At 59.4% G+C, this 46988-nt stretch carries 38 protein-coding genes and 3 tRNA genes; 15 read left to right on the top strand and 26 right to left on the bottom strand.

What is annotated here, in order from left to right; genetic code table 11:
* Positions 1-105 precede the first annotated feature (105 nt).
* The 4 genes from E8E75_RS27380 to E8E75_RS27365 all read right to left on the bottom strand — a co-directional run bounded on the left by E8E75_RS27380 (position 106) and on the right by E8E75_RS27365 (position 2870).
* Positions 106-181: transfer RNA gene (locus tag E8E75_RS27380), tRNA-Glu, on the bottom strand.
* A gap of 38 nt (positions 182-219) precedes the next feature.
* Positions 220-295, bottom strand: a tRNA-Ala gene (locus E8E75_RS27375).
* 146 nt (positions 296-441) lie between these two features.
* Entirely contained in the window at positions 442-1923 is a 1482-nt protein-coding gene (gene gltX / locus E8E75_RS27370; protein WP_120651791.1) for a glutamate--tRNA ligase, read from the bottom strand.
* 26 nt (positions 1924-1949) lie between these two features.
* A complete protein-coding gene (locus E8E75_RS27365; RefSeq protein WP_120651792.1) occupies positions 1950-2870 on the bottom strand; it encodes a LysR family transcriptional regulator in 921 nt (306 codons plus the stop codon).
* 107 nt (positions 2871-2977) lie between these two features.
* Between E8E75_RS27365 and E8E75_RS27360 the strand changes: the two genes are divergently transcribed.
* From E8E75_RS27360 to E8E75_RS27350, 3 genes are read left to right on the top strand one after another with little or no spacing between them, the layout of a single operon-like run.
* On the top strand, positions 2978-4024 hold the full coding sequence (locus tag E8E75_RS27360) for an HlyD family secretion protein (RefSeq protein WP_120651793.1): 1047 nt from the start codon (positions 2978-2980) through the stop codon (positions 4022-4024).
* Between the two features lie 49 nt (positions 4025-4073).
* Positions 4074-5573: an MDR family MFS transporter gene (locus E8E75_RS27355; RefSeq protein ID WP_280359987.1), complete on the top strand. Its 1500-nt coding sequence runs from the start codon at positions 4074-4076 to the stop codon at positions 5571-5573.
* A gap of 41 nt (positions 5574-5614) precedes the next feature.
* Positions 5615-6514, top strand: coding sequence for an EamA family transporter (locus tag E8E75_RS27350; protein WP_120651795.1), 900 nt, complete (start codon positions 5615-5617; stop codon positions 6512-6514).
* 39 nt (positions 6515-6553) lie between these two features.
* Here the strand turns inward: E8E75_RS27350 and uvrB are convergent, their stop codons facing one another.
* Positions 6554-8569, bottom strand: a complete 2016-nt coding sequence (gene uvrB, locus E8E75_RS27345; RefSeq protein WP_120651796.1) for an excinuclease ABC subunit UvrB — start codon at positions 8567-8569, stop codon at positions 6554-6556.
* A gap of 183 nt (positions 8570-8752) precedes the next feature.
* Between uvrB and E8E75_RS27340 the strand changes: the two genes are divergently transcribed.
* Entirely contained in the window at positions 8753-9949 is a 1197-nt protein-coding gene (locus E8E75_RS27340) for an amino acid aminotransferase (protein ID WP_120651797.1), read from the top strand.
* A gap of 69 nt (positions 9950-10018) precedes the next feature.
* Positions 10019-10094 (top strand) — tRNA-Asn (locus E8E75_RS27335).
* Positions 10095-10312: 218 nt separating this feature from the next.
* Here E8E75_RS27335 and E8E75_RS27330 read toward each other — a convergent pair.
* From E8E75_RS27330 to E8E75_RS27240, 19 genes are all read right to left on the bottom strand, one after another.
* Complete coding sequence (locus E8E75_RS27330; protein ID WP_153921022.1) at positions 10313-10633, bottom strand: ComEA family DNA-binding protein; 321 nt, start codon at positions 10631-10633, stop codon at positions 10313-10315.
* Positions 10634-10696: 63 nt separating this feature from the next.
* Positions 10697-12709 (bottom strand): nucleoside-diphosphate sugar epimerase/dehydratase, encoded by a 2013-nt coding sequence (locus E8E75_RS27325; RefSeq protein ID WP_120651799.1) that lies wholly within the window; start codon positions 12707-12709, stop codon positions 10697-10699.
* Between the two features lie 175 nt (positions 12710-12884).
* Positions 12885-13895: a glycosyltransferase family 4 protein gene (locus E8E75_RS27320; RefSeq protein ID WP_120651800.1), complete on the bottom strand. Its 1011-nt coding sequence runs from the start codon at positions 13893-13895 to the stop codon at positions 12885-12887.
* Positions 13892-14854: an SDR family oxidoreductase gene (locus E8E75_RS27315; protein ID WP_153921020.1), complete on the bottom strand. Its 963-nt coding sequence runs from the start codon at positions 14852-14854 to the stop codon at positions 13892-13894. The genes E8E75_RS27320 and E8E75_RS27315 overlap by 4 nt, the downstream gene beginning before the upstream one ends.
* 18 nt (positions 14855-14872) lie before the next feature.
* Entirely contained in the window at positions 14873-16000 is a 1128-nt protein-coding gene (gene wecB / locus E8E75_RS27310; RefSeq protein ID WP_153921018.1) for a UDP-N-acetylglucosamine 2-epimerase (non-hydrolyzing), read from the bottom strand.
* Positions 15993-17003, bottom strand: a complete 1011-nt coding sequence (locus tag E8E75_RS27305; RefSeq protein WP_120651803.1) for a polysaccharide biosynthesis protein — start codon at positions 17001-17003, stop codon at positions 15993-15995. Before E8E75_RS27305 ends, wecB begins: the two co-directional genes overlap by 8 nt.
* A gap of 15 nt (positions 17004-17018) precedes the next feature.
* Positions 17019-17876 (bottom strand): SDR family oxidoreductase, encoded by an 858-nt coding sequence (locus E8E75_RS27300; protein WP_153921016.1) that lies wholly within the window; start codon positions 17874-17876, stop codon positions 17019-17021.
* 6 nt (positions 17877-17882) lie between these two features.
* On the bottom strand, positions 17883-19112 hold the full coding sequence (locus E8E75_RS27295) for a glycosyltransferase family 4 protein (protein WP_153921014.1): 1230 nt from the start codon (positions 19110-19112) through the stop codon (positions 17883-17885).
* A gap of 151 nt (positions 19113-19263) precedes the next feature.
* Positions 19264-20376, bottom strand: coding sequence for a glycosyltransferase (locus E8E75_RS27290; RefSeq protein WP_280359985.1), 1113 nt, complete (start codon positions 20374-20376; stop codon positions 19264-19266).
* A 14-nt stretch (positions 20377-20390) separates the two neighbouring features.
* Positions 20391-21887 (bottom strand): hypothetical protein, encoded by a 1497-nt coding sequence (locus tag E8E75_RS27285; RefSeq protein ID WP_153921009.1) that lies wholly within the window; start codon positions 21885-21887, stop codon positions 20391-20393.
* Positions 21884-23077, bottom strand: coding sequence for an O-antigen ligase family protein (locus E8E75_RS27280; protein ID WP_153921008.1), 1194 nt, complete (start codon positions 23075-23077; stop codon positions 21884-21886). The genes E8E75_RS27285 and E8E75_RS27280 overlap by 4 nt, the downstream gene beginning before the upstream one ends.
* A gap of 8 nt (positions 23078-23085) precedes the next feature.
* Positions 23086-24261 carry a glycosyltransferase gene (locus tag E8E75_RS27275; RefSeq protein WP_120651809.1) on the bottom strand — a complete coding sequence of 392 codons (1176 nt, stop codon included), beginning with the start codon at positions 24259-24261 and terminating at the stop codon, positions 23086-23088.
* A complete protein-coding gene (locus E8E75_RS27270; RefSeq protein WP_153921006.1) occupies positions 24261-25241 on the bottom strand; it encodes a Wzz/FepE/Etk N-terminal domain-containing protein in 981 nt (326 codons plus the stop codon). Before E8E75_RS27270 ends, E8E75_RS27275 begins: the two co-directional genes overlap by 1 nt.
* Positions 25242-25479: 238 nt before the next feature.
* Positions 25480-25764, bottom strand: a complete 285-nt coding sequence (ihfB, locus tag E8E75_RS27265; protein ID WP_120651811.1) for an integration host factor subunit beta — start codon at positions 25762-25764, stop codon at positions 25480-25482.
* A gap of 149 nt (positions 25765-25913) precedes the next feature.
* Positions 25914-27593, bottom strand: coding sequence for a 30S ribosomal protein S1 (gene rpsA, locus E8E75_RS27260; RefSeq protein ID WP_077525291.1), 1680 nt, complete (start codon positions 27591-27593; stop codon positions 25914-25916).
* A 281-nt stretch (positions 27594-27874) separates the two neighbouring features.
* A complete protein-coding gene (gene argE / locus E8E75_RS27255; RefSeq protein WP_280359961.1) occupies positions 27875-29047 on the bottom strand; it encodes an acetylornithine deacetylase in 1173 nt (390 codons plus the stop codon).
* Positions 29040-29717 (bottom strand): DUF1028 domain-containing protein, encoded by a 678-nt coding sequence (locus tag E8E75_RS27250; RefSeq protein ID WP_153921002.1) that lies wholly within the window; start codon positions 29715-29717, stop codon positions 29040-29042. Before E8E75_RS27250 ends, argE begins: the two co-directional genes overlap by 8 nt.
* Before the next feature lie 11 nt (positions 29718-29728).
* Positions 29729-30160, bottom strand: a complete 432-nt coding sequence (locus tag E8E75_RS27245) for a RidA family protein (protein ID WP_077525271.1) — start codon at positions 30158-30160, stop codon at positions 29729-29731.
* Positions 30161-30232: 72 nt separating this feature from the next.
* Complete coding sequence (locus E8E75_RS27240) at positions 30233-31549, bottom strand: NAD(P)/FAD-dependent oxidoreductase (RefSeq protein ID WP_153921000.1); 1317 nt, start codon at positions 31547-31549, stop codon at positions 30233-30235.
* Positions 31550-31913: 364 nt separating this feature from the next.
* On the opposite strand from E8E75_RS27240, the gene E8E75_RS27235 reads away from it, so the two are divergent.
* Together E8E75_RS27235 and E8E75_RS27230 are read left to right on the top strand one after the other, a co-directional pair.
* On the top strand, positions 31914-33545 hold the full coding sequence (locus E8E75_RS27235) for a VRR-NUC domain-containing protein (protein ID WP_120651815.1): 1632 nt from the start codon (positions 31914-31916) through the stop codon (positions 33543-33545).
* Between the two features lies 1 nt (position 33546).
* A complete protein-coding gene (locus E8E75_RS27230) occupies positions 33547-35799 on the top strand; it encodes an ATP-dependent DNA helicase (RefSeq protein WP_280359959.1) in 2253 nt (750 codons plus the stop codon).
* 109 nt (positions 35800-35908) lie between these two features.
* Here E8E75_RS27230 and E8E75_RS27225 read toward each other — a convergent pair whose 3' ends face one another.
* On the bottom strand, positions 35909-36601 hold the full coding sequence (locus E8E75_RS27225; protein ID WP_120655235.1) for an endonuclease I family protein: 693 nt from the start codon (positions 36599-36601) through the stop codon (positions 35909-35911).
* A gap of 287 nt (positions 36602-36888) precedes the next feature.
* On the opposite strand from E8E75_RS27225, the gene E8E75_RS27220 reads away from it, so the two are divergent.
* The gene (locus E8E75_RS27220) at positions 36889-37200 is read left to right on the top strand and encodes a transcriptional regulator (RefSeq protein ID WP_120651817.1); all 312 of its coding nucleotides are present in this window, start codon (positions 36889-36891) and stop codon (positions 37198-37200) included.
* Positions 37201-37207: 7 nt separating this feature from the next.
* On the opposite strand, the gene E8E75_RS27215 is transcribed toward E8E75_RS27220, so the two are convergent.
* Positions 37208-38089 (bottom strand): DMT family transporter, encoded by an 882-nt coding sequence (locus E8E75_RS27215; protein WP_120651818.1) that lies wholly within the window; start codon positions 38087-38089, stop codon positions 37208-37210.
* A 293-nt stretch (positions 38090-38382) separates the two neighbouring features.
* Here E8E75_RS27215 and E8E75_RS27210 point away from each other — a divergent pair, with 293 nt between their 5' ends.
* The 7 genes from E8E75_RS27210 to E8E75_RS27180 all read left to right on the top strand — a co-directional run.
* Positions 38383-39516, top strand: coding sequence for a PAS domain-containing protein (locus E8E75_RS27210; RefSeq protein WP_120651819.1), 1134 nt, complete (start codon positions 38383-38385; stop codon positions 39514-39516).
* Positions 39513-40967, top strand: coding sequence for a sigma 54-interacting transcriptional regulator (locus E8E75_RS27205; protein ID WP_120651820.1), 1455 nt, complete (start codon positions 39513-39515; stop codon positions 40965-40967). Before E8E75_RS27210 ends, E8E75_RS27205 begins: the two co-directional genes overlap by 4 nt.
* 256 nt (positions 40968-41223) lie before the next feature.
* Positions 41224-41826 (top strand): dimethylamine monooxygenase subunit DmmA family protein, encoded by a 603-nt coding sequence (locus E8E75_RS27200; protein WP_120651821.1) that lies wholly within the window; start codon positions 41224-41226, stop codon positions 41824-41826.
* Positions 41823-42791, top strand: a complete 969-nt coding sequence (locus E8E75_RS27195; RefSeq protein WP_120651822.1) for a PDR/VanB family oxidoreductase — start codon at positions 41823-41825, stop codon at positions 42789-42791. The genes E8E75_RS27200 and E8E75_RS27195 overlap by 4 nt, the downstream gene beginning before the upstream one ends.
* A gap of 13 nt (positions 42792-42804) precedes the next feature.
* Positions 42805-43845, top strand: a complete 1041-nt coding sequence (locus tag E8E75_RS27190) for a DUF3445 domain-containing protein (RefSeq protein WP_120651823.1) — start codon at positions 42805-42807, stop codon at positions 43843-43845.
* 115 nt (positions 43846-43960) lie between these two features.
* Positions 43961-45487 (top strand): APC family permease, encoded by a 1527-nt coding sequence (locus tag E8E75_RS27185; protein WP_120651824.1) that lies wholly within the window; start codon positions 43961-43963, stop codon positions 45485-45487.
* Between the two features lie 80 nt (positions 45488-45567).
* A partial coding sequence (locus tag E8E75_RS27180) for a gamma-aminobutyraldehyde dehydrogenase (RefSeq protein ID WP_280357740.1) occupies positions 45568-46988 on the top strand: 1421 nt, incomplete at its 3' end.

The raw sequence follows: 46988 nt of genomic DNA, 5'->3' as shown, positions 1-46988 counted from the left end.
CGGGATCGAACCGTCGACCTCTTGCATGCCATGCAAGCGCTCTCCCAGCTGAGCTATAGCCCCGAATTGCTTCGGCTGCACCGACTGACCGATGCTGCTGGAAAATGGCGTCCCCTAGGGGACTCGAACCCCTGTTACCGCCGTGAAAGGGCGGTGTCCTAGGCCACTAGACGAAGGGGACGAAACCTTCATGCCTTTTCGCGACCCACTCGGAAAGAGTGGTGGAGCTAGACGGGATCGAACCGTCGACCTCTTGCATGCCATGCAAGCGCTCTCCCAGCTGAGCTATAGCCCCATCGCGAGGACGGGGCGCATATTAGGGGCGCCCCCTCCTGCTGTCAACAATATTTTTTCTACGAACCGAACTTTTTTATCTGGAAGAACAAACACTTACCCGACCTCGGTCAGCACAGGACCTTCCCCGCACCGACCGAAGGGCCATCAGGAGATGGCCGCGAGAAGCTTCTCCCACTCCTTGGTTTCCTTCTTCGACACACCGCCGAGAAGCTCGATGGCCTGACGCAAACGGAAGCGGCTGAGGTCAGCCCCCAGGATTTCCATGGCGTCCAGCACCGAAACCGAACTGGCCTGCCCCGTGATGGCAGGGAACATCAGCGGCATCACATCTCGCAACTTGAGTTCCAGGCTTTCGGCAACGGCCTGAATGCAGCCGGTGATGCGGTCTTTTTCCCACTGACGCAAGGATTCCAGCTTCCACAGAACCAGTTGCATGACCTGGCGCACCTGGTCAGGGCTCAGCTTTTTGTGCTCGAACAATTTGGCGTCCAGCGGCACCGCACCGGAGAAGAAGAATCCGGCCAAAGGCGCAATCTGGCTGAAAGTCTCCACCCTGCCCTGCACGTGCGGCGCGATACGCATGAGGTACTCGGGATTGAGCGCCCATTTCTGTATCTCGGCGGCAAAACGCTCCACCGGCAGCTCCCGGATCCACTGGCCGTTCAGCCAGGAGAGTTTCTCCAGGTCGAAGATCGGACCACCGAGCGAAATACGCGACAGATCGAAGTGCTCGACCATCTCAGCCAGCGAGAACTTCTCGCGCTCGTCCGGCATCGACCAGCCCATTCGCCCCAGGTAGTTGAGCATCGCTTCGGGCAGGAACCCCATACGCTCGTAGAAGGTGATGGAGGTGGGGTTCTTGCGCTTGGACAGCTTGCTCTTGTCCGGATTGCGCAGCAGCGGCATGTAGCAGAGCTTGGGCTGCTCCCAACCAAAGTACTCATAGAGCTTGATCAGCTTGGGCGCCGAGGGCAGCCACTCTTCGCCACGGAGCACATGGGTGATGCCCATCAGGTGGTCATCCACCACGTTGGCGAGGAAGTAGGTCGGAAGGCCATCGGTCTTCATCAGGACCTGCATGTCCATGCGATCCCACGGGATTTCAACATCACCACGAAGCATGTCCGGGACCACGCAGACACCCTCGCTCGGCACCTTCATGCGCACGACGTGGGGTTCACCGTCGGCAATGCGCTTTTCTGCCTCATCTTTGGCGAGATGCATGCAATGGCCGTCGTAGCGCGGGGTTTCCTTGCGTTCGGTCTGCTCGGCGCGCAGTTTGTCCAGCCGCTCGGCAGTGCAGAAGCAAGGGAACGCGTGGCCCTTGTCCACCAGCTCCTGGGAGTACTTCTTGTAGATTTCGCCACGCTCACTCTGGCGATACGGACCATGTGGGCCGCCAACGTCCGGACCTTCATCCCATTCGATACCGAGCCAACGCAGAGCGTCATAGATCTGCTGCTCGGACTCGCGGGTGGAGCGCAGCTGGTCGGTGTCCTCGATACGTAGGATGAACTGACCGCCGTGCTGGCGCGCGAAACACAGATTGAACAGGGCGATGTAGGCGGTGCCCACGTGCGGGTCACCGGTGGGCGACGGCGCGATACGGGTACGGACGGTGGTCATGGAATGGTCTCGAAACTCAAGGTGGATCAAAGGCGCGATCTTATCAGGCTGGCCGCCGTCGGCTCCAGCAAGTGTCCTTCCTGTACCGGCAGGCTGCGCATCAGGAAGTCGAGAAACGCCTTGACCTTCATCGCCTGGAAGCGCCGCGACGGATAGACGGCATATATCTCACCGCTTGGCAGTCGCGCCTCGGGTAGCAGCTCGATCAGCTCGCCACGCTGCACAGCGGACTCGGTGAACATCAACGGCAACCCTGCAATGCCAGCGCCTGCCAATACTGCCTCGCGGGCGAAAGTGATGTTGTTGCAATAAAGGACGCGCTGGCAGGGCACGCTTTCACCCTGCAACATCCAGTAGCGCTGGGAGTCCTGAGGCAGCAGGACGGCACGATGGCCGGCCAGTGCCTCTACCGTGCGCGGCGTGCCATGGGCAGCGAGGTAGGCCGGGCTGGCGCAAAGCCGACGACCGCTTTCGAACAGCTTGCGAGCGATCAGTGTGGAGTCCTGCGGCTGGCCGATCATGATCGCAATGTCCACGCCCTCTTCCAGCGGATCGACATTGCGCGACGTGATCTCGACCTCAGCAGTGATCTGTGGGTACTGGCGCATGAAACTGCCCAGCACCTTGCCGAGGAACAGCTGGCCAAATTCGATAGGGGCAGTAACGCGCAAAAGGCCGGAGGGCTCCTGCTGCAATTGCATGACCGCCTGCTCGGCCTCAGCGAAATCCAGCATGATCTGGCGGCACCGCTCGTAATAAGCCAGCCCGACCTCGGTCAGGCGCAGCTTGCGAGTCGTACGATTGAGCAGACGCACGCCGAGCCGCTCTTCCAGAAGCGCAATACGGCGACTGACGGTCGATTTCTGCATACCCAGGCTATGCGCAGCCTGGGTGAAGCTGTGGCACTCGACTACGCGAGTGAAGATCAGCGCATCATCCAGCCCCATTATTGTTCCCTATAAGCAACAAAGTTTCTGAATTGTACTGGCTATTGGCGAGCACGGAACACTGCTAGATTCGCAACATTCTGCAAAGACTTCGAGTCACACTTTCCATGCCTGCCAAACTGCAACGCCGCCTATTCATCTTCATTGCTCTGGTGGTCCTGGTCGCCGCTGGCCTCTTCGCCCATTGGCTGCTGATCGGCCGATTCGTCGAATCCACTGACAACGCCTACGTTCAGGGCGAGATCACCCGCGTCTCCAGCCAACTGGGTGCGCGCATCGACGAAGTGCTGGTCAGCGATAACCAGCAAGTAAAGAAAGGCGATGTCCTGGTGCGACTCGACGCTGACGACTTCAAGCTCGCGCTGGAGCGGGCCCGGGCCCAGCTCGATACGCGCGAAGCCGAACTGGCCCAGGCGCAGAGCAAACTGGTCCAGCAGTCCAGCCTGATCGCCGCCAGCCAGGCTGACGTCGCAGCCACCCAGGCCACCCTTGGCCGCACCCAGATCGACCTATCCCGCGCCCAGACCCTGCGCAAGCCTGGTTACGTCTCCGAGGAGCGCGTTACCACCCTGTCCGCCGACTCCCGCGTCGCCCGCTCCCAGGTTGCCAAGGCAGAGGCCGACCTCAAGGCACAGCGCCAGCAAGTGGATGCATTGAACGCCGAGATCAAGCGCCTGCAGGCGCAGATCGCCACCGCGCGTGCCGAGGTCGCCCAGGCAGAGTTGAATCTCAGCCGTACTGAAATCCATTCCCCCATCGACGGCCGCGTTGGCCAACGCGCTGCGCGTAATGGCCAGTACGTACAGGTGGGCGCTCATTTGCTGTCCCTGGTACCGGACGAAGACATCTGGGTCCAGGCCAACTTCAAGGAAACCCAGATCGAACGCATGGTGCCGGGCCAGACCGCGGAACTGGTGTTCGACAGCTTCCCGGACACCCCCATCGAAGGCCGCGTGGATAGCCTCTTCGCCGCTTCTGGCGCACAGTTCAGCCTGCTTCCGCCGGATAACGCCACGGGCAACTTCACCAAAGTGGTCCAGCGTATTCCGGTGAAGCTGATTTTCGCCGCTGACAACCCGCTCAAAGGCCGCATCCGGCCCGGCATGTCCGTTCTGGTCAAAGTACGCCTGAAGGCCGAGAACCATGGCGGGTGACGTACTGGTTCGCCCCACTGGCGAACCGACTCGACGCGATTGGATAGCCGTGATGAGCGCCATGCTTGGCGCTTTCATGGCGGTACTGGACATCCAGATCACCAACTCCTCGCTCAAGGACATCCAGGGCGCGCTCTCCGCCACTCTCGAAGAAGGTTCATGGATTTCCACCTCCTACCTGGTGGCCGAAATCATCATGATTCCGCTCACCGCGTGGCTGGTGCAGCTGCTCTCTGCGCGGCGCCTGGCGGTCTGGGTCTCCATCGGCTTCCTGATTTCGTCGCTGCTCTGCTCACTGGCCTGGAGCCTGGAAAGCATGATCGCTTTCCGGGCGCTGCAGGGCTTCACCGGTGGTGCGCTGATCCCGCTGGCATTCACCCTGACCCTGATCAAGCTGCCGGAGCATCACCGCGCCAAAGGCATGGCGCTGTTCGCCATCACGGCGACATTCGCCCCTTCCATCGGCCCAACCCTGGGTGGGTGGCTGACGGAAAACTTCGGGTGGGAGTACATCTTCTATATCAACGTTCCACCGGGTCTGCTGATGATTGCTGGCCTGCTCTACGGTCTGGAGAAGAAAGCACCGCACTGGGAACTGCTGAAGCGTACCGACTACGCCGGCATCGTGACGCTCGGTGTCGGCCTCGGTTGCCTGCAGGTGTTTCTCGAAGAGGGGCACCGCAAGGACTGGCTGGAATCGGACCTGATTGTCGGCCTGGGCAGCATTGCGCTGGTTAGCCTGATCCTGTTCGTCATCCTCCAGGTCTCGCGCCCCAATCCGCTGATCAACCTCGGCATCCTGAAGAACCGCAACTTCGGCTTGTCGAGTATTTCGAGCGTCGGCCTCGGCATGGGTCTGTACGGCTCGATCTATGTATTGCCGCTGTATCTGGCTCAGATACAGGCTTACAACGCACTGCAGATCGGTGAAGTGATCATGTGGATGGGCGTCCCGCAGCTGTTTCTGATTCCGCTGGTCCCCAAGCTGATGAAGGTGATCCCGCCCAAATTCCTCTGCGCCCTGGGTTTTGGCCTCTTTGGCTATGCCAGCTTCGCCTCTGGCGTGCTCAACCCGGACTTCGCAGGGCCGCAGTTCAACCAGATCCAGATCATTCGCGCCCTCGGCCAACCACTGGTGATGGTAACGGTGTCGTTGATTGCCACCGCCTATATCCAGCCGCAGGACGCCGGCTCTGCCTCCAGCCTGTTCAACATCCTGCGCAACCTGGGCGGGGCCATCGGTATAGCCCTGCTCGCCACGTTGCTGGACGCTCGCGCCAAAGTCTACTTCGACTACCTGCGTGAATCCCTGGTGCCGAGCAACCCACAGGTCGCCGAGCGCCTGGCGCTGCTGACGGAAAAACTTGGCAGCGAGCAAGCGGCTCTCGGCAAGCTCAGCGAGATCGCACACCAGCAGGCCGCCATCATGGCCTACAATGACGCCTTCCACTTCATCGGCATCGCCCTCGGCGTCAGCATGCTCGCTGTGCTGCTCACCCGCGCCCTGCCCGTCGGCGCTACCGGCGGCGCCAGCGCCGCCGCCCACTAATCCCGCGCCGGACAATCGGCGCGCTTCGCTTCAGGCTGTACATGTCTTCCCACGCTTCATCCCGCCGCACCCTTCTCCTGATCGGTGCCTTCGCCATGATTTATATCGGCTGGGGCACCACCTATCTGGCCAACCACTTCCTCCTCCGCGAGCTTCCGCCCTTCGTCATCGCCACCTTGCGCTTCCTGTTCGCGGGCTCCCTGGCCCTGGGCTGGGTGATGGCCAGCGGCAAGGCGCAAATCCAGCGCAGCGACTTCGGCGGCGCCCTGGTCGGAGGGGTCCTGCTGATTGCCGTTGGCCAGGGGGCGCTGATCTATGCCAACCAGTTTCTGCCCACCGGCATGCTGGCGATGCTCTACACCACCCTCCCCCTCTGGAGCGTGGCCCTGGAGTGGCTGCTCGACCGTCGCCCGCCGCTGTGGGTCCTGTGCGGCCTGGCACTCGCCAGCGGCGGCATCGTGATGCTGATGGGCAAGGGCCTGGGAGGTGGAGCGGGCTTCGATCAATGGTTCGCCGGCGGACTGGTAGTGATGGCCACCCTCCTCTGGGCGGTCGGCGCTTGGCTGTTGCGCCAACGCCCGCCCTTCCGCTCGAGCTGGATGGGCCTAAGCCTGCAGATGCTGACAGGCACTCTGATCCTCGCGATGTTTGGCCTCTGGCGCGGGGACTGGCACGAGGTGAACCTGTCCAGCGTGAGCCTGGATGCCTGGTTCTGGATGGCCTATCTGGTGGTGCCGGTCAGCCTGGGGGTCTATCCCGCTTACTTCTGGCTGCTGAGGGAAGTGAAACCGAGCCTGGTTTCGACCTTCGCCTTCGTCAATCCGGTAGTGGCACTCCTGCTCGGATTCGTGATCCTCGGAGAACGACTTGAGGCCGCTGCGCTGCTCGCCTGCCTGGCGACTTTGGCTGGCGTCGTGATGATCATTTTCGGTAGACGCTGAAGACAAAGAGCAAGGGCGCAATGCGGCGCCCTTGTCCATTCAGAGCTTGAGAAGGCGCTCCCGCAGCTTCTGGATTTCGTCGCGCATTTGGGCCGCCGCCTCGAACTCAAGGTCGCGGGCCAACTGGAACATCTTCTCTTCCATCTGGCGAATGCGCTTGGTGATCTCGCTGGGCGAACGCAGTTCGGCCTCATAGCGGGCGCTCTCCTCCGCCGCCTTGGCCATGGCCTTGCGCTTGTTGCTGCGCGAGCCCGGCACGGTCGCACCTTCGAGGATGTCCTGAATGTCCTTCTTCACGCCCTTCGGCACGATGCCGTGGGCTTCGTTGAAGGCCACTTGCTTGCTCCGGCGTCGATCAGTCTCGTCCAGTGCACGCTGCATGGACCCGGTGACGTTGTCCGCATACAGGATCGCCCTGCCGTTCAGGTTGCGCGCCGCACGGCCGATGGTCTGGATGAGCGAACGCTCGGATCGCAGGAAGCCTTCCTTGTCGGCATCCAGGATGGCCACCAACGAGACCTCCGGCATATCCAGGCCTTCGCGCAGCAGGTTGATCCCCACCAATACGTCGAACGCACCGACACGCAGGTCCCGGATGATTTCCACCCGCTCCACGGTGTCGATATCCGAGTGCAAGTAACGCACCTTTACGTCATGGTCAGCGAGATAGTCGGTAAGGTCCTCCGCCATTCGCTTGGTAAGGGTGGTAACCAGCACGCGCTCTTCTACTGCCACGCGTTTGTGAATTTCGGAGAGCAGGTCATCCACCTGGGTGGTTGCGGGACGTACTTCCACCTCAGGGTCCACCAGCCCTGTCGGCCGCACCACCTGCTCAACCACCCGACCGGCATGCTCACCCTCGTAAGGGCCCGGCGTGGCAGAAACGAAAATGGTCTGCGGACTGATTGCTTCCCATTCATCGAAACGCAGTGGGCGGTTGTCCAGCGCAGACGGCAGCCGGAAGCCGTACTCCACCAGGGTTTCCTTACGCGATCGGTCGCCCTTGAACATCGCGCCGACCTGGGGAACCGTAACGTGGGATTCGTCGATCACCAGCAGCGCATTCGCTGGCAGGTAGTCATAGAGCGTCGGCGGCGCCTCACCCGGAGCACGGCCAGAGAGATAGCGCGAGTAGTTCTCGATGCCATTGCAGTAGCCCAGCTCGAGAATCATCTCCAGATCGAAACGGGTCCGTTGCTCCAGTCGCTGCGCCTCCACCAATTTATTGGCTGAGCGCAACTGTTCCAGACGCTCCTGGAGCTCTTCCTTGATCTTGTCCACCGCTTCGAGAAGCACCTCGCGAGGCGTCACGTAGTGGCTTTTGGGATAGAAGGTGAAGCGCGGAAGCTTGCGAATAACCTCACCGGTCAGTGGATCGAACGCCGCAAGGTTTTCAACCTCATCATCGAACAGCTCGACACGGATGGCTTCGAGATCGGATTCCGCCGGGAAAATATCAATGACATCGCCACGAACACGAAAGGTTGCGCGGGCAAAGTCCATGTCATTGCGGGTGTATTGCAACTCAGCCAGGCGGCGCAACAAGGTCCGTTGATCGAGACGGTCGCCACGATCGATGTGCAGCACCATTTTCAGGTAGGACGCCGGATCACCCAGACCGTAGATGGACGAGACGGTGGCGACGATGATCGCATCCGAGCGCTCCAGCAGGGCCTTGGTCGCGGACAGACGCATCTGCTCGATATGGTCGTTGATCGAGGCGTCCTTCTCGATATAGGTATCGGAGGACGGAACGTAGGCTTCCGGCTGGTAATAGTCGTAGTACGAAACGAAGTACTCGACGGAGTTGTTCGGAAAAAAGGCGCGGAACTCGCCATACAGCTGCGCAGCCAATGTCTTATTGGGCGCCAACACCAGTGTGGGGCGCTGTACCTGGGAAATGACGTTGGCGATGCTGAAGGTCTTTCCTGACCCGGTAACCCCCAGTAGCGTCTGGTGCGAAAGACCCGCTTCCAGCCCTTCCACCATCTGGCGAATGGCCTCCGGCTGGTCGCCGGCAGGCTTGAAACGGGTTACAAGCTGGAACTCCGACATGCTGACCTCGACTTTGGATGTGACACCTGGGCAGAACGGGCGTCATACCTGGCGGAAAGCTTGCGCGCGATGTCGCCGCAAACTGTCTGGGCCGCTATAATACCGGCCCGATTGCGCAACCCCTAGCGCACATCGTTCGGGGTTGCATCCCATCCTCACCTTCCTCCTCCGAGCTGCCGCATCATGAGTCTGTTTTCTGCCGTCGAAATGGCTCCGCGCGATCCTATCCTGGGTCTCAACGAAGCGTTCAACGCCGACACCCGTGCCGACAAAGTCAACCTGGGCGTGGGCGTCTACTACAACGAGCAAGGCCGTATCCCGCTCCTGCGCGCTGTAGCTGAAGCGGAAAAGGCCCGCATCGAAGCGCACGCCCCGCGCGGCTACCTGCCGATCGAGGGTATCGCGTCCTACGACCAGGCCGTGCAAAAGCTGCTGTTCGGCGCTGATTCCGAACTACTGGCCCAAGGCCGCGTTGTGACCACCCAAGCCGTAGGTGGTACCGGCGCGCTGAAGACCGGCGCCGACTTCCTCAAGCGCCTATTACCCAATGCCGTTGTCGCCATCAGCGACCCGAGCTGGGAAAACCACCGCGCACTGTTCGAATCCGCCGGTTTCCCGGTGCAGAACTACCGTTACTACGACGCAGCCACCAACGGCGTGAATCGTGCCGGCCTGCTGGAAGACCTCAAGGCCCTGCCCGCTCGCTCCATCGTGGTACTGCACGCCTGCTGTCACAACCCGACCGGCGTGGACCTCGAACTGGAAGACTGGAAAGCCGTTCTGGAAGTCCTGCGCGAGCGCGAGCATGTGCCGTTCCTCGACATCGCTTACCAGGGCTTCGGCGCCGGCATCGAGGAAGACGCCTTCGCGGTACGCCTGTTCGCCAAATCCGGCCTGCAGTTCTTCGTCTCCAGCTCCTTCTCCAAGTCCTTCTCGCTTTACGGCGAGCGCGTAGGCGCCCTGTCCGTGGTAACCGGCTCGAAGGAAGAGGCTGGCCGCGTCCTGTCCCAGGTCAAGCGCGTGATCCGTACCAACTACTCCAACCCGCCCACCCATGGCGCTACCGTGGTTGCCTCCGTGCTGAACAGCCCGGAACTACGTGCCATGTGGGAAGCTGAACTGGCTGAAATGCGTACCCGCATCCACAGCATGCGGCTTGCCATGGTTGAGCAACTGGCTGCACAGGGTGCCAAGCGCGACTTCAGCTTCGTGGCTCGCCAGCGCGGCATGTTCTCCTACTCCGGCCTCACCGCCGAGCAGGTGGAACGCCTGAAAAACGAGTTCGGCATCTACGCCGTCAGCACCGGCCGCATCTGCGTTGCCGCGCTGAACAACAGCAACCTGGAAAGCATCACCCGCGCGATTACCCAGGTACTCTGAGACGGAAATGGAGAAGCTCAAGCAGCTGCTTGACTTCTCCTTTCTAATCAGTAAGATACGCGCATCCGATCCGCGATAGCTCAGTCGGTAGAGCAAATGACTGTTAATCATTGGGTCCCTGGTTCGAGTCCAGGTCGCGGAGCCAAATTAAAAGCCCTCGGCACATGCCGAGGGCTTTTTCTTTTGGGCGATGAACTCTCACCAGGAACTGCGCCCCAGGTGACTCGAGCCTTCGGCCCTCTACCCTTCCGGGCCATGTTGAAGCGCGCTGAGCTCCCCCCACATACCCGCCGCCACCTGACGCCACCTGACGCCAACAAAAAAGCCGGCCTCGAAAGGCCGGCTCTTAATGTCGATTGATCGTTACTCGACGGTCAGCTTGTCACGACTCTTCTCCAGAGTCTTGACGCCTATACCTTTAACCTCGAGAAGGTCATCCACCGAGGAAAAAGGACCGTTCTCCTCTCGATACTTCACGATCGCCTTGGCCTTCGCTGCGCCGATTCCGATCATATAGTCCTGCAACGCCAACTCATCCGCAGAGTTGATGTTCAGCTTGGCCTGGCTAGAAGAACTTTCAGCTACCACTGCAGGCGCAGCCTTCGCTGCTGCCGCAACCTGGGTATAGCCGAGACAAAGCGAACAGAGAACAAGAAATAGCGAGGCAATACGAACACGAAACATCGTTAACACTCCTTGTCATCAGTAAGGGGAAGGGCGGTACATCCATAAACCGCCCGACACAAACTAATGCCTGGAGTTAGAAGGCTCAATTCGCCGCTGCTGATGGATCCAGTCAACGATTTCCTCTTCAGGGGTGTAACCGTTGACAGTTTCGCGTAGGAGTTGGCGTACACGAACGTAGTCATCGGCCTCAACGGCAGCGAAGAGCTCAGTGAGCACACGCTTGAAGGCCTCCCAGGGAAGATGCTCCTCATTCGCTCGCATGATCATCGGGTGATCGGTCGGGCTGACGTTGTCTCCAATGAGCAACTCTTCGTAAAGCTTCTCGCCAGGTCTAAGACCAGTAAACTCGATTGCGATATCGCCGCTGGGGCTTCTGTCGGACCGAACCGTCAGGCCGGACAGATGAATCATTTTCTCCGCGAGCTCAGCAATCTTTACGGGCTGCCCCATATCCAACACGAAGACATCCCCCCCCTGCCCCATTGATCCCGCCTGGATCACCAGCTGGGCAGCTTCCGGGATGGTCATGAAATAGCGCGTGATATTGGGATGCGTAACAGTAACCGGCCCGCCGCGCTTGATCTGCTCGCGAAACAGCGGAATTACCGAACCGGAAGACCCCAGCACATTGCCGAAGCGCACCATGGTGAACCGAGTCTTGTTAACCCGGTGAACCGCGCCGCTGTCACCAAAGAGCACGGGCGCCGACTCGCCGCTGAGCGCCTGCAGGACCATTTCGGAGAGACGCTTGGTGCTACCCATTACATTGGTCGGCCGGACTGCCTTGTCCGTCGAGATCAACACAAAATTTTCCACTCCAGCCTGAACTGCGGCCTGAGCGGTGTACAGCGTACCCATTACGTTGTTGAGCACACCTTCGGCCACGTTGTGCTCAACCATGGGGACATGCTTATAGGCAGCCGCATGGTAGACCGTATCTACCTTCCACGTCCGCATGACATCGACAAGACGCCCCAGATTACGGACCGATCCTAAGATCGGGACCAGCTTGATATTCAGCGACTCGCGCAGGAGACGTCTCTCGAGCTCGATCTGGATATTGTAGAGGTTGAATTCGCTATGCTCGAACAGCAGAAGCGTTCTGGGGCCAGAACCGAGGATCTGCCGGCAGAGCTCCGATCCAATGGATCCACCGGCACCGGTGACCATCACGACATTCCCGCGAATGCAGCGCTCAAGCAGCTCCTGCCGCGGCGGTACCGCATCTCGCCCAAGCAGGTCGGCAATGTCCACTTCCTGAATGTCGTCGACTTTCACCCGCCCACTGGCCAGGTCCATGAAGCCGGGAATACTGCGCACATGGAGGGGAAAACCTTCCAGTGTACTGAGGATTTCCCGGCGCCTGGCGCGCGAGACCGACGGAATCGCCAGCAGAACCTCTTCAGCCCCGGTCTGGTCGATCATCTGGCGGATGTGTTTCGGTTTGAAGACCTGCAACCCCGCGATTACCCGAGTCGCGATGCTGTCGTCATCGTCGATGAATGCCACGGGGCGCATGACCCGCCCCAACCGCAACGCGGCGACAAGTTGATTGCCCGCAGCACCCGCACCATAGATGGCGACCTTCGGCAGGCCTCCGACCTTGCTGACGAACGGGATCTGCTGCGCCGCGACGTACCAGTCCCCCATGAAGTAATGACGCATGCCCAAACGCAGACCGCCGATCAGCACCAGGCTCAGCCACCAGTAATTGAACACGATAGAACGCGGCACCACCGCCGTAGCGTCGCGATACCAGTAGACGATCAGGGCCAGCACCAGGGCCGAGAGCGTTACCGCCTTGAAAATGGCAATCAGGGCATCGTTGCCGAAATATCGCATGACCGCTCGGTACATACCGAACTTGACGAATATCGGAATCGCGATAATCGGGGCAACCAGGAACAGCCACGTATGTCGAATGACGGGCTCTATAAGTTCGTCGACGCCCAGCCTGACGATAAAAGCCAGCCACAGAGCGCCGTATACCAGAACGATGTCGGTAGCCACCTGCAGCAACCGCTTATATCGGCGCGGCAAACCTAACAACCATACACGCAGCTTATCTGTCATCCCTTCCAGTACTCCGGCTCTATCAGAGCGCTTGACCAAACAAACCCTCGACCCAACTCTCATGCTCCACAGGCATCAGCTTGGCGAAGCACCCGCAGTGAATTGCCCGCCACGAGCTCCTACGCCACGGAAGAAATCGTCACCGATCGAGAGCCCTGACGCATCGCTACGAATCTCATTCCTGTTTCCCCGCCTTGAATCGGATGGCCAGTGCGAGGATCGGCAGGTACGCCAGCACCACCGCCACGAGACCCTCCCCTCCTCCGACTGCGACCCACAATGCCAGGGGCAGCAGCCAGAACAGATTGATTGCCGCCACCGCCAGGGTCACGGGGAGGTGCCTGCCGAACTTGCGTGCCGCGTACTGATAGGCATGGCTCCGATGAGCTTCATAAACCCTATCCCCACGCAGCAAACGACGCAGCAAAGTCCAGGTGGAGTCCACCACGAAAACACCGAGCAGGACAATCCAGCTCCACAGCAACTCGGGAGAAACCCAGGCCGCATGAATGGAGAGTAGACCCAAGGAAATCCCCAGGAATCCGCTACCAGCGTCGCCCATGAAGATTCGCGCCGGCGGGAAATTCCAGTACAGGAAACCGGCCGTCGCCAAGCCGAGCATCAGCGGCACCACGACGAGCGCCTCCTGTCCCTTCAACCAATAGAGCAACGCCCCCCCCAGGCAGATGCAGATGGCCTCGACGGCAGCGATACCATCGATTCCATCCATGAAGTTGTAGAGATTCAGGAGCCATACGAGATAGATCGCCGCCAGGATGTTCCCGAACCAACCCAAATCGACCAAGGCGCCAAAGACAACAACCTTTGGAAGCCCTCCGAACCACCACAACGCCCAGGCGGCGGCGGAAAAATGCCCCAACAACCGCCAGCGAGCAGGAATGTGCCCATGGTCATCGAGAAATCCCACCATCGCTACCAGCGCCCCCGCGCCCAGCAGCGCGAACACCACCGGCCAGGACAGGACAGCCATGACCCCGAGGAGTGGCAGTGTCGCCAGGAAGGCGAGCACAATGGACACCCCTCCTCCACGGGGAGTGGGCACCGCATGCGAGCTGCGGGCGTTAGGGATGTCCAGCAGGCTGCGGGAAAGGGCATACCGACGCAGAACGCCGGTCATGAAGAGCGCTACGCCAGCAACTACTGGCAACAACCACCAGGCGGTCATTTGACTTGATTATCCAGAAAATACTTGGCGGTTTTATCCAGTGCCTGATCGACGCTGACCGGCGGGGACCAGTTAAGCAGCTCGCGAGTCTTGCTGATATCGACCTGCAGCGACCCGCATAGCCTTTGCGATAGCGCCTTGCGACCTAGTACGCGAGCAGCGACATCCAACAGACGTTCCGGTACGGGCAGCAAACGGGCTGGAGTCCCCAGTGCATTGCCCATACGCCGAAGCAACTGCGTGGTGGAGAGATCTTCCCCGTCGCTGACCAGGAACGTCTGGTTTGCGGCAGCAGGATGCTCGGTACAGGTCAGGATCAGATCCGTGAGGTTGTCCAGGGCGACGAGGCTACGCCGGTTGTTGATGGCCCCGAGCGGCAGGGGCACACCCTTGTACAACCAGCGCATCATATTCAGGAAATTGGCGCGCACCCCCGGGCCATACACCAGCGGCGGACGAATGATGACAACCTCCATACCACTCTCCGCGGCGAGCGACCGCAAGGCCTGCTCCGCTTCCATCTTGGAAACCCCGTAGGGGTCGGCAGGCGCCGGCGTTGCATCGACCAAGAAAGGAGCACTCGTGGAGGTCATCTCGCCGTTCACCTTGATCGAACTCACGAAGATGAATCGCCGAACGCCAGCTGCAGCTGCTTGAGAAGCCAGGCGCAAGGTTCCTTCCACATTCGTCTTGCGGAACTCGGACAGGGGGTCGTCCGAACACTCGTTCATGACATGGACGCGAGCAGCCGTGTGGATGACGACATCAACGCCGCTCAAGGCCGCGCGCCAATCTGCCTCGGCATCCAGGGACGATACCAGTTCCGACTTTACCTCGGGCGACAACCCTGGAAGAGCCCGTCGCGTCGCGACTGTCAGCTGGAAGTTGCCGGCTTTGCAGATGCGCGCCAACAGCGCAGAACCGATGAAGCCGGAGGCTCCAGTCAATAAGATACGCATATTACTGCCCAAGCCCCGTCAGGGTTTCGCCCAAACGGTTCTATTGATGTAGTCGGTGTAACTCAGGACTATCCGCAGAACCTGCTTTGAAACCGCCCCGCCCTGATAATCGCGGACGACGGGAACTTTCCATTGCCCTTGGGCCTGCTGCCGGGTCACGACACGCACCGCATCCAGAACGCGCTCGGTCTTCAGTCCGCTCATGATCAGCGTACCCTCGTCCATGCCTTCAGGCCGTTCATGGGCATTGCGGATGGTTATGGCAGGCAAACCCAGCAGCGACGCTTCCTCGGTAATGGTCCCGCTATCGGACAGGACACAAAGCGCGGACATCTGAAGCTTGATGTAGTCGAGGAATCCGTAAGGCTTGACGAAGCGGACCAGCGGGTGATCGAAGCCGTCCTCCAGAGCCTCCAGGCGTTTCCGAGTACGCGGGTGCGTGGAAACCACCACTGGAAACTGATAGGTCTCGGCGAGCGCTCTCAACGTACTCAACAGGTCCTGCAAGTTCTCGATGGAATCGACATTTTCCTCGCGATGAGTACTAACGAGAAAGAACTTGCCTTCTTCCAGCCCCTCGCGGGCCAACACATCGGAGGCAATGATGCGCGGCATGTAATGATCGAGCACTTCCTCCATGTGCGACCCAGTCTTGATAATGGTCTCGGGACGAATTCCTTCTGCGATCAGATAGCGGCGTGCATGTTCGGTAAGAACCATGTTGATGTCGCTAAGGTGGTCCAGCACCTTGCGATTCAATTCTTCCGGAACACGTTGGTCGAAGCAGCGATTTCCCGCTTCCATATGAAAAACGGGAATCTTTCTACGCTTGGCCGCAATTACCGCCAGGCAGGTATTGGTGTCGCCATACAGCAGAAGGGCATCCGGCTTTTCCAATTGCAGGACGTCATCCGCCTTGGAAATAACGTCACCAATTGCCTTGGCTGCAGTCTCGCCCGTCACGCCGAGAAAATGATCGGGGCGTCGGATCGACAAGTCGTCGAAGAACACCTGGTTCAATTCATAATCATAATTCTGGCCGGAATGCACAAGAACATGATTGACGTGTTGATCGAGTTCCGCAATGACTCTGCTGACCTTAATCAGTTCGGGCCGTGTGCCAACCAGGGTCATTACTTTAAGCATTCAACTCATCCTGGATATAATCGAGCTTGAGGAGAACCTCGCAGATTTCTTCGACAGTCAGACGCTCGGTATTGTGAGAGGTATAGTCATCGAGCGCAGATATCTCGGCCTCACCTTCCACGAAGTACTTCTTGTAGTTGAGATCCCTGTTATCGGCAGGAATTCGATAGTAGCGCCCCATGTCCTCCGCCTTTGCCATTTCTTCGCGGGAGATCAGCGACTCATAAAGCTTCTCTCCATGGCGCGTGCCAATGACCTTGATCGCCGAGTCGCTGGAGAAAAGCTTCTTGAGGGCGGTCGCAAGGTCGGCAACCGTTGCAGCTGGCGCCTTCTGGACGAAGATGTCGCCTTGCAGCGCGTGCTCGAAAGCGTGCAGGACGAGATCGACGGAGTCCTCCAGGGACATCAGGAAACGCGTCATGTTCGGGTCCGTCACAGTTAGCGGCTCCGAGTTCCTGATCTGCGAAACGAAAAGGGGAATGACAGAACCACGCGACGCCATGACGTTGCCATAACGAGTCGAGCAAATGACTGGCCCGCCACCGGGAATCATCCGGGACTTTGCAACGACCAGTTTTTCGGCCATTGCCTTGGAAATCCCCATCGCATTGATCGGGTATACGGCCTTGTCCGTGCTCAACACGACGACGCGCTTCACGCCGGAAGCAATTGCGGCGTTCAACACATTTTCGGTACCAAGCACATTGGTTCTAACCGCTTCCATCGGGTAGAACTCACAGGAAGGCACTTGCTTGAGTGCCGCTGCGTGGAATATATAATCGACACCAATCATAGCCTGGGCGAGGCTATCGCAGTCCCGCACATCACCGATATAAAATTTGACCTTGTCATTGGCAAGGGCAATGCGCATGTCTTCTTGTTTCTTTTCGTCGCGGCTGAATACTCGAATCTCTTTTACGTTGGTATCCAGAAAACGCCGCAGCACTGTATTGCCGAAGGAACCAGTGCCGCCAGTGATAAGTAGGATCTTGTCATCAAACATTATTAAATTTCCCAGTCAGTACTGTTCGAACATCGTACGAATAAGCTCACGCCAAGCCGGCGGTTCGAACCCCGTGGCTGCCCGAAAGCGAGAAGAGTCCAAGGAGCGGTCAATCTTCAGCTTTTCATCTGGAATGATGGCAATTTGCTTGCCGTAGACCTCTGAAATAAAAGTCAACAAAGTATACTTGTCAATCGGCTCAGCCGACACATGATAGAGCCCACTCAAGCTCGAGTCAGGCAACACGTAACGCTGGATCACGTCAGCCAAGACCACGGTCGGAAGCCCTGAAAAGACCGCCTGTCGAAAGCCCTTTACACTTTCTTCCTGGCTAAGGAACCAATCCACCAGCGAGTAGTTGGAGTTCAGTTCATGGCCGATGATTGACGTCCTGAGGGTAATGACATTAGGCCGGTCGTGTACTTCGCCAATATACTTGGACTTGCCATATAGATCCTCCGCATCAGAAACATCAGACTCGAGATACATTCCCCTTGCTCCCGAGAAGACGCAATCAGTACTGATATGCACTAGCCGTGCGTCGATGAGCGTGCACAGGTTCGCTAGGCGATGCGGAAGCATTGCATTGATAGGCAATGCAGACAGGGGATCCTTGGCATCTGACAATTGCTTGATCAGCCCGACGCAATTGATCACCACCTCCGGCCTTACGAAGGCAAGCACCCGGGCAAGAGCATCCTGATCCAGGACATCCACGCCCTCGATCAGATGCTGATGAAAGTTTTCATCGAAGTTTCTCTTGCCTGCGGCCGAGCGAAGCGTGCCATATACATCGTGCTGACCACTCTTGGACAGCACCTTGAACGTGGCACTACCGAGCATACCGGTGACACCCAGAATCAGTATCTTCATTAGAAATCAGCCCTTGCCGGCACGAGAGGCCAGGATATTGATGAGATTCTTGGCCTGGTGGGCCATTTCGAAGTTTTCAAGGAAATAGTGACGCCCGTTTCTGCCCATCTCGGCCAAAAATTCGGCTGGCATGGTGTAGAGCTTCTCAATTGTTTCAGCCAATTGATTGGGGTCCTCGGCAGCGCAGGCCAAACCGGCCCCAGACTCGAGAACGACCCGCGCACCCTCACCATTCATACAGGCAATGATTGGCTTGCCTGATGCCAGATAGGCTTGCACTTTTCCTGGAATCGTATAAGAGAGAATTTCTTCATAGCGCAATGAGACGATCAGCGCAGAAGCCCGCGAATAGATGTGTTCCATCTGCGAGATTGGAAATCGCCCGGCAACCACCACATTGGTTAATCCCAAACGCGCGACTTCTTCCACCACGAAAGCGGACATACTGCCACTGCCGACCAGCACCAGCTTGAATTTCTCCAGGTGCTGAAGGCGCCCTGCGGCGGCGATTAGAGTCTCGATGGATTGCGCCTTGCCGATATTCCCAGCGAAAACAACGCAGAAATTTCCTTCCAAGTCCCTGACCAGCTCAGCGGGCAGTTCGTCAGTGGCCGAAGAATGGATCTCCCCATCATCGATCGAGTTGGGATAGTAGACAATCTTGGATGCCTTGGAGTACTTAGCGACAGGCGCGATAAATGCCTTTGACTGAACCAGCAAGGTGTCCGCCCTGGAATATATCCAGCGCACACCCAGAGAGGCCAATGCTAGAATGAACTTGTTCTTTATGAAACCAGTAGCCGAAAGACTTTCTGGCCAAAGGTCCTGGACCCAGATTGCCAAATGGGACTTCGTACGAGACTTAAGAAAAATAGCAGGAACAGCTGAGGTCAATGGCGACGGCGCAAACACTATGGTGACATCGAATTGACGCCCACCCAGTAAACCTGGCAAATGCCTGATGCCGGAAATCACAAACGAGCAGTAGTTCAGGAAAAGATTCAGGCCGCCGCCCGCACGCCTTGTACGCAACGGCACCCTGATGATCTCGAGGCCTTTCCAGTCCTCCCGCTGCACCCCTTCTTCCGTGTACCCGGAAAATACCTGGCCATCCGGGTAATTGGGTTTTCCAGTTGCGATGGTAACTTCGCAACCTTGCTCAGCAAGCTTCAGGCTCAATGCATTTATTATAAAAAACTCAGGCCAAAAGTACTGAGTCACGATGAGTATTTTCATTAAGAAGCCCTGAGCTACAATCCTTGTCGACACGCACCAGACAGACACAAATAATAATCAGACACGGTCAATCGAATTCTTATTAAAGCGAGGACCCAAATACAAATATGCCCCCTGTACACTAGGGGCAACTTGCTTCATATCAGGACCGTCAAATATCAATGAAATCTGGGATTTTACCTTTCCCCGTCACCCACTCATAGGCGTCCAGATATTTTCGGCCTATATTTTTCCATGAGTACTGTTCCAAAGCAAACTGACTGGCAGCCTCTCCCATCTCCCGTTTGCGTGCCTCGGGCAGCTCCATCGCCCAGGACAGCGTGTCGGCCAACCGAGCGCTGTCATTCTTGACTATCCAGCCATATCCCCGCTCCTGCAGATGCCCCCAAGGAGTCGCATCCGTGGTGATCACCGGAAGGCCAGAGAGCATTGCCTCCGCAACTACAATGCCGAAATTCTCGCTATATGACGGCAAAACGAAAATGTCGGCAGATCGATAGACTTGCCACTTGCTCTCGCCGTAGACCGGCCCCATCACCCGCACACTGGATTCCAGGGATAGCTGACGAATACAGGCCCGTACTTTCGCCTCGTATCCTGGCTCGGCATTGCCGTACAGATGCAATTGAAATCCATTCTTATTAACTATTCGCGACCACGCCGTCAGTAGATCATTGATCCCCTTCACAGGCGCAAGACGGGAGAGGAACAGCACGATCTTTTCGCGAGCACCATCGACCCTGCTGAAATCAATGTTTGCCGGCACATCAACCCCGTTTTCTATGACCGCCACGGGATTGGACACACCTAATCGTCGAATACTCCCCAGCTCGCGCTCGGAGTTGACCACCAGCAGCTTGCACCGGGACAAGATGCGCCGCTGGTAGAGATGCCAGGCAGCCATCTTCTTCAGCTTCTTGTGAGCCATTGCCCAGGGCTCCAGCATTCCGTGGGGACTGATGATCAAGGGAACGGATCGATCAAGAAAGAACTTGCTCGCGCGCCACTCGAATGGCGTCCATAAGCCATGAACATGGGCAATGCTATCCGCTGCAGGGCCAGCAACCCCTTGCCGCAGCAACTCCGCGCGCGCACCAATACTTATGGTGTTTTCTGGCGGGTTCTCCGGTGGAACCCCTACAAGCAAAAGCGAATTTACACGACTGCGTAGCAACTCGCGGTGCAATGGCAATACCGCTTGCGTGATTCCTCCTCCAGTTTGCCGAGCATCTCTGATCAAATTGATAACCCGAGCACCAACCACTTCACATGGATTATTCAATTGAAACCCGCCAAGGACTTTCTGAAGATGAAAAACTGAGAAAACATCAGGAGTACCGCCGCAGTAAATAGAACCAGAAGCGATTCGACATCAGATAGCATCGATGAAAACTGAGCGTAGGCCAAGTCAAACAGAAAGAAGGCCAGCAAGCAACTTAGCACAGCCAGACACATGACACGTGCCGCAGATTTAATGTACTTCAATCGGGACAGCACATAGATATTGGTCGCCAGGAAAGATAGGACATTATAACCAAACCAAACCCAAGCAGCCCCAACCAGACCGTAACGATCAACCAGATAGATCAGCGACGCGAACATGACAGGAGCAAGTGCAAGATTCAATTTCAACGAAAACCAGGTCCAGCCATGAGCCAATTGAAGCGAAAATGGAACTATCAATAATGACTGAATTGCAGTACCGAGGAACAACTGCGGTAGCAAGGGAGTGACATGAGAAACCACCTCCACAGCGAAAAACACCTCCAGGAGGACTGAAGAGTGATACCAGATAAACATGGAGGCCAGCTGAAGGGTTATTACCAACACACAAGAGCTAGCAGTATAGATTTTGAGAATACGAGAATGCTCGCCACTGCTCACCAACGCAGAAAACCTCGGATAGATCACTGGATACATAGCCGAGGAAACAATGTAGGGAAGACTTGCAAGACTGGTGGCAAGCGTATAGTACCCATAGCCAGTCAGATCAATCATCTTACTCAAATAAAGCTTATCAACCTGAATAACCGCAATGGACGAAATTGAAACAAGAAAAACCCCCAGGGAGAATCGGCCATCACGGAATACCGATAAAAATGAAGGCTTGAGTAGAAACTCTCCCTTGCTGAATCGTGCACAAACAATGACCAGCGCAAAAACATAAACGAGGCAGACCATAAATTGAGCCCCGAAAAACAGGTCCAACTTCGCCGAAGTCACCTCAAACACATAAATGTACAAGACGATTCCAAGTGTTCTTGAGATTGAGTACAGGGAAAACAAGACGCTATGTACAACGAGCATCTCGCGTGCTACTAAATATGCTTGCAGTATCAGAGAGACGAAACCTAGGAATATCAATATCCCCATCCACTCGACACAGGCGACAACCAGACCAAACTCAAGCCCCTGAACAATCAACCACTTTTCTGATATCTCCGTTGCAAAAAGGTAGACGCCGCCACCAAAAAGAATGCCAATGGAGGCAAAGATCACGAAGTGGGCCGCGAGAGAAGAACTCAGCAATACAAGGTAACGGAAGGGAGCATGCTCACGAAATCTCTTCATGCTCGACAGCCTTCTGGTGAATGCACTTGTCATTCCGCCATCCAGCGCCATGAATATCATTTGCAGCATGACGAAGAAGCCGATGAGACCAACTGACTCCATCCCCAGGATTTTTGTATAGATAGGGAAAGCTAGGAAGTTCGAGACGGCGTAGATGATTTTCCCAGCGAGACTTGCGAGCAGAGACAGTCTCATCTGACTCATAATGAGTCCCTATTCACTACTCCCGGCTTCAGATCGAGGCGCTGCAAGCTAAGAAGAACACAAATTGAAAACGCAAAGAGCGCTTCGTAGGAGGATATGCCAACAACGTTCTCAAACAGACCAAACAGCAAGGTTATGGCAATACCAAGCTTGATCCTTTTGCCAAGTACTCGTTCCTTGACTGGCGCTTGCAGAAAAAACATAGAGATCATGAAGAGGTACAGCAAGAATCCGGTTACGCCGTATTCCACCCAGACAGACAGGATCCAGTTGTGACTCCCCCACTCCTGCCTAGGCCACGCGATTGAGTCCAGATGGGTTGTAAACCCTCCTGGCCCAGCTCCAAGAACCGGAGAAACCTGGACTAGGTTTTTACCTTGCTCCCACAACTCGGCCCTCGCGAGAAGAGAAGGGAAATATCCTTCTCTCAAAAGCGCAAGCGCTTCGCCTATATTCAACATGATCAATAGAAAAACAGAAAAACAGACCAGGGCCAGGGGCCATAGCACTGCCGACACAGTAAAGCGGCCGGCAGCACAGGCGAGCAGTATTGTGAAAATGGAAAACATCGTCCCAAACCGGGACATCGTCATGAAGACTGCAAGCAAAATAAACAGCGAACTCCAAACCTGGCCTTTTCCTACGGTGAAAGCCAAGAAGAACAGGAGATAGACTGCAAGAAAATTGGAATTTCCCAAGGGTAGGCTCAAATGAGATTTCAGCTCATAAAACCCGCCGTCTGTCATATAGACATAGAGAGCGCCATAGAAAAACTTGCACCACACCAAGAAACCAAGGAGCAGGCCCGCGTTTCGAATAGATGCCTCCAGTTTCCGATTATAGGCTACATCCTTGAAACACAGTAGCACTGCACCACCGGTAAAGACTGGAATCAAGCTCGCCAGATGCCGCCCCCAGGAACTCTGGGGGTTATAAGCCGAAGAAAGCAGCCCCAGGAAGAAAAGGAAACCATATATCAACAGAAACAGAATTGACCGGAAATCTCCTCCCCTGAGAAACGAAAGCATCATCAATGGCAGGACAGCAATCAGTGCAAACGGCACCGTTAGTGAACTGGTACCGAACCATATCTGGATATTCCCAAGAACGAGAATATAAGGGAAGAATACAAACAGAGACTCTCTAGATAAAATCTTCGCTTTTTGATCCTGGGCCACCGTCTCAAGCACGAGGACACCTATCTCTTGAACATTGGGTCATCGCCCAATAACTGTTCAAGCATATGCTTTGCATACCGAACATTTTCATACGGGCCGTGGGCCTCCATGCCATTGTTAGGTAACGGATGCAGCATTCGCTTGGCCCTTCCCACCAAGCGCTCGAAGAAAAATTTTAATCGAGCCTGCTTTACCGCCCCTGGAGAGTACCTCCGTCCTGTGACACTGGAGAGATACGCTTCAGCCGCCCCTATTGCTTCTCGATAATCCGAGTGCCGGGATTTGCATACCGCGAAAAACCTGTTCAGGTTAAAGTCAGCCAACAACTCGGGGGCGCGCAACTTCAAGGTTTCCCAAGCAGAATGCCCCCAAACGGTTTCAACACTGAAAAAGAACGGAAGCTCCTTTGGCCAATCAAGGTTCTTGAAAGGCTGCATATGCGGGTCGCTCTTGATATCGCCTTTGTGCTTGTTAACTGCACTGCGCCCAGTGTTACTCCCCCCGGAAGCACCTGGAATGGTGAAGGGAAAGTCAACCACATAAAAATGAGAACTTAAAAGAGCCAACCCTAATGACACGGAAATATCTGGGCTCGTCCCATAGAAGACCAACCCCGTAGATTCCCTGAGCTTATCCAGGAGCGCTCGTCTAACCAGTCCATGATAGAGCTTGGGCAACCCGTCGGTCCCTTGGCATGCATTATCCAGAGACATCCTCAGGGCTTGCGCCGAGTCCTTCTTCAATAATTGCCGGCTGATCTTTCCGAGATAAAGCTTGCCTGCATGAGCACTGCCATAGAAGCTAGTTTTGAAGTCAGGCCACGAATACATCGCTTTGATTTCAGGAGTGAGAATATCAATCCCCATTCCATCTGCGAACTTGGCCGCTGCGATGATCTGGCTCGACACGCTATCGTCATCGCCTATCAGGCAGACATACTCACCGCACGCCAGTGCAATAGCGTGCTCATGATTCTGAGTCATCGACAGGGGTTCGCCCCAATGAACATACCGAAGTCGATCATCAGGAACGCCGGCCGCCCAGGCCCTTAACTCGCAGCCATCATTGCTCGTATCATGAATAACCACCTCAAACTCATCGGAGTCGATCTCGAGTATGCTTTTTACGCACTCCACTGCATATCTGGATCGATTGTGAGTGGGTATAACGATACTCAAAAGGCGGCTTTTGTGCATCACAGGCGCCCACGCTTAATTAGGAACTGAGCAAGTGCGAGAAAAACACCGAGACCCAGTCCAAAGATCAAACCAATTGCCACTTTTACAACTTTGCGCGGACCAACGGAAACCTCTGAAGAAACTATCCGTCCATCTTGATTGAAGGCGGTTACATCTTCAGGTCTTACGTCCCGCACACTAAGAACCTCAAGCTTTTCCTGCAAGGTTCTGAGCATAGGTATGAAGGCATCGTCAGAAGACCTGTTCTCCAAGACTCGCAATTCGGCCTTCAAGACCTCTGTACCTTTCAGATACATCAGGCTATCGGAGATGGCAGCCACTGCATCTCGCCCAGCAAGCGAAGCATCCATCTTCACCAACTTGATTGATTCGGCAACACTGAGGGCTTCCTGCAGCCTATGAATTTGATCGGCCCTTCTCAGCTTCGCGACTTTACGCAATGCTGCCATCTCGAGCTTTATGCTTTTTCTCTTGACAGCAAATTCCTCATTGGAACTTTCAGTGATTTCCTTCCGCGCCAAGCGATCGACTACAACCAGAAACCCCTTCGCATGCTGAACTACCGACTCGGATGTTTCGCCAGTAGCCACAAGAACCAAGCGTTCGGGCGATGGCTCCACGGAGAACGTAACCATGGGCGCCGCTGTTTGAGAAATCTGCTTGAAATACTCCTGGCGCGCCTGAGCGGAGACCAGGTTCTTTTTAAGCAGGGCAAACACCCTGTCGCTCGAATAGGCGGCAAACTCGGTCCCCGCTCCTCGCCCAACATTCAGCGTGGAAACCTGAATTTCTGTAGGAGGTGTCAAATAGACCTGAGCCTGATAGATCGGTTTCCCCTTGGATAAATAGAGGACTGAAATCAGGGTGCAAGCAGCAGCAATAATGGCCACCCAAAGCTTACGCTCCCACAGCGCAAGAAGTAGAGTCGAAAGGCCAATTTCATCCCGAGCCATCTGTCCGTGGTAGTCGTTACTCAAAGGAACCCCTAAGCAGCCATTAAATAAAAATCAGATTGACGATTCTAAACCAATATAAAAATACATAAAGCAACTGTTACAAGCTATCAAAACAGCTTGCAAAATAGAACGAAAGGAATCGAATCGGTATCCTTCCTGAAAAACAGCGTCTTGCTCAGCACATGATTTTTGGGCCATCGAACGCTAGGTACTACTTAATCCACCCCAAGCCACAGAAAGGAATCTCGTAGAGTCTTCGTTATTCTGGCTCGTTCACTCTGTCTCGCAACTCTTTCCCCGGCTTAAAGTGTGGAACAAATTTTCCGTCGAGCCTGACGGACTCGCCCGTCTTGGGGTTCCGCCCAACTCGCGGCGCACGAAAGTGAAGTGAAAAGCTACCAAATCCACGAATCTCGATCCGGTCCCCCGTCGCCAACGCCTGGGACATCTGCTCGAGCATGGTCTTGATGGCAAGCTCTACATCCTTGGATGAAAGCTGTCCCTGATGCGTTACGATTCGTTCGATCAACTCCGACTTGGTCATGGTTTTCCCTTCTAATTCAAGCGGCTAGATCAGCTCAATGAATTTTTAGCACGCCAGAGGGGCTTTGAACAGCCTTAGCGCAGGAAGGTAAATCACAGGCAACAAAAAGGGCGGCCTAGGCCGCCCTTTTTGCTAATGGAGCAGGGTGATTAGCCCTGGTTCTCCATCTGAGCACGGATCAGGTCACCAATAGTGGTCGGGCCGGTGGACTCGACTTCCTGCTTGCGCAGTTCCTTCATGGCGTCCTTCTCGTCATCAACGTCCTTGGACTTGATGGAGAGACTGATTACGCGGCTCTTACGGTCGATGCTGATGATCTTGGCTTCGACTTCTTCGCCTTCCTTCAGCACGTTGCGAGCGTCTTCAACGCGGTCACGGCTGATTTCGGAAGCCTTCAGAACACCTTCGATCTCGCCGCCGAGGCTGATTACAGCACCCTTGGCGTCAACTTCTTTCACGGTGCCGCGAACGATGCTGCCCTTCTCGTGCATGGAGGCGTAGCTGGAGAACGGATCGTCTTCCAGTTGCTTGATGCCCAGGGAGATGCGCTCACGCTCCGGATCAACGGAGAGGATGACGGTTTCCAGCTCGTCGCCCTTCTTGAAACGGCGTACGGCTTCTTCGCCAACTTCGTTCCAGGAGATGTCGGACAGGTGAACCAGACCGTCGATACCACCTTCCAGGCCGATGAAGATACCGAAATCGGTGATCGACTTGATGGTGCCGGAGATCTTGTCGCCCTTGTTGAAGCGGCTGGAGAAGTCTTCCCACGGGTTGGACTTGCACTGCTTGATGCCCAGGGAGATACGACGACGCTCTTCGTCGATGTCCAGAACCTGAACTTCCACTTCGTCGCCAACCTGAACGACTTTCGACGGGTGGATGTTTTTGTTGGTCCAGTCCATTTCGGAAACGTGTACCAGGCCTTCCACACCCTCTTCCAGCTCGGCGAAGCAGCCGTAGTCGGTGAGGTTGGTTACGCGGGCGGTCACACGAGTGCCTTCCGGGTAACGAGCCTTGATGGCAACCCATGGGTCTTCGCCCAGTTGCTTCAGACCCAGGGAGACGCGGTTGCGCTCGCGGTCGAACTTCAGGACCTTCACGTCGATCTCGTCGCCAACGTTGACGATCTCGGACGGGTGCTTGATGCGCTTCCAAGCCATGTCGGTGATGTGCAGCAGGCCGTCTACGCCGCCCAGGTCAACAAACGCACCGTAGTCGGTGAGGTTCTTGACGATACCTTTGACTTGCTGGCCTTCCTGCAGGGATTCCAGCAGAGCTTCGCGCTCGGCGCTGTTCTCGGCTTCCAGGACGCTGCGACGGGAAACGACAACGTTGTTGCGCTTCTGATCCAGCTTGATGACCTTGAACTCGAGTTCCTTGCCTTCCAGGTGGGTGGTGTCGCGTACGGGACGCACGTCGACCAGGGAGCCCGGCAGGAACGCGCGGATGCCGCTGACGTCGACGGTGAAACCGCCCTTGACCTTGCCATTGATAACGCCCTTGACCACTTCTTCGGCGTTGAAGGCGGCTTCCAGAACCAGCCAGGACTCGGCGCGCTTGGCTTTTTCGCGGGACAGCTTGGTTTCACCGAAGCCGTCTTCCACCGCGTCAAGCGCAACGTGGACCTCGTCACCCACTTTGATGGTCAGTTCGCCTTGTTCGTTATAGAACTGCTCGACCGGGATGACGCCCTCGGATTTCAGGCCAGCATGGACGGTGACCCAGTCACCATCAATGTCGACCACGATGCCGGTGATGATGGCACCCGGCTGCATGTCGAGGGATTTCAGGCTTTCTTCAAAAAGTTCTGCAAAGCTTTCGCTCATGTTCATACCTGTAGTCAAAGGCCAGGAAAGGCCCTATTCCGCACTCCAGCCAATGCGGTCAAGTCATCAATAGAAGCGACGGGGATCGAAGCTGGTATCCCGCGCCGCCCCGGTGGCGCCGTCTTCCGCGAATGCGGAAACCGACGCAAAACTCGGGGTTGACATTGGCTTTTTCAACCTCCGGACGGAGGAATCGAGCCAACATAAGGGCTGGAATGGTAGCAATGGGGTTGACGCCCGTCAATCACGCAGCCCAGCCATATAGATAGGGGTGCGGCAGTCTACAGCAGGCGGTCTTCGCGCTGCAGATAAAGCGCCAGGCGGCGCAGCATCAAGTCGCACTCCGCCAGCTGTTCCAAGCTGACGTATTCGTCGGGCTTATGGCCTTGATCCATGCTGCCCGGGCCACAGACGACAGTTGGAATGCCGGCCTGGTCGAACAACCCGCCCTCGGTGCCAAATGCCACTGTGCCGAACTCCGCCGAACCACAGATAAGTGCCAACAGACGAGCTGCTTCACTGTCGGGCGGAGTGGCCAGCCCCGGATAGGCACTCAATGGCCTCAGGCTGATGCCCGTGTTCGCTTGTACCCTGCGCATCTGCGGTGCCAGCTCGGCCTCGGCATAAACCTGCAGCTCATCGGCCACCTGCTGCGCATCGAATCCCGGCAGAGCACGCACCTCGAAGTCGAACTCGCATTCCGCCGGGACGATATTCAACGCCCGTCCGCCTTTGATGGTACCAGTCTGCACCGTGGAAAAAGGTGGATCGAAACGCTCGTCATGGCGTTCCGGCCGGGCCAGATCCGCGCCAATCTCGCCCAGCTTGCCAATCAGCCGCGCCGAGTACTCGATGGCATTCACGCCATAGGGCGCGTAGGCGGAATGGCAGGCGGCACCTTGAATCTGACAGCGCATGGCCAGCTTGCCCTTATGGCCTAGCACCGGCTTCAACTCCGTGGGTTCGCCGATCAGGCACAAGCGCGGCTTATGTGGACGCTTCTCCAACTCCGCCAGCATGGGTCGCACACCCAGGCAGCCCACCTCCTCGTCATAAGAGAAGGCCAGATGTACCGGAAGCGTCAGCGGCTGCTCCAGAAAGGCTGGTACTGCGGCCAGGACGGAGGCGATGAAGCCTTTCATATCCGCCGTACCGCGCCCATAAAAGCGCCCTTCCCTCTCCGTCAGCCTGAACGGCTCGACCGTCCAGGCCTGCCCCTCCACAGGCACTACGTCGGTATGACCTGAAAGCACAACACCACCTCGGTCGCGAGGACCGATGGTGGCGAACAGGTTGGCCTTGGTGCGCTCCAGGTTGTAGAAGAGCTCGCTTTCCACGCCGAGCCCCGCCAGGTAATCGCGGATGAAGGCGATCAACTCCAGGTTGGAATCCCGACTGACGGTAGCGAAACCGATCAGTCGTTCGAGCAGATCGCGACTGGACACTTCACTCATCACCCGGCACCCCATAGCTGGGAGCCGCCGTCGGATTCAGCGCACGGGTGACATAGTCCTGCATCTGCGGCCGATAGGCCCGCCAGAGCGTCTCCAGCTGGCCGATGGGATCCTCATCCGCCCAGTCGACCCGCAGATCGACGAGCGGCCAAGTGAGATCACCCATCACCTTTAGTGCTGCAGAGTGAACCGGACCCGCTTCGCCACCTGCGGCCATCGCGGCATGCATGGCTGCCAGCAGACGGTCCGCGAGAAGCCCGGGTGCAGTCTCGAATGCCTGCACCATGGCTTCAATTACTTGGGTTGCAGACAATAGATTCCCTGCTGCGACGCACTGCTCGCCAGCAACCGCGTTGTGAACGCCCAGAGCCTCGCTACCACTGAACAGCGCGGTGCGGCCCTGGCTATCGATCACCGTGACCTGGCGATATTGGCTCCAGCCGTTGGTGCTGAGCGCCCGATCAAGGGCTGCCGCAGGCTCCAGTTGCTGCGCGTCGAGCAGATCGAGAATCTGCGGCCCCAGGGCCGGCAGGGTGACGTTCTGGGTCGCCACCGCACCAACCCCGGCCCGCACCCAGGGGCAACGGGCGCCGACCGCGATACTCGACGAGCTGATGGCGATGCCGAGCTGACCCGTTTCAGGGCAGCGTCCGATGATAGAGAACGTCATGGTCCTGCTCCTTATGCCTGTGCCGACTGCCAGTCGTCCGGAATTACCGCGATCACATCAATCTCCATCAGCCACTGGGGCTGGCCCAGGGCCGAAACCACCAACCCGGTAGAGATCGGGAATACGCCTTTGAGCCATTTGCCGACTTCCTGGTAGACCGGCTCGCGGTAGCGTGGATCGATCAGGTAGGTGGTGGTCTTGACGATGTGGGACAGGTCGCTGCCCGCCTCTTCCAGCAACTGCTTGACGTTTTTCATCGCCTGCTCGGTCTGGGCGCGCGGATCGCCGAGGCCGACCAGTCGACCTTCGAAATCCGTACCGACCTGGCCGCGCACATAGACGGTGTTGCCAGCACGCACGGCCTGGCACAGGTCGTTGTCCAGCGACTGGTTCGGATAGGTGTCCTTGGTATTGAACATGCGGATGCGAGTATGGGTAGGCATCGAATCACTTCCAGAAATCTGATTGTTTGAACACACGAATAGCGGCAGTCGCCTGCACGGAAACGTTTTCGCTCAGTCTTTCGCCTGGCGCTGAGAGGCATCGCGGTAGGCGAGATACTTGTGCTGGGTAGCAATGTGGTCGGCGATATGCTTGGCGTCGTGCCAAACACCCCAGATAAAGGTGGAGCCACGACGGGAAAGCCACGGCAGGCCGAGGAAATAAACGCCCGGCTCGGCCGACACACCGCGCTGGTGTTGCGGCTTGCCCTTGGCGTCGAAGGCATTGACCTTCAGCCAGCTGTAATCGACCGCGTAACCGGTTGCCCAGATGATCGAGGTAACCCCTGCCTTCGCCAGGTCCAGCTCGAGAATCGGATTGCTCATGCATTCCGGGTCCGGGTAAGTAGCGCGGGCTTCGGGCTCCTCCGGGAGGTCGAGTCCATTGCGCTCGATGTAAGCGTCCGCTGCATCCAGCAGGGACAGGTAGTTCTCATCACCGCGGGCGATGTTCTCCACAAGGTCTGCCTGGAAGGTGACCGCGTCGCCATCGAACGACTTGGTGAGCCCAACCAACGTCACTCCCTGATGGGCCAGTCCACGGAAGTCGACCGTATGGCCACCACGGGCCCCGCTCACGGCGATGGTCACGTGTTCCTTGCCAGGTTGGGCGGCCTCCGCGTCCCACAGACCGAGCACGCCAAGCCACCAGCAGAAATCACGGTTGCGATAGGCGCGCGGCGGACGATCATGCGGCCCGACCGAAAGGTAGACCTGCTTGCCGGCACGCTGCAGCTCATCGGCAATCTGCACGCCCGAGGACCCGGCCCCAACCACCAGCACGCCGCCTTCAGGCAGTTGCTGCGGATTGCGGTACTGGGCCGAGTGAATCTGCGTGACCCTTGCATTGGTCGGCGCAATCGGCGGAATGATCGGGCGCTGGAAAGGCCCGGTAGCGGCCACCACTCGGTTTGCCTGGATCACACCCTCGGAGGTTTCGATGGTGAACCCCGGACGGTCGATATTGCGCACCACTGATTTCACTTCCACGCCGGTGCGGATCGGGGCATCGAACTGCTTGGCGTAGGCTTCGAAGTAAGCTGCAACCTGCTCTTTGGGAGCGAAGGCGTCGGGATCGAGGTCGAATTCCAACCCGGGGAAGCGGTCGTGCCAGGCCGGCCCATTGGCCACCAGCGAATCCCAGCGCCCGGTGCGCCAGGCTTCCGCGATTCGATTGCGCTCCAGTACCAGATGCGGTACCCCGAGCTTGGTCAGGTGCTCACTCATGGCCACGCCGGCCTGACCGGCACCAACAACCAGCGTATCGATCTCTATTCTTTCAACTGCCTTGTCCGCGTACTTCTGAAACGCGGTCTGGTTCAGGTCGGTCATCGCTTGCCTCCTCTGACTCTGATCATTCTTGTTCTGCTGATGCGGCTATCTGTGGGGGTGTTGGCCGCATTCTGTTCAGAGCGAGGCAATCGCGAAATTATGATTTTTGTAGTCGCTGGCTAGGAAAAAGCTGCCAGCACGAAAAGCGCCCGGCCCGCGCGCCAGAAGGCTTTGGATATAGGTTTTTTAGCTTCAGGCGCGACAAAATAAATAGTGTCGTTTCGCTCAAAGGGCGCAGCATTTCAGAACTGGGAGAATGGCTGCCGCCAGCTGGGACCCACTGATCGAAATGCATTTGCCGCGCCCCCATCGCGCCTGATATCTGTATATATCCACAGTAGAAGTCCAGTCTGCCTCCCTCACCATGCCCGCCACCCTCGACGATCCGTTCTACTACCTGCTCAACTTCCACACCCTGCTGGACTGGATCAGCGAGCGTTATCACGACCTCCTCGACGGAGACGAGCAGACGTTCATCGAGAATTTCCGCGCCCTGCCCCGCGCCTCCCAGGCGCTACTGGTTCGCATGGTGATGCGCAAGGGCACACTGTTCCGCGCCAGTAAGTTGAACTACGCAGAGATAGGCGATACCCGTGCGGCGGCCCTGCCGCTACTGGCGCTTGGCTGGCTGGATGCGGCGCCGGAACTGGACCTGGCGCAGCTATTCGGACTGCTTACGCTGGGCGAAGTGGATGCCTGCTTCGGCAAAGCGCCGGGGCGCAAGGCGGAGCGCCTGGAAAACCTGCTAACTCAATACAATGAAGGCCGTACCTTTGCGCTCTGGTGCCCGGCCAGCAGCGATTGCGTCTACGCCCTCGGACTGATGGATATCTGCGACCGCCTGAGGCTAATGTTCTTCGGCAACCTCTACCAGGACTGGTCCGAGTTCGTCCTCGCTGATCTGGGCATCTACCAGTACGAGAAGGTGGAGATCGACACCTCGGCGAGAGGTTTTCGCGAACGCGCAGACCTCGACTACTACCTTTACCTGCACCGTTTGCGGGAACGCTTCGAAGACGGCGAGGCAATCGAGCAATTGCTGCCTGAACTGCCCGCCGAGCCCCACGCCAACCCCTGGCTGGATGCACGTCGACGCAAGCTGCTGTTCCAGGTCGGCCAGCATTGCGAGCGCTGCGCGCTACTTGAAGCGGCGCTGGGCCTGTACGGCCTTTGCGACTATCCAGGGGCGCGGGTGCGGCGCATCCGCGTGCTCGAACGCCTGGAGGCCCATGACGATGCGTTCAGTCTCGCGCAATTCGCCAGTGGGGCGCCCGAGAGCGAGGAGGAGCAGCAGCACCTGACCCGCATCCTGCCGCGCTTGCGCCGGAAACTCGCGCTGCCAAAAGAGCCATCTGTCGGCCGCACAACGGTGCAGCGCATCGACCTCGTGTTGCCGCAGCCCCCTGAACCGCTCTCGGTGGAGCATGCCGTGCTGCTGCATTTCAACGACGACGGCGCGCCCGTGCACTACGTGGAGAACACCTTGCTGAACTCGCTGTTCGGCCTGCTGTGCTGGGACGCCATCTTCGCCGCGCTGCCCGGCGCTTTCTTTCATCCCTTCCACAATGGTCCGGCGGACCTGCTCAGCCCTGATTTCCGTGCGCGCCGGGCGGAAATGTTCGATGCCTGCCTGGCGCAACTGGACAGCGATGCCTACCAGACAAGCATTCGCCGGACCTTCGCCGCCAAACAGGGGGTACTGTCGCCCTTCGTCTACTGGGGCAACCTGGACAAAGACCTGCTCGACCAGGCCCTGGCCTGCCTGCCGGCCGTGCAGCTCAAAGCCTGCTTCCAGCGCATCCTCGCCGACATCAAGTCCAACCGCGCTGGCCTGCCGGATCTGATCCAGTTCTGGCCGGCCGAACGCCGCTATCGTCTGATAGAGGTGAAAGGCCCCGGCGACCGCCTGCAGGACAACCAGCTGCGCTGGCTGGAGTTCTGCGCCCAGCACGGGATTCCGGTGGAAGTCTGCTACGTGCAGTGGGCGGACGCCTGACGTGAGCTACAGCGTCGCCGTACGCGCGCTCTGCGAGTTCACCGCCAAGACAGGCGACCTCGACCTGCGCTTCACCCCGACGCCCACGGCCCAGGAAGGCATCGCGGGTCACGCGCTGGTGGCCAGCCGTCGTGGCGAGGGTTACCAGACGGAAGTGGCCTTGAGTGGTGAATTCGGCCCGCTGCGAGTGCGCGGTCGCGCTGACGGTTACGACCCGGCTCTGAATCGCCTGGAAGAAGTGAAGACCTATCGCGGTGATCTCCAGCGCATGCCGGATAACCACCGGCACTTGCACTGGGCCCAGGTCAAGGTCTACGGCTGGCTGCTCTGCCAGCAGCAGTCGCTGACGGAGATCGAACTGGCGCTGGTCTATTTCGATATCGGCAGCCAGAAGGAAACCCTGCTCACCGAACACCACACGGCCGAGGACCTGCGACTGTTCTTCGAATCCCAATGCCAACGCTTCATCGCCTGGGGGGAACAGGAACTCTCCCATGCAAAGGCGCGCAACACCGCTCTCGAAGCCCTGACCTTTCCCCATTCCGGATTCCGCCAGGGCCAGCGCCAGCTCGCCGAGGCCGTGTACAAGGCGGCAAGCACCGGCTGTTGCCTGATGGCTCAGGCACCCACCGGAATCGGCAAGACCCTCGGCACCCTGTTCCCCCTTCTCAAGGCGGTTCCGCGCCAAGGGCTGGACAAGGTGTTCTTCCTCGCGGCGAAAACACCCGGTCGCCAACTGGCCCTCGATGCCCTGCGCCAGATCGATGCCGAGCCCCTTCGAGTGCTGGAACTGGTCGCCCGCGACAAGGCTTGCGAACACCCGGAGAATGCCTGCCACGGCGAGTCCTGCCCCCTTGCCAGCGGCTTCTACGAACGCCTCCCAGGCGCTCGCAAGGCTGCAGCCGAGCGCCGTTGGCTCAACCGCGAAGCCATTCGCGAAGTGGCGCTTGCCCATCAGGTCTGCCCCTACTACCTGGCCCAGGAGATGGCGCGCTGGAGCGACGTGGTCGTGGGCGACTACAACTACTACTTCGACTCAAGCGCCCTTCTCCATGGGCTGGCCAACGCCAACCAATGGCGTGTCGCGGTGCTGGTGGACGAAGCCCACAATCTCGTGGAGCGGGCGCGCAAGATGTACTCGGCCGAGCTCGACCAGCTCAGCCTCAAGGTCTTGCGCAAGAACTCCCCGGCCGTGCTGAAAAAACCCCTGGAACGAGTGGGCCGCACCTGGAGTGAACTCAACAGGGAACAGGCCGGGGACTACCGCGCCTATGACTCGCCTCCGACAAAGCTGCTGAACGCACTTCAGGGCGCGGTCACTGCGATAACCGACTACCTCACCGAAAACCCCACCGCCATGGATGCCGCCCTGCAGGACTTCTACTTCGAAGCCATGCAGTTCGGGCGCATGGCCGAGCAATTCGGCAGCCATTCACTGTTCGACCTCAGCAAGCGACCTGGCAAGGGCGGGGCCAGCCTGTCACGCCTGTGCCTGCGCAATCTGATACCCGCGCCGTTCGTTGGTCCGCGGTTCGCCGCCAGCCACTCCACCGTGCTGTTCTCGGCCACCCTCAACCCGCGCCACTATTACGGCGACTTGCTCGGGCTGGCGCCCAACACACCCTGGCTGGAAGTGGACTCCCCCTTCAGCGCCGAACAGCTCCAGGTTCGGATTGCCGCCGACGTATCCACGCGCTACCAACACCGCAGCGCGTCGCTCGCCCCCATCACACGACTGATGGCCCGGCAGTTTGCGGAACGCCCCGGCAACTACCTGGCCTTCTTCAGCAGCTACGACTACCTGCAGCAGGTCGCCAGCCTGTTCGCCCGCGAACATCCGCAGGCTCCCATCTGGCTGCAGGCACGGCAGATGGACGAAGGAGCGCGCCAGGCATTCATCGAGCGTTTCGAGGCCGGCGGCCAAGGCATCGGTTTCGCCGTGCTAGGCGGTGCATTTGGTGAAGGTATCGACCTGCCCGGCGAGCGACTGATCGGCGCCTTCGTCGCCACCCTTGGCCTGCCACAGCTGAACCCTATCAATGAGCAGTTGAAGTTGCGCATGGCCGCGCAGTTCGGCGCCGGTTACGACTACGCCTATCTCTACCCAGGCTTGCAGAAAGTGGTACAGGCGGCCGGGCGCGTCATCCGCACGACCGAGGACAGGGGCGTACTGCACCTGATCGACGACCGCTTTGCGCGACCGGAGGTGCAGCGTCTGCTGCCCAGCTGGTGGGAGCTAGAGCCACGAACGTGAGGTGCCCCGCGCGCACCGCTGGCCCTTATGCCGGCTCAGTGGTGCGCATGGCGCACACCACGAATTCTCTGGGTGTGCACAAGGTCGCCCTGGGCGCCGAGTCGCTTAGCTATCGCCGGCAAACACCCATATCCACCTTGCCCACGAACGGATTGCCGTAGCCCATCACGCAGGCCACGCGCTGGTTGCGGTTGCGCTCCCAGGCCTCCACCGGGTACTGGCGGTTCCAGGCGTTGTAGAGCTTGCGATCCTGGCTGGAGAGGCGCAGGCCATAGCGGTCGCTCATATAGAAGTAGGTCCGCGCAATCATGCCGCGGATCTGCTGGCGCGGCATCGCCTTGCGCGCCTTGAAGTCCACCACCATGGGGCAAGCGCCGTACTGGCTCGGTTTCTGCGGCAGCCAGGCGAAGCTGTAGTTGCTGCGATCGCCGTTCACCTCGCCGATGCTCGGCACCAGGTTGTGCAGGTCGGCCTCGGCACGCTGATAGGTCGGATCATTCTCCGCGCAGTTCTTGCGCCCGCCCTTCTGCCAGCACTGGCGCTGATGGCCGATCACCCAGGCCGGCACGATGTGCTCCCACTCGATGCGTTGGGCCCGCTGCGGTGTCTTCCTCGGCACGTAACCGCAGCTTTTCAGATCCACGCGATTGCCCTGGTAACGGCAGCCGCAATAAAACTCCACCGGGTGCGTGGCGTAGAGCTTCCAGGCGGCCTTCTTGGCTTCGTTGAACGTGCGCGGTGCGGCGGCTTCGGTGGCTGCGGAAAACAACAGGCAAAACAGCAGGATAGAGCGAATCATCAGGCTTCTTCTTCCCGGGTACTGCGTCAGGGGGAAATGACTGACAACAGATTTTTCCTTTGGTTTGGTTGCCATCAGACGGCGGCAACTGATATCTGTATAAATATACAGTAATCCAGGAAAAGTCCTATGCCTGTATCAGCCCCGATCCGATTGCCCATACCCGAGCAACCTGTTCCATCAAACGTTCCGCTGCCCTACCAGCTGCCGCTGCCCTTCCCACCCCGTGGCCAGGTGCAGCCCTTGTTCGCCAGCCGGCGGCTGCACTGAATCCGTCCGAGGAAGACCCGATGCTGGACGTACGCCAGTTGAAATACACCGTGAGCCGCATGGCCCCGGAAGAAATCCGCGAAGCGGTGGAAGAATTACGCCTGGAAGGTCTGGTGACCGATGGCAAGACGCCCTTCGGTCGACTGCACTTCAACACCTGCCTGGCGGAGATAGAGGCTCTGTTCCAGCGTGCCGGCTATCACCGGCAACTGGATGTCGTGGGTTACCAGGGCCAGGCCTACGCCCTGTTCGACCCGGCCCGCTGGGAGCCGGTGCAAGTGCTGCGGTGGCTGAAGGATTATGTGGACTCGCGCCAGACGGAAAGCGCCTAGCCAGTTGCTAGCGCTTCTGCGCGTAGGCCATGAACAGACCGCTGCCGACGATGATGGCGATGCCGAGCAGGCCGATCTGATCCGGCGCGTGGTTGAACAGCAGCAACCCCAGCAGGCCGGCGAAAACGATCTGTCCATAACCGAAGGGCGCCAGCAGCGGCGGCGACGCGTGGCGGAACGCCTGGGTCAGCAGCATGTGCCCGCCCATGCCACAGGTGCCCAGGGCCAGCATCAACAAACCATGGCTGAGGTTGTCCGGCAGATGCCAGAAGAACGGCACCAGAGCACTCATGATCAGCGTGTTGGTCAGGCCGGTGATGAAGTTGCTGGTGGCTGAGCTGTCGGTGCGGGTGAGAATGCGCGTCAGCAATTGGTAGAAGGCAAAGCACACGGCCGCAGCCAACGGAAACAGAACGGCCGGGGTGAACAGCGAACCGCCTGGGCGCACGATCAGCAGCACTCCAGCGAATCCCACCAGCACCGCCCCCCACTGCCCGCGAGAAACCCGCTCGCGCAGCAGGGGTACCGAAAGCATCGTGACCAATAGTGGCGCGAGGAAGATTACCGAGGTCGCCTCGGCCAGCGGGATATAGCGCAGACCGGTCGTGAACAGCAGGCTCACCCCGATCAGACAGAGCGCTCGTGCTATCTGCAGCATCGGGCGCTTGGTGCGAAGTACCCGGGTGCCTTCGCGCGGCAGCAGGAAGCCCGCCATCAGCAGCGTGTGCACCAGATAGCGCACCCAGACCACCATCACGATGGGGTAGAAGGCCGACAGGTACTTGGAAATCGCGTCGTGGCTGGAGAACAGGAAAGTAGCCAGGCAGACCAGCACGATGCCTTTCAGCGGCTGGTCGATGCGTTGCGACAAGGGGCTATGGGAGCTCATCAGGGGTCCGGGGCGTCTGCCGGGGAAGGGCTTGGTAGCAGACTAATGATTAGGCGACTCAAGATATCGGCTAAGCGTGCGTGACTCAAGAGCCGGCCGGCATGCATGCCGAACCGGGATGGCAAGCCTTCCATCAGCCGACCGGAGGTGCTGTGGTCATGCGATGAGGCGCTGTAAAAATGCAGCACTCGCACCTCGCATTCAGCTGCAGGCCCCGCGCCAACTGTCCATGGCGGCTGGCACGCAATGTGCGGGCGTAAGTCCGAATCCCGCACAGCACATCTGGAATCGACATGGACCCATTACACCTGCTGGCCGAACGCGGCCTGCTGCTTTCCACCACCCTCTCGGTCAGCGGCCAATTGCTGCATATCTCTCCCAGCCTGAGCGATCAGCTCGGCTACGCGCCGGATGAACTCCCGGGGCTGGGCATCGAGCAAATCTACACCGCCGAATCGGTACGTGCCCTGCACCAGCTTTTCGCCAATCCGCCCGCCGACGAGCGCATCCAGGACCTGGAACTCAACCTGATACGCCACAGCGGTGGGCTCCTGCCGGTGCTGGCCAGCGGCATCCTGGAATGGCGCACGGTGCCAGCGCCGCGCTTGCACCTGATCAAGATGCCGCTCGGCGCCCTCACCCGCCGCGTGAACGAATTGCAGAACGCCAACGAAGTCATGAGCCAGATGCTCTACAGCGCCAAGGTGGCGTACTGGTGCATCGAGTTCGCCGAGGCGGTGGACATCAACCAGACACCCGACGAGATCGTCCGTCAGGTGTTCGAGAACCGTTCCTACTGGCGCATGTGCAACCGCGCCATGGCAGACGTCTACGAGATGCCGGCGGACGTCGACTTCAACCAGCAGCCGGTCCGCCTCTACTGGCCACGCAGCCCCGCCAACGAAGAGTTCGTGCGGCGCCTGGTGGAAACCGGCTTCTGCGTCGATGGTGCCCTGTCGGTGGACCGCCGCCACGATGGCTCCCCCGCCTATGTGGAGAACGATGTGCGCGCCGCCATCCACAACGGCCGCCTGCTGCGTATGTGGGGCAGCATCCGCGACGTCAGCCAGGAGCTGCGCATGCAGCACGACGCCGAGCAACGCATCGACGCGCTGCGCCGGGTCTTCGACGCGGTGCCCGACGCGGTGGTGGTGATCGACGAAGCGCTCCAGCCGCAATGGCGCAACGCCGCCTTCGAGAACACCTTCGGCATCACCCAAGGCACCAACATCGCCCACGCCCTGCTGGACCAGTCGCTGCCGGAACGCACCTGGCACAGCCTGCAGCTGCCCGACCTGAGCGGCCGGCCGCAACTGTTCAACGTCCATTGCTCGCGCGTACTCATGCAAGAGGGCGTGGCCTGGAAAGTAGCGGTACTGCGTGCAGCCGAGCGTGGCCTTCGGCATAGCGACGAGTTGCATCCATGATCGACAAGAATCTCCTGCCGTCCCTGAAAATGGGCATGCGCTCTTCGGTGAGCGTCAGCAGCGAAGTGCTTTCGGCACTCCTGGAAACACCGGCCCTGCACGCACTGCTCGACAGTTTCAGCGAGGCCATCATCCTTTGCGACGGTGAATCGCGGGTACGTTTCCTCAACCTTGCAGCCGAACGGGTCAACCGCCTGTCCCGCCAGGACGCGCTGGGCCTGCCCAACGCCGAGTTCTTCCAACGCTCGGCACTCGGTTTCGACGACTTCCAGCAGGCCATCGGCCGTGGCGCCACCAGTGCCCTGACCCGCTCCCGAGACGGCCGGATGTTCCTCACCAGTACCCAGGCGGTACCCACCGGCGCCTACGAGAAGCCCTACACGCTGTTGGTTCAACGCGACTTCGAAGGCCGCGAGAGCCAGCGCCGCACATCCCCGCAATCCTTTGCTCCAGCAGAGAACAACGGTCTTGGCGACCCGCAGGACAACGCCCTGCACCTTTCACCATTGCTTTCCAGCATTGCCGATACCGGCGTGCGCGCTTTCCGCCGCCGCGCCAGACTGCTCCTGCTGGGCGAACCCGGCGTCGGCAAGACCGCCATCGCCCGGCACATTCACCGCGCCGCCGGGTGGGGCGACCGCCCGTTCATACACGTCAACTGCGGCAGCATTCCTGAAAGCCTGTTCGAGTCCGAGATGTTCGGCTACGAGCGCGGCGCCTTCACCGGCGCCCTGCAGGGCGGTAAGCGCGGCTACATCGAGAGCGCCTCAGGCGGCACGCTGTTCCTCGACGAGATAGGCGAAATCCCGCTGCATGTGCAGGCCAAGCTGCTCAAGTTCCTCGAGGACGGCAGCATCCAGTCGGTGGGCTCGCCGCTCTCCAAGACGGTCCAGGTACAGGTGATCGCCGCCACCAACAAGGACCTGCGACGCCTGGTGGAAACCGGCGAATTCCGCGCCGACCTCTATTACCGCCTGGCGGTGCTCCCGGTGGAAATCCCGCCGCTGCGCCAGCACCTGGAAGACCTTCCGGTGCTCATGGACATCCTCCTGATGCGTATCAACCGCGACCGCCAGCCAACCTTGCGAATCTCAGGTGGCTGCCGCCAGCGACTGATGAACTACGACTACCCCGGCAACATCCGCGAACTGGTGAACGTCTTCGAACGTCTGGCCGTGCTGGCGGACGACGAGGCCCAGGAACATCATCTGCCGCCTGAGTTGCTGGGTCTCATCGCCCCGGTATTCGTCCGCCCCGCAGCGGCGCGGGTAGACGCGGAGAGCATTGCGCCGCCCGGCGAGGAAGCAAGCGGCAATCTCAAGGCCCAGGTGCAACGCTTCGAGCGCCAGCTCATTCTGCAGGCTGTCCAGAACCAGGGCAGCAAGCGCAAGGCCGCCCAGCAGCTCGGCATCGACATCGGCACCCTGATCCGCAAGCTGCAACGCGACTGATCCCGCCGGCACAGGGATGTGCCCAATGCTGCCGTTTCGCCATCCCGGCGTTTCCGCGCAGCGCTGCAAGAATGCCAACAAGGCATTTCATTTCTGCCTACACCAGGCAACACGCAAAAAGTAAAATTTCTTTATTTTCAACATGTTACTAAGTTGGCACGGCGCGTGCTCCAGCTAGCGGCACCCATCCACCTGAGTGGGTCATCGCATAGAAGCCGGGTCCGAGAGACCCGGCAGCTCTGGAGGCAAAACAACAATGCTAATCACAGGTATCAAGAGCCGGCCGGTATACGACCAACTCCGTCCTCTTCCCGGCGGAACCCATCACCTGGTCGCCGGCCAGGGCAGTGGCGGCCGCGCCCTGCTGCGCCTGCTGGACGACATGGCCGGACAGGGCCTCAACATCACCCTGCTCTACTCGCAGGAATCCTTCTCCGGCCAGGACTTCCTCGCCGAGCTGGAACAACGTGACGTCGCCGAACTGCGCGTCTATTCCAGCAACCAGGCGCTGGTGGACGAACTCGAACACATCCTCGGCGATGCCCGCATGGGCACCCGCCTCTACCTCTCCGGTTCGGAAAGCTTTATCGGCACCGCCATGCAGGTCGCCACCCGCTACGACATGAACGGCGACGAAGTGCTCCGCGAACACGCCGGCAGCTTCGTCCGCCGAGTCTGGTGCGTGCACTGCGACAGCTACACCGAGAACGTCACCCAGCGCGTATTCCAGTGCCCCAGTTGCAACCGGATGCTGGTGGTACGTGACCACTACTCCCGCCGCCTCGCCGCCTTCCAGGCCGTGAAGGCCGATGCCGAAGTCCCCGGCGAACTGCCGGCCGCCGAGGAGCTCGACACATGAGCCTGAGCAACGGAACCCTGAACGTGCGGGTGGCCCGCATCGAAGCCGTCACCCCCGAGATCAAGCGATTCACCCTGGTTTCCACCGATGGTGCGCACCTGCCGCCCTTCTCTGGCGGCAGCAACGTGGTGGTACTGATCCCACACGAGACAGGCGCCTACCGCAATGCTTACTCGCTGATGAGCTCGCCGTACGACTCCAGCGCCTACCAGATCGCCGTACGCCGGGTCGAGGAAGGCCGTGGCGGCTCGTTGCGGATGCACGAAGCGGTGAACGAGGGCGATGTGCTGGAAATCCTGCGCCCAGTGAATCTGTTCCCGCTGAGCAAGCACGCCCGTCTGCACCTGTTCATCGCCGGCGGCGTGGGCATAACCCCGGTCTGCTCTCAGCTGGCCGAATTGCGCCTGCGCGGAACGCCCTTCGAGGTGCATCTGGCAGTGCGCGGCGCAGAACACGCGCGCCTGGGCGAAGAACTGGTGCGCGAATACGGTGACGCGGTGCGCCTGTACCGCAATGACATCGATCAGCGCCTGGATATCGCCGCCGTGGTCGCGGACCGTCCGTTGGGTAGCCACCTCTATGTCTGCGGTCCGGAATCCATGATCCAGGACGCCATCGACAGCGCCCGCGCCCAAGGCTGGACCGACAGCCACATCCACTACGAGCGGTTCCTGGAGCAGGGCAGCATCGGCGAGAGCTTCAGCGTCACCCTGGCGCGCAGTGGCGCCACCCTCACAGTCTCTCCCGACCAGAGCCTGCTGGAGGCCGCCGAGGCCGCCGGCCACGAGATCCCCTACCTGTGCCGCGGCGGCGCCTGCGGCATGTGTGAAACCAATGTGCTGGAGCTGGACGGCGAAATCCTCCACACCGACGACTGGCTGTCCGACGAGGACAAGGCCGCGAACAAGAAAATCATGCCCTGCGTGTCGCGCGCCAAGTGCTCGCGGCTGGTCATCGACTGCTGAACGGAGAACGACCATGACCATCCAGTTCCGACCCGACGAAACCTACCGCGACGACTACACCTACGCGAACAGCCCCGAGTGCATTGCCCGCGCGCCCTTCCCCTTCCCGGACGACGAGTACATGTACTCGATGAATCTGGAGCCCCACGTATCGGTGGGCGAGGCAGCGCTCAAGGCCGTCTTCGACATCGACGAGCACTACATCAGCGAATGCCGCGACCGAGCCTTCACCCTGGAAAAAGACCCGGGCATGCACTACGTATCGGCGCCGCACATGATGGAAGCCCAGTGGGACCTGCTCGAGCTGATCATGGAGTCCTACGCCAGCGACTACCCCGAATACTTCACGCTGGAGAAGGACGGCACTCGCTGGCACTGGACCAACAAGCTCCTGAACATTGACGACACCTTCACCTTCGGCGACCCGGCCACCCTGCCCTATGAGCCGATGGAGTACATCACCCGCCAGGCCCAGGGCGACTGGGTATTGCAGGAAGAGCGCGACGGGACCCTGTACTGGGGCGCAGGCATCGCCACCCAGCGGGCCGACTATTCGCTGCGCTTCAACCTCGGCATGGCCTGGCACGAGTTCCACGGCCCGGTGCCACTGGTGAAAGAGACCGGCATGCTCGACCGCGCACTGAAGTTCCTTCTGCGCCTGCGCTGCGGCCATCCGGTGCGCCGCCTGAACTGGTCGCTGACCGTCAACCCGCGCCTGGACGTATCCGCCGAAAGCCTGCCGGACTGGGCACCGGACCGCACCACGGTGACCGCAGAGAACGCCGGCAAGCTGGTTTACCTGCGCATCGAACTACAACCCTTGCACCGCTTGCCGCGCAGCAACGCCATCGTGTTCCCGATCCGCACTTACCTGCTGAACCTGGAAGACATCGCCACCAACCCGGCCTGGGCCAAGCGCATGCACCGCGTGCTCAAGTCCCTCAATCAGGAACTCGTGGACTACAAGGGATTCACCCGTTACCGCGACGCCGCCGTCGAGTGGCTATCGCAGTTCGACGACGGCCGCGACGAGCAGGCGGCCAAATCCGCCTGAACCCGCTTCACGCTTCACGCTTCATCCATAACAACAAAGGCTCTTCCATGAGCACCAGCGGGCACTGCCCCGCTGGCCATGCAAACGACTGCCATTCAAATGAGGAAAAAACAATATGAGTGGGTCTTCTGCGACGCGTGCAACCGCTTCGATCGATCAGGACGCCGAGCAACTGCGTGCGCTCGGCTACAGCTCCAACTTCAACCGCAGCATGAGCCTGTGGGAGAACTTCTCCCTCGGCTTCACATATCTGTCGCCGGTGGTCGGCGTCTACACCCTGTTCGGCCTCTGCCTCGCGGCAGGTGGCCCGCCGATGTTCTGGTCCTACCTGCTGATCGGCCTCGGCCAGTTACTGGTGTGCCTGGTGTTCGGTGAGGTGGTTTCGCAGTTCCCGATTTCCGGGGGCGTCTACCCCTGGGCACGTCGCCTGGTGGGTAAGCGCTGGGCGTGGATGGTGGGCTGGGTCTACGCCTGGGCACTGTGCGCCACCATCGCCGGCGTGGCCGTCGGTGCTGGTCCTTACCTGGCCGCGATGCTCGGCTTCGAGTCCAGCGCAAACGCCAGCATCTACATCGCCCTGGTGCTGATCCTGCTCTCGACCGGTCTCAACCTGGTAGGCACCAAGCTGCTGGCGCGCGTGGCCATGTTCGGTTTCCTCTGCGAACTGGTGGGCGCCATCCTGGTGGGCGGCTACCTGTTGATCTTCGAACGCCACCAGCCGTTCAGCGTGCTGTTCAATACCTTCGAGATCAACGTCAACGGTTCCTACCTGCCGGCCTTCCTCGCAGCATCCCTGGCGGGTCTGTTCCAGTACTACGGCTTCGAGGCCTGCGGTGACGTGGCCGAGGAAACGCCCAACCCCGGCAAGCGCATCCCCAAGGCCATGCGCATGACCATCTACATCGGCGGCGCCGCGGCCATGTTCGCCTGCCTGGCACTGATCCTCGCGGTACCGGACATGCAGAAGGTCATCGCCGGCGAAGACACCGACCCGGTTTCCACCATCCTCTCCAATGCTTTCGGCCCGGTGGGTTCGAAGCTGGTAATGGCTGTCGTGATGGTGTCCTTCATTTCCTGCGTGCTCAGCCTGCAAGCCGCCGCCAGCCGCCTGCTGTTCGCCTATGCCCGTGACGAGATGATCGTCGGCAGCAACCTGCTCAAGCGCCTTTCCGCCAACCAGGTGCCGTCCTTCGCACTGGTGGTGAGCGGTGTCGTTCCGGCGGCCATCGTCTGCCTCGGCCTGTTCATGGCTGACGCCGTGGCCACCATCGTCGGCTTCGCTGCCATCGGCATCTACGTCGCCTTCCAGTTGATCGTGATTGCCGCCCTGATCGCTCGAGCCAAAGGCTGGCGCCCGAGCGGCCAGTTCAGCCTTGGCGGCTGGGGCCTGCTGGTGAACGTTGCCGCGCTGATCTACGGCCTTGGCGCCATCGTCAACATGATCTGGCCGCGCAGCCCGGATGCCGCCTGGTACATCAACTACTCGATGATCCTGACCACTGTCGTGGTGATGGGCGCGGGCTTCCTCTACATGCTGCTGGCCAAGCCCTACGACAAGGGCACCGCCCCAGCCGGCGACGCCTGGAAGTTTTCCAATCCCGTCCCAAAGGCCGCTGACGTAGCTGGCGTTCCGGCGCAGTAAGCCAACCCGTCGCCCCTCCTCCCTCGCTTTCCTCCCCTCTCCCTCCGGGAGAGGGGCTAGAACCGAACAAGGATCACCCCATGCAAACCAAACTCCTGATCAACGGCCAGCTCGTCGCCGGCGAAGGCCCCAGCCTCGCCGTGCTCAACCCGTCCCTGGGCACCGCCCTGGTGGAAATCGCCGAGGCCAGCCCGGCCCAGGTCGATGCCGCCGTGCGCGCCGCCGACGCCGCCTTCCCGGCCTGGTCGCAGACCTCGCCGAAAGACCGCTCCACCCTCCTGCTCAAGCTCGCCGACCGCATCGACGCCCACGCCGAAGAACTGGCCCGCCTGGAATCGCAGAACTGCGGCAAGCCCTACGCCGCCGCGCTGAACGACGAACTGCCGGCCATCGCCGACGTGTTCCGCTTCTTCGCCGGCGCCAGCCGCTGCATGAGCGGTTCCGCCGCCGGTGAGTACCTGCCCGGCCATACCTCGATGATCCGCCGCGACCCGGTCGGCGTGGTCGCTTCCATCGCGCCGTGGAACTACCCGCTGATGATGGCCGCCTGGAAACTCGGCCCGGCCCTGGCCGCCGGCAACACCGTGGTACTGAAACCCTCCGAGCAGACCCCGCTGACCGCCCTGAAGCTCGCCGAGTACATCGCCGAGATCTTCCCCGCCGGCGTGGTGAACATGGTCTTCGGCCGCGGCCCGAGCGTCGGTGAACCGCTGACCACCCACCCGAAGGTGCGCATGGTCTCCCTCACCGGCTCGGTCGCCACCGGCTCGCGCATCATCGCCGGCACCGCCGACAGCGTGAAACGCATGCACATGGAACTGGGCGGCAAGGCCCCGGTGATCATCTTCGACGACGCCGACATCGACGCCGCCGTGGAAGGCATTCGCACCTTCGGCTTCTACAACGCCGGCCAGGACTGCACCGCCGCCTGCCGCATCTACGCGCAGAAAGGCATCTACGAGAAGTTCGTCGCCAAGCTCGGCGAAGCCGTCGGCAGCATCCGGACCGGCCTGCAGGACGACCCGAATACCGAACTCGGCCCGCTGATCACCGAGCAGCACCTGGAGCGCGTCGAGGGCTTCGTCCAGCGCGCTGCCGCCGTGCCGCACATCCAGGTGGTCACCGGCGGCAAGCGTGTCGACGGCCCGGGTTTCTTCTTCCAGCCCACCGTGCTCGCCGGCGCCCGCCAGGACGACGAGATCGTCCGCCGCGAAGTGTTCGGCCCGGTGGTCTCGGTCACCGAGTTCGATAGCGAGGAGCAGGTGCTGGAGTGGGCCAACGATTCCGACTACGGCCTGGCCTCTTCCCTCTGGACCGCCGACGTCGGCCGCGCCCACCGCCTGTCCGCGCGCCTGCAGTACGGCTGCACCTGGGTCAACACTCATTTCATGCTGGTCAGCGAAATGCCCCACGGCGGCGTCAAGCACTCCGGCTACGGCAAGGACATGTCCATGTATGGGTTGGAGGACTACACCGCCATTCGCCACGTGATGTTCAAGCA

The organism is Pseudomonas sp. BN606 (assembly GCF_029873115.1).
Classification (GTDB): Bacteria; Pseudomonadota; Gammaproteobacteria; order Pseudomonadales; family Pseudomonadaceae; genus Metapseudomonas.
The sequence above is the reverse complement of the archived record's forward strand: the minus strand, read 5'-3'. Positions and strand labels throughout refer to the sequence as shown.

Bases quoted from the DNA above. Each gene is read 5' to 3' on its own strand.
- E8E75_RS27315 (WP_153921020.1), bottom strand. From the start codon at position 14,854: ATGCGTATCTTATTGACTGGAGCCTCCGGCTTCATCGGTTCTGCGCTG.
- E8E75_RS27295 (WP_153921014.1), bottom strand. From the start codon at position 19,112: ATGAAAATACTCATCGTGACTCAGTACTTTTGGCCTGAGTTTTTTATA.
- E8E75_RS27275 (WP_120651809.1), bottom strand. From the start codon at position 24,261: ATGCACAAAAGCCGCCTTTTGAGTATCGTTATACCCACTCACAATCGA.
- E8E75_RS27235 (WP_120651815.1), top strand. From the start codon at position 31,914: ATGCCCGCCACCCTCGACGATCCGTTCTACTACCTGCTCAACTTCCAC.
- E8E75_RS27340 (WP_120651797.1), top strand. From the start codon at position 8,753: ATGAGTCTGTTTTCTGCCGTCGAAATGGCTCCGCGCGATCCTATCCTG.
- E8E75_RS27245 (WP_077525271.1), bottom strand. From the start codon at position 30,160: ATGCCTACCCATACTCGCATCCGCATGTTCAATACCAAGGACACCTAT.
- argE (WP_280359961.1), bottom strand. From the start codon at position 29,047: ATGAGTGAAGTGTCCAGTCGCGATCTGCTCGAACGACTGATCGGTTTC.
- E8E75_RS27325 (WP_120651799.1), bottom strand. From the start codon at position 12,709: ATGACAGATAAGCTGCGTGTATGGTTGTTAGGTTTGCCGCGCCGATAT.
- E8E75_RS27200 (WP_120651821.1), top strand. From the start codon at position 41,224: ATGCTAATCACAGGTATCAAGAGCCGGCCGGTATACGACCAACTCCGT.
- E8E75_RS27215 (WP_120651818.1), bottom strand. From the start codon at position 38,089: ATGAGCTCCCATAGCCCCTTGTCGCAACGCATCGACCAGCCGCTGAAA.
- E8E75_RS27240 (WP_153921000.1), bottom strand. From the start codon at position 31,549: ATGACCGACCTGAACCAGACCGCGTTTCAGAAGTACGCGGACAAGGCA.
- E8E75_RS27320 (WP_120651800.1), bottom strand. From the start codon at position 13,895: ATGACCGCCTGGTGGTTGTTGCCAGTAGTTGCTGGCGTAGCGCTCTTC.
- E8E75_RS27365 (WP_120651792.1), bottom strand. From the start codon at position 2,870: ATGGGGCTGGATGATGCGCTGATCTTCACTCGCGTAGTCGAGTGCCAC.
- E8E75_RS27185 (WP_120651824.1), top strand. From the start codon at position 43,961: ATGAGTGGGTCTTCTGCGACGCGTGCAACCGCTTCGATCGATCAGGAC.
- E8E75_RS27220 (WP_120651817.1), top strand. From the start codon at position 36,889: ATGCTGGACGTACGCCAGTTGAAATACACCGTGAGCCGCATGGCCCCG.
- E8E75_RS27300 (WP_153921016.1), bottom strand. From the start codon at position 17,876: ATGAAGATACTGATTCTGGGTGTCACCGGTATGCTCGGTAGTGCCACG.
- E8E75_RS27210 (WP_120651819.1), top strand. From the start codon at position 38,383: ATGGACCCATTACACCTGCTGGCCGAACGCGGCCTGCTGCTTTCCACC.
- E8E75_RS27205 (WP_120651820.1), top strand. From the start codon at position 39,513: ATGATCGACAAGAATCTCCTGCCGTCCCTGAAAATGGGCATGCGCTCT.
- E8E75_RS27305 (WP_120651803.1), bottom strand. From the start codon at position 17,003: ATGTTTGATGACAAGATCCTACTTATCACTGGCGGCACTGGTTCCTTC.
- E8E75_RS27350 (WP_120651795.1), top strand. From the start codon at position 5,615: ATGTCTTCCCACGCTTCATCCCGCCGCACCCTTCTCCTGATCGGTGCC.
- rpsA (WP_077525291.1), bottom strand. From the start codon at position 27,593: ATGAGCGAAAGCTTTGCAGAACTTTTTGAAGAAAGCCTGAAATCCCTC.
- wecB (WP_153921018.1), bottom strand. From the start codon at position 16,000: ATGCTTAAAGTAATGACCCTGGTTGGCACACGGCCCGAACTGATTAAG.
- E8E75_RS27195 (WP_120651822.1), top strand. From the start codon at position 41,823: ATGAGCCTGAGCAACGGAACCCTGAACGTGCGGGTGGCCCGCATCGAA.
- E8E75_RS27190 (WP_120651823.1), top strand. From the start codon at position 42,805: ATGACCATCCAGTTCCGACCCGACGAAACCTACCGCGACGACTACACC.
- ihfB (WP_120651811.1), bottom strand. From the start codon at position 25,764: ATGACCAAGTCGGAGTTGATCGAACGAATCGTAACGCATCAGGGACAG.
- E8E75_RS27360 (WP_120651793.1), top strand. From the start codon at position 2,978: ATGCCTGCCAAACTGCAACGCCGCCTATTCATCTTCATTGCTCTGGTG.
- E8E75_RS27285 (WP_153921009.1), bottom strand. From the start codon at position 21,887: ATGAGTCAGATGAGACTGTCTCTGCTCGCAAGTCTCGCTGGGAAAATC.
- E8E75_RS27330 (WP_153921022.1), bottom strand. From the start codon at position 10,633: ATGTTTCGTGTTCGTATTGCCTCGCTATTTCTTGTTCTCTGTTCGCTT.
- gltX (WP_120651791.1), bottom strand. From the start codon at position 1,923: ATGACCACCGTCCGTACCCGTATCGCGCCGTCGCCCACCGGTGACCCG.
- uvrB (WP_120651796.1), bottom strand. From the start codon at position 8,569: ATGTCGGAGTTCCAGCTTGTAACCCGTTTCAAGCCTGCCGGCGACCAG.
- E8E75_RS27250 (WP_153921002.1), bottom strand. From the start codon at position 29,717: ATGACGTTCTCTATCATCGGACGCTGCCCTGAAACGGGTCAGCTCGGC.